50 protein-coding genes and 1 pseudogene (2 of these 51 cut by a window edge) are annotated in these 57178 nt (G+C 68.5%); 12 read left to right on the top strand and 39 right to left on the bottom strand.

Translation table 11 applies throughout. From position 1 onward, the window contains the following. The 5 genes from ASC98_RS12760 to ASC98_RS12740 all read right to left on the bottom strand — a co-directional run. Nucleotides 1-300 carry the beginning of a hypothetical protein gene (locus tag ASC98_RS12760; RefSeq protein ID WP_056802567.1) on the bottom strand. The gene continues 837 nt to the left of window position 1, outside the view, so the window shows 300 of its 1137 coding nt (coding positions 1-300); its start codon is at nucleotides 298-300; the stop codon falls past the left edge of the window. 199 nt (nucleotides 301-499) lie between these two features. Then, nucleotides 500-1894 carry an undecaprenyl-phosphate glucose phosphotransferase gene (locus ASC98_RS12755; RefSeq protein WP_082542120.1) on the bottom strand — a complete coding sequence of 465 codons (1395 nt, stop codon included), beginning with the start codon at nucleotides 1892-1894 and terminating at the stop codon, nucleotides 500-502. A gap of 177 nt (nucleotides 1895-2071) precedes the next feature. After that, nucleotides 2072-3766: a diguanylate cyclase domain-containing protein gene (locus ASC98_RS12750; protein WP_056802564.1), complete on the bottom strand. Its 1695-nt coding sequence runs from the start codon at nucleotides 3764-3766 to the stop codon at nucleotides 2072-2074. Nucleotides 3767-3821: 55 nt separating this feature from the next. Further along, nucleotides 3822-6080, bottom strand: a complete 2259-nt coding sequence (locus tag ASC98_RS12745; RefSeq protein ID WP_056802562.1) for a bifunctional diguanylate cyclase/phosphodiesterase — start codon at nucleotides 6078-6080, stop codon at nucleotides 3822-3824. 4 nt (nucleotides 6081-6084) lie between these two features. Next, nucleotides 6085-9531 carry a PAS domain-containing hybrid sensor histidine kinase/response regulator gene (locus tag ASC98_RS12740; RefSeq protein WP_056802559.1) on the bottom strand — a complete coding sequence of 1149 codons (3447 nt, stop codon included), beginning with the start codon at nucleotides 9529-9531 and terminating at the stop codon, nucleotides 6085-6087. Between the two features lie 184 nt (nucleotides 9532-9715). On the opposite strand from ASC98_RS12740, the gene ASC98_RS12735 reads away from it, so the two are divergent. Further along, the gene (locus tag ASC98_RS12735; protein WP_056802556.1) at nucleotides 9716-11224 is read left to right on the top strand and encodes an ATP-binding protein; all 1509 of its coding nucleotides are present in this window, start codon (nucleotides 9716-9718) and stop codon (nucleotides 11222-11224) included. A 24-nt stretch (nucleotides 11225-11248) separates the two neighbouring features. Further along, entirely contained in the window at nucleotides 11249-12475 is a 1227-nt protein-coding gene (locus ASC98_RS12730) for a hypothetical protein (RefSeq protein WP_157598104.1), read from the top strand. Here the strand turns inward: ASC98_RS12730 and ASC98_RS12725 are convergent. Further along, a complete protein-coding gene (locus ASC98_RS12725; RefSeq protein WP_056802550.1) occupies nucleotides 12445-13032 on the bottom strand; it encodes an ANTAR domain-containing response regulator in 588 nt (195 codons plus the stop codon). The genes ASC98_RS12730 and ASC98_RS12725 overlap by 31 nt on opposite strands. A gap of 118 nt (nucleotides 13033-13150) precedes the next feature. On the opposite strand from ASC98_RS12725, the gene ASC98_RS12720 reads away from it, so the two are divergent. After that, nucleotides 13151-15727 carry a hypothetical protein gene (locus ASC98_RS12720; RefSeq protein WP_157598105.1) on the top strand — a complete coding sequence of 859 codons (2577 nt, stop codon included), beginning with the start codon at nucleotides 13151-13153 and terminating at the stop codon, nucleotides 15725-15727. A 17-nt stretch (nucleotides 15728-15744) separates the two neighbouring features. Beyond that, nucleotides 15745-16731, top strand: coding sequence for an EndoU domain-containing protein (locus ASC98_RS12715; RefSeq protein WP_162252891.1), 987 nt, complete (start codon nucleotides 15745-15747; stop codon nucleotides 16729-16731). A 13-nt stretch (nucleotides 16732-16744) separates the two neighbouring features. Here the strand turns inward: ASC98_RS12715 and ASC98_RS12710 are convergent, their stop codons facing one another. Beyond that, nucleotides 16745-19990: a PAS domain S-box protein gene (locus tag ASC98_RS12710; RefSeq protein ID WP_057480077.1), complete on the bottom strand. Its 3246-nt coding sequence runs from the start codon at nucleotides 19988-19990 to the stop codon at nucleotides 16745-16747. Nucleotides 19991-20240: 250 nt separating this feature from the next. Between ASC98_RS12710 and ASC98_RS12705 the strand changes: the two genes are divergently transcribed. After that, nucleotides 20241-21596: a hypothetical protein gene (locus ASC98_RS12705; protein ID WP_157598107.1), complete on the top strand. Its 1356-nt coding sequence runs from the start codon at nucleotides 20241-20243 to the stop codon at nucleotides 21594-21596. A 42-nt stretch (nucleotides 21597-21638) separates the two neighbouring features. On the opposite strand, the gene ASC98_RS12700 is transcribed toward ASC98_RS12705, so the two are convergent. The 12 genes from ASC98_RS12700 to flgB form a co-directional block, all read right to left on the bottom strand. Beyond that, on the bottom strand, nucleotides 21639-22847 hold the full coding sequence (locus tag ASC98_RS12700; protein ID WP_056802534.1) for an EAL and HDOD domain-containing protein: 1209 nt from the start codon (nucleotides 22845-22847) through the stop codon (nucleotides 21639-21641). A gap of 55 nt (nucleotides 22848-22902) precedes the next feature. Further along, nucleotides 22903-24102, bottom strand: coding sequence for a flagellar hook-associated protein FlgL (gene flgL, locus ASC98_RS12695; protein ID WP_056802529.1), 1200 nt, complete (start codon nucleotides 24100-24102; stop codon nucleotides 22903-22905). Between the two features lie 17 nt (nucleotides 24103-24119). Continuing rightward, a complete protein-coding gene (gene flgK, locus ASC98_RS12690) occupies nucleotides 24120-26087 on the bottom strand; it encodes a flagellar hook-associated protein FlgK (protein ID WP_056802526.1) in 1968 nt (655 codons plus the stop codon). Between the two features lie 15 nt (nucleotides 26088-26102). Next, nucleotides 26103-26996 (bottom strand): flagellar assembly peptidoglycan hydrolase FlgJ, encoded by an 894-nt coding sequence (gene flgJ, locus ASC98_RS12685; protein ID WP_056802524.1) that lies wholly within the window; start codon nucleotides 26994-26996, stop codon nucleotides 26103-26105. Then, on the bottom strand, nucleotides 26996-28099 hold the full coding sequence (locus ASC98_RS12680; RefSeq protein WP_200953086.1) for a flagellar basal body P-ring protein FlgI: 1104 nt from the start codon (nucleotides 28097-28099) through the stop codon (nucleotides 26996-26998). The genes flgJ and ASC98_RS12680 overlap by 1 nt, the downstream gene beginning before the upstream one ends. Before the next feature lie 84 nt (nucleotides 28100-28183). After that, the gene (locus tag ASC98_RS12675; protein ID WP_056802519.1) at nucleotides 28184-28852 is read right to left on the bottom strand and encodes a flagellar basal body L-ring protein FlgH; all 669 of its coding nucleotides are present in this window, start codon (nucleotides 28850-28852) and stop codon (nucleotides 28184-28186) included. Between the two features lie 8 nt (nucleotides 28853-28860). Beyond that, nucleotides 28861-29643, bottom strand: coding sequence for a flagellar basal-body rod protein FlgG (gene flgG, locus ASC98_RS12670; RefSeq protein ID WP_056802516.1), 783 nt, complete (start codon nucleotides 29641-29643; stop codon nucleotides 28861-28863). Nucleotides 29644-29672: 29 nt separating this feature from the next. Then, entirely contained in the window at nucleotides 29673-30404 is a 732-nt protein-coding gene (flgF, locus tag ASC98_RS12665; protein WP_056802514.1) for a flagellar basal-body rod protein FlgF, read from the bottom strand. A gap of 25 nt (nucleotides 30405-30429) precedes the next feature. Further along, a complete protein-coding gene (gene flgE, locus ASC98_RS12660; RefSeq protein ID WP_056802513.1) occupies nucleotides 30430-31692 on the bottom strand; it encodes a flagellar hook protein FlgE in 1263 nt (420 codons plus the stop codon). 10 nt (nucleotides 31693-31702) lie between these two features. Then, a complete protein-coding gene (locus tag ASC98_RS12655; RefSeq protein ID WP_056802510.1) occupies nucleotides 31703-32356 on the bottom strand; it encodes a flagellar hook assembly protein FlgD in 654 nt (217 codons plus the stop codon). Nucleotides 32357-32381: 25 nt separating this feature from the next. Then, entirely contained in the window at nucleotides 32382-32804 is a 423-nt protein-coding gene (flgC, locus tag ASC98_RS12650; RefSeq protein WP_056802507.1) for a flagellar basal body rod protein FlgC, read from the bottom strand. Beyond that, entirely contained in the window at nucleotides 32804-33217 is a 414-nt protein-coding gene (flgB, locus tag ASC98_RS12645) for a flagellar basal body rod protein FlgB (protein WP_056802504.1), read from the bottom strand. The genes flgC and flgB overlap by 1 nt, the downstream gene beginning before the upstream one ends. Nucleotides 33218-33378: 161 nt before the next feature. Between flgB and flgA the strand changes: the two genes are divergently transcribed. From flgA to ASC98_RS12630, 3 genes are all read left to right on the top strand, one after another. Next, on the top strand, nucleotides 33379-34089 hold the full coding sequence (gene flgA, locus ASC98_RS12640; protein ID WP_235581250.1) for a flagellar basal body P-ring formation chaperone FlgA: 711 nt from the start codon (nucleotides 33379-33381) through the stop codon (nucleotides 34087-34089). A 115-nt stretch (nucleotides 34090-34204) separates the two neighbouring features. Beyond that, a complete protein-coding gene (flgM, locus tag ASC98_RS12635; RefSeq protein WP_056802501.1) occupies nucleotides 34205-34528 on the top strand; it encodes a flagellar biosynthesis anti-sigma factor FlgM in 324 nt (107 codons plus the stop codon). Between the two features lie 72 nt (nucleotides 34529-34600). Then, a complete protein-coding gene (locus tag ASC98_RS12630; protein ID WP_056802498.1) occupies nucleotides 34601-34993 on the top strand; it encodes a hypothetical protein in 393 nt (130 codons plus the stop codon). Nucleotides 34994-35027: 34 nt separating this feature from the next. On the opposite strand, the gene ASC98_RS12625 is transcribed toward ASC98_RS12630, so the two are convergent. After that, complete coding sequence (locus ASC98_RS12625) at nucleotides 35028-35777, bottom strand: class I SAM-dependent methyltransferase (protein ID WP_082542122.1); 750 nt, start codon at nucleotides 35775-35777, stop codon at nucleotides 35028-35030. 322 nt (nucleotides 35778-36099) lie between these two features. Between ASC98_RS12625 and ASC98_RS30325 the strand changes: the two genes are divergently transcribed. Then, complete coding sequence (locus tag ASC98_RS30325; protein WP_157598108.1) at nucleotides 36100-36366, top strand: hypothetical protein; 267 nt, start codon at nucleotides 36100-36102, stop codon at nucleotides 36364-36366. Nucleotides 36367-36375: 9 nt separating this feature from the next. Beyond that, a pseudogene (locus ASC98_RS32340) lies at nucleotides 36376-36477 on the top strand (IS5/IS1182 family transposase); the annotation flags it as partial. Between the two features lie 81 nt (nucleotides 36478-36558). On the opposite strand, the gene ASC98_RS12620 reads toward ASC98_RS32340, so the two are convergent. The 19 genes from ASC98_RS12620 to fliF all read right to left on the bottom strand — a co-directional run bounded on the left by ASC98_RS12620 (nucleotide 36559) and on the right by fliF (nucleotide 56258). Continuing rightward, a complete protein-coding gene (locus tag ASC98_RS12620) occupies nucleotides 36559-37854 on the bottom strand; it encodes a methyl-accepting chemotaxis protein (RefSeq protein ID WP_235581249.1) in 1296 nt (431 codons plus the stop codon). 79 nt (nucleotides 37855-37933) lie between these two features. Then, nucleotides 37934-38647, bottom strand: coding sequence for an RNA polymerase sigma factor FliA (locus ASC98_RS12615; RefSeq protein ID WP_056802489.1), 714 nt, complete (start codon nucleotides 38645-38647; stop codon nucleotides 37934-37936). A 20-nt stretch (nucleotides 38648-38667) separates the two neighbouring features. Continuing rightward, entirely contained in the window at nucleotides 38668-39450 is a 783-nt protein-coding gene (locus ASC98_RS12610) for a hypothetical protein (protein ID WP_056802486.1), read from the bottom strand. A gap of 49 nt (nucleotides 39451-39499) precedes the next feature. Continuing rightward, nucleotides 39500-41185 (bottom strand): flagellar biosynthesis protein FlhF, encoded by a 1686-nt coding sequence (gene flhF / locus ASC98_RS12605; protein ID WP_056802481.1) that lies wholly within the window; start codon nucleotides 41183-41185, stop codon nucleotides 39500-39502. Nucleotides 41186-41532: 347 nt separating this feature from the next. Continuing rightward, a complete protein-coding gene (gene flhA / locus ASC98_RS12600) occupies nucleotides 41533-43614 on the bottom strand; it encodes a flagellar biosynthesis protein FlhA (protein ID WP_056802478.1) in 2082 nt (693 codons plus the stop codon). Continuing rightward, on the bottom strand, nucleotides 43611-44780 hold the full coding sequence (gene flhB, locus ASC98_RS12595) for a flagellar biosynthesis protein FlhB (RefSeq protein WP_056802475.1): 1170 nt from the start codon (nucleotides 44778-44780) through the stop codon (nucleotides 43611-43613). The genes flhA and flhB overlap by 4 nt, the downstream gene beginning before the upstream one ends. 89 nt (nucleotides 44781-44869) lie before the next feature. After that, nucleotides 44870-45631 carry a flagellar biosynthetic protein FliR gene (gene fliR, locus ASC98_RS12590; RefSeq protein WP_056802472.1) on the bottom strand — a complete coding sequence of 254 codons (762 nt, stop codon included), beginning with the start codon at nucleotides 45629-45631 and terminating at the stop codon, nucleotides 44870-44872. Between the two features lie 49 nt (nucleotides 45632-45680). Then, entirely contained in the window at nucleotides 45681-45950 is a 270-nt protein-coding gene (gene fliQ / locus ASC98_RS12585) for a flagellar biosynthesis protein FliQ (RefSeq protein WP_056802470.1), read from the bottom strand. Between the two features lie 13 nt (nucleotides 45951-45963). Further along, entirely contained in the window at nucleotides 45964-46713 is a 750-nt protein-coding gene (gene fliP / locus ASC98_RS12580; RefSeq protein ID WP_369820474.1) for a flagellar type III secretion system pore protein FliP, read from the bottom strand. Between the two features lie 31 nt (nucleotides 46714-46744). After that, nucleotides 46745-47098: a flagellar biosynthetic protein FliO gene (locus ASC98_RS12575; RefSeq protein WP_056802463.1), complete on the bottom strand. Its 354-nt coding sequence runs from the start codon at nucleotides 47096-47098 to the stop codon at nucleotides 46745-46747. A 3-nt stretch (nucleotides 47099-47101) separates the two neighbouring features. Next, nucleotides 47102-47539, bottom strand: coding sequence for a flagellar motor switch protein FliN (gene fliN / locus ASC98_RS12570; protein ID WP_047500484.1), 438 nt, complete (start codon nucleotides 47537-47539; stop codon nucleotides 47102-47104). Further along, entirely contained in the window at nucleotides 47529-48533 is a 1005-nt protein-coding gene (gene fliM, locus ASC98_RS12565) for a flagellar motor switch protein FliM (protein WP_047500482.1), read from the bottom strand. Before fliM ends, fliN begins: the two co-directional genes overlap by 11 nt. Before the next feature lie 34 nt (nucleotides 48534-48567). Then, nucleotides 48568-49176, bottom strand: coding sequence for a flagellar basal body-associated protein FliL (fliL, locus tag ASC98_RS12560; RefSeq protein ID WP_056802460.1), 609 nt, complete (start codon nucleotides 49174-49176; stop codon nucleotides 48568-48570). Nucleotides 49177-49430: 254 nt separating this feature from the next. Beyond that, the gene (locus ASC98_RS12555) at nucleotides 49431-50678 is read right to left on the bottom strand and encodes a flagellar hook-length control protein FliK (protein ID WP_056802457.1); all 1248 of its coding nucleotides are present in this window, start codon (nucleotides 50676-50678) and stop codon (nucleotides 49431-49433) included. 62 nt (nucleotides 50679-50740) lie between these two features. After that, nucleotides 50741-51217 (bottom strand): flagellar export protein FliJ, encoded by a 477-nt coding sequence (gene fliJ, locus ASC98_RS12550; RefSeq protein ID WP_056802455.1) that lies wholly within the window; start codon nucleotides 51215-51217, stop codon nucleotides 50741-50743. A 130-nt stretch (nucleotides 51218-51347) separates the two neighbouring features. Continuing rightward, nucleotides 51348-52772, bottom strand: coding sequence for a flagellar protein export ATPase FliI (fliI, locus tag ASC98_RS12545; RefSeq protein ID WP_056802452.1), 1425 nt, complete (start codon nucleotides 52770-52772; stop codon nucleotides 51348-51350). Beyond that, nucleotides 52769-53548, bottom strand: a complete 780-nt coding sequence (locus tag ASC98_RS12540) for a FliH/SctL family protein (RefSeq protein ID WP_056802449.1) — start codon at nucleotides 53546-53548, stop codon at nucleotides 52769-52771. Before ASC98_RS12540 ends, fliI begins: the two co-directional genes overlap by 4 nt. Then, nucleotides 53532-54527: a flagellar motor switch protein FliG gene (gene fliG, locus ASC98_RS12535; RefSeq protein WP_056802446.1), complete on the bottom strand. Its 996-nt coding sequence runs from the start codon at nucleotides 54525-54527 to the stop codon at nucleotides 53532-53534. The genes ASC98_RS12540 and fliG overlap by 17 nt, the downstream gene beginning before the upstream one ends. Nucleotides 54528-54560: 33 nt before the next feature. Further along, a complete protein-coding gene (gene fliF, locus ASC98_RS12530) occupies nucleotides 54561-56258 on the bottom strand; it encodes a flagellar basal-body MS-ring/collar protein FliF (RefSeq protein WP_056804627.1) in 1698 nt (565 codons plus the stop codon). 200 nt (nucleotides 56259-56458) lie between these two features. Here fliF and fliE point away from each other — a divergent pair, with 200 nt between their 5' ends. Beyond that, nucleotides 56459-56731, top strand: a complete 273-nt coding sequence (fliE, locus tag ASC98_RS12525; RefSeq protein ID WP_056804624.1) for a flagellar hook-basal body complex protein FliE — start codon at nucleotides 56459-56461, stop codon at nucleotides 56729-56731. 254 nt (nucleotides 56732-56985) lie between these two features. Next, a protein-coding gene (locus tag ASC98_RS12520; RefSeq protein WP_056802443.1) for a hypothetical protein crosses the window boundary here: on the top strand, nucleotides 56986-57178 show its 5' portion. It continues 74 nt past the right edge of the window; the window shows 193 of its 267 coding nt (coding positions 1-193); it begins with the start codon at nucleotides 56986-56988; the stop codon falls past the right edge of the window.

Raw genomic sequence — 57178 nt, 5'->3', positions numbered from 1 at the left:
GTCGAGGTCGTAGCGGTACAGGCTGCTGCGCTGCTCGGCCGTCAGCTCGCCCGACACCCGCTCGATGGTCGACCAGTCGAGCCGCGCCGACAGCCGGTGGTCGGTGTTGTTCAGCTGCGTGTTGTTCTTGTAGCGGTTGACGTTGGCCTCGAGCCCCGCCGTGAATCGCTGCCGCCCGAACGGCTGGTCGATCGCAGCCCGCAGCCCGGTCGACGAGATCGCGTCGCGCGCCACCGGCTGGCCGTCGGGCGCGCGAAACAGGTTGTTGTCGGCCGAGACCGCCTGGCTGAACCCGAACACGTACGGATCGGATTCGTCACCGGCATGGGCGACTCCGGCCAGACCGCTCAGGACAACGACAGCAACGGAAGAATGACGACGCATAAGGTACCCCGCACAACAGAGAAGGATCAGGCAACGCCCGCGGAACCGGCTCCGCCGGGCCGCCGGGTGGCGTCCCTCGGGTCAGGAGGAGCGCGGCGACGACGGGGGGCCCACATCAATAGGCGTTGCGATCGAACAGCACCAGCCGCACGGTCCGCACGATGATCATCAGGTCGAGCCCGAGCGACCAGTTGCGCAGGTATTCGAGGTCGTACTCGACGCGCGCGGCCATCTTGTCCAGCGTGTCGGTCTCGCCGCGGAAGCCGTTCACCTGCGCCCAGCCGGTGATGCCCGGGCGCACCTTGTGGCGCACCATGTAGGCCTGGATCATCTTGCGGTACTGCTCGTTGTGCGCCACCGCGTGCGGGCGCGGCCCGACGATGCTCATGCGGCCCTGCAGCACGTTGATCAGCTGCGGCAACTCGTCGAGCGAGGTCTTGCGGATGAACGCGCCGAACGGCGTGATGCGCGCATCGCCGCGCGTCGCCTGCTTGACCACCGCGCCGTTGTCCTGCGTCGTCATCGAACGGAACTTGTAGACCTCGATCTCTTCGCCATCGAGCCCGTTGCGCTTCTGGCGGAAGATCACCGGCCCCGGCGAACTCATCTTCACGCCGATCGCGAGCGCCGCCATCACCGGCGAGATCAGCAGCAGGATCAGCGACGCGATCACGATGTCGCTGAAGCGCTTCACCAGGTCGTTGGTGCCGGTGAACGGCGACTCCAGCAGGCTCACCACCGGCACGCCGGCCATGTCCTGCAGGCGCCCCTGGATCACGCTGACGCCGAACACGTCGGGCGCGTAGTAGACCGACGCGGTCGTGTCCTGCAGCGACGCCAGCAGGTTGACGATGCGCGGCTGCGAGGTCAGCGGCAGCGTGATGTAGACATCGCGCACGCCGTGGCGGCGAACCCAGTCGGCCAGGTCCTCGAAGCGGCCCTTCACGTGCTCGCGGGCATCGGGGTGCAGCCGGTCGGGCGAGCGGTCCTCGAAGAAGCCGACGAAGTCCTGACCGAACGAGCGCCGTGCCTTCAGCGACTCCAGCACCTTCGCACCCAGCGGCCCGGCGCCCACCACCACCGCAGTGCGGCGGTACTCCGGCCGCAAGGCCAGGCGGCGCATCATTTCCTTGCCCAGTCGCACGGCAAGCCACTGCACGACCGGCGTCAGCCCGGCCCACCAGGCCAGCACCCGCCATTCGAAGAACTTCAGGCTGTCGGTCGCGTAACCGCACAGCACCAGGATGCCGAGCAGCGCGATCCATGCACTGAGGATGTCGATCGCCGCGTTGAGGCTGCGGTCCTTGAAGCGGTTGACGCCGGGGAAGCTGAGCACCAGCACCAGCATGCACAGCGTCAGCGCCGGCCGCTCGACCGGCTCGTCGAACACGCTGCTGACGCCGAGATAGCAGAGCACCGTCAACAACGGCTCCATCACCGCGGCGATGAAGGACGTGACGGATGGCGGCGCACCGAGGAACAACTGCCTATGGCTGCGTTCTTCGAACATGGAAAGGGCCCGTTGAAAGTTTCACGGAGTCCCTCACGCAGGAGACGTGCCAACGTGGCACGCCGCTGTAACTGAATTTCTCTCGCAGCGCCAGAGGGTGAACACCGGCGCCTGCTTGTCAGAAAGACCGGCGGCCGTCACGGTTGGACACAGGCGATCGGTAGATTCGACAGGCTTTTATCCGACACACGTCCGGTTCTTACCGGTTCGCTTCGCCTCGTAGAGCGCTTCGTCAGCTCGTTCGAGCGCAGCTTCGATCGGCTCGCCCTGGCGGTACAGCGTGACGCCGGCCGAGAACGTGACGAACACCTGCCGCTCCTCGTGCATGAACAGCCCGCCGCTCAGCGAGCGCTGCAAACGCGTCAGGATCTGCTCGCCTTCCTGCACCGGGGTGTCGGGCAGCAGCACGACGAACTCCTCGCCGCCGTAGCGCGCGACCAGGTCGGTCGGCCGCAACGCCTTGCTGACCACCTCGGCCAGCGACTTCAGCGCGGTGTCGCCAGCCGCATGGCCCAGCTCGTCGTTCAGGCGCTTGAAGTTGTCGACGTCCAGCAGGCCGATCGACAGCTCGGTCTGGCCGCGTTCCATGCGCGCCCGTTCGGCATCGAAGGCCTGCATCAGCCCGCGCCGGTTGGCGATCTGCGTCAGCTGGTCGGTCGACACCTCTTCCGACAGGCGGCGCAGCTCGCCCTCCAGTTCGGCCACCCGCTCGGACAGCCCGACCGCCTTCGCATGCTCCGACTCGAGCCGGCCCTGCGCCTGGCTGACCAGCGACTGCACGGTGCGGCTCTCTTCGACCATCTCGCGCACAACGCCGGCCAGGCTCTCGAGCGAATCGGCCTTCTCGATGGTGTCGGCATAGCGGCCGACGCTTTCGTGGAAACGGCCGGTGTGCTGGCCCAGTTCGCCCAGCTCGCTGAGCATGCGGTTGATCAGCAGCTTCAGCGCATCGCGGGCACGCGCCCGGTCTTCGCGCAGCTGCTGCTGGCGCTCGCGGGTGTGGCCCAGCAGCTCGCTGACCGAGCGCACGCTGCGCGCGGTCAGCCCGCTGTCGATCTGCAGCTTCATCGCATCGACCTGACCGCGCGCCCAGCTGTCGTCCTCGGCCAGTTCGGCCAGGCTCGCGGTGAGCTCCTGGCACAGCCCGCTCAGCTGATCGACGAAGTGGTGGCGGTGCTGCAGCATGCGACGCGCGCGGTCGCACAGCGCGTCGAACTCGTCGGCCTGCAGCGGTGTCGGGCTCGGCTCTTCAAGACGCGCCAGCAGCTCGGCCAGCTGGCGCGACAGGTCGGCGCTCGGCGCCGGCGGCGGCGGCAGCGCAAGCTGCACGGTGCCGCTCAGGCCGTCGGCGACGCGGCGCCACAGCGGGAAAGCCGTGTCGGCATCGGCAGCCGTGGGCTCGCCCGACGACATCGCCGACGCCGCAGGCAGCGGCAGCGCATCGAGCGGCGCCGGGTGCGTCAGGCTGTCGTCGGCGTCGACCATGTCGTCGAGCGTGTCGCTCTCCCAGCTGCCCACCAGCTGCCCGAGCCGCTGCTGCAGGCGCTGCAGGTCGCTGCGGCTGCTGGACAGCACGCGCTGCAGGCTTTCCTTCTTGCGCGCCGCGGTCCAGTTGCGCCCGCCGCGCTCGATGCCGCGGGCGATGCGCTCGATCAGCGCGGCCAGCGCAGCCGCCTGGGTGGCGTTGTCGGCGACCGACGGCGGCGTCGTGGCAGCCTGCGCACGCGCCGAGGTCGGCTGGATGCCGGATTCGAGCTGGTAGGCACGCGCGTAGTTCTCGGGCGTCGGTTCCAGCTTGTCGACCACGAGCCGGCGCAGCGCGGCCTTGGCCAGCACGGCAGGCGTCTGCGGCGCCAAGGGTTTGGTGTCCATCGATCAGGTCAGGGAAATGGGAAACGGCAGGGAGCGGCACGGAACGCGTGCCCGGTCATTTGGGGGTGTAGCGGCTCGGCCGCGGCTCCAGGCTCGCGCGGATCGAGTCGGTCAGCTCGTCGCCGTCATCGGCATCGACGATCCACGGCGCCTTGCGCGGCAGCACCGTCTGCTGCAGCCACTGGTCGAGCGCCTCGGGCGCGAGCGCCTTGCTGAACAGGAAGCCCTGCATCATGCCGCAGCCCAGCCGGTGCAGCACTTCCATCTGGCGCATGTTCTCGACGCCTTCGGCCACCACGCGCAGGCCCAGCGAGCGGGCCAGCGCGATGATCGCGGTGACCACCGCCGAGCTCTGCGGCGTCATGCCGAGGTCGCGCACGAACGAACGGTCGATCTTCAGTTCGCTGATCGGCAGCGTGGTCAGGTAGGCGAGCGACGAGTAGCCGGTGCCGAAGTCGTCGATCGAGATCTCGACGCCGATCTCGTTGAGCCGGTGCAGCGTCGGGATGACGTTCTGCAGGTCTTTCATCAGGCCCGTCTCGGTGATCTCGAGCTCGATCGCATGGTGCGGCACGCCGTACGCGGTGACGGCCTGGTGGATGTGCTCGACCAGGTCGGTGCGCTCGAACAGCCGGTTCGGCAGGTTCACCGCGATCGAGTCGGCGAAGCCGAAGCTGTCCTGCCAGATCCGGGCCTGGCGCGCCGCCTCGCGGATCGCCCACTCGCTGAGCGGGATGATCAGGCCGGTTTCCTCGGCCAGCGGGATGAAGTCGCCCGGCGGCACCAGCGTGCCGCCGCGCTGCCAGCGCATCAGCGCCTCGGCCCCCACCATGCGCGCGCCGCGCACGTCGACCTTCGGCTGGTAGTGCAGCACCAGCTCGTTGCGCTCGATGGCCTTGTGCAGCGCGCTTTCGAGTTCGAGCTTCTCGCGACCCTTGCCGGCCAGCGCCGGCCGGTACAGCAGCGCGGCATTGCGGCCCTGCGCCTTGACCGAATACATCGCGACGTCGGAGTTGCGCATCAGGTCGGCCACCGACTGCCCATCGCGCGGGAACATCGCGATGCCGACGCTCGCGGTCACGAAGCACTCCTGGCCGCCGACGAAGATCGGCTCGCGCATCACGTCGAGCACGCGCGCGGCGACCCGCTCGGCATCGGTCTCGTCGGACACCTCGGGCAGCAGCGCGACGAATTCGTCGCCGCCCAGCCGGCCGACGGCCTCGAGCGTGCGGTGCGAGCGCGAGCCCATCGACTCGACGGCGCTCTCCATCACCTGGTCGGAGTGGCGCACGCACGAGCGCAGCCGGCGCGACACCTCCATCAGCAGTTCGTCGCCGGCGCCATGGCCCAGCGTGTCGTTGATGACCTTGAAGCGGTCGAGGTCGATCAGCAGCAGCCCGACCGGGTGGTTCAGCCGGCGCGCATGCTCGAGCGCGCGCTCGGTGCGCCAGATCAGCTGGCGGCGGTTCGGCAGCCCGGTCAGCGCGTCGAAGTTGGCCAGGTGGCGGATCTTGTCCTCGGCCATGCGCCGGTCGGTCACGTCCTGGACGATGCCGGTGTAGCCCGACAGGTTGCCGTGCTCGTTGAACTCGGGCTCGGCCTCGACGTGGATGATGCGCTGGCGGGCATCGGGCAGCGTGACCGGGATGTCGGTCGCCAGCACCGAACTGTGGCGGATCACCTCGTTCAGGATGGTCACGAAACCGTTGCGGTCTTCGTTCGGCACCATGCGCAGCAGCGCCCGCATGCTCGGCGTGTCGCCCGGGCCGAGGCCGAACACCCGCAGCCCCTCGACCGAGAACAGCGGGTTGCCGTGGCCGCGGTGCCAGTCGAAGCTGCCCATGCGCGCGAGGTCCTGCGCGCGCGCGAGCTTCGACTTGCTGCGCTCCAGTTCCTGGCGGGTGCGCGACGAGCGCAGCAGGTAGCGCAAGCGGCCGGCCAGCAGGCTCCAGTGCGTCGACTTGACGAAGAAATCGGTGGCGCCGACCTCGTAGGCGCGGGTGATCGACGCGTCGTCGTCCAGCCCGGTCAGCATCAGCACCGGCATCGATTCGAAGCCGGGCAGCGCGCGCAGCTCGCGGCAGGTCTCGAAGCCGTCGAGGCCGGGCATCAGCGCATCGAGCACCACCACGTCGGGCGACCAGTCGGCCAGGATCTGGATCGCCCGCTCGCCGCTGGTGGCCTCAGTGATCGCGAAACCGCGCTCGCGCAGCGCAATCGCGGTGAGCAGCAGGTTGACCTCGTCGTCGTCGACCAGCAGCACGCGCGGCTGGCCGAGCAGATCGTCGTCCGTCAGCGGCGCGCTTGAGCTCATCGAGTCAGCGGCCCAGCAAGCGGCGGGTGGCGGCCACGACGATGACCACCTCGGCCTGCAAGGCCACGATGCGATCGTCCATGCCCTGCGTCGCCTCGCGGCGGACCATGGTTTCGATTTCTGCGCAAATTTGAGACATCTTGAGGGCCCCGATGCTCGCGGAAGACGACTTCAGCGTGTGTACCACGTGGCGGATGCCCGTCAAGTCGTGAGACGCCTGAGCATCCTGCAATTGGGGGAGGAGCCGTTCGAGGGAGGTATCGAAAGCCTTCATGACCCGCTCGATCAGGTGGTTCTCGCCGCTCGGGTCGAGTTCGCGCAGGCGGTCGAGGGCACCGGCGTCGAGCACGCCGTCGTCGGCGGCGGGCGCGGGCGGCGCGGAGGCGGCAGGAGAGGCGGCCGCGCCGCCGGCGGCCGCGCTGTCGGGGTCCACGGGTGCTGCAGGGCGCAAACGTTTTGAAAGCATGGCGAGCAGTTGGCTTTGGCGGAAGGGCTTGGACAGATAGTCGTCGAAACCGAGTTCGAGGAAGCGTTCTTCGTCACCTCCCAGGGCATTGGCCGTCACGGCGATCACCGGCGTTTCGGTCGGCGTGAGGAAATCGAACCGCCCCGACCGGTTTCGTCGGAACCAGTTCAACGCCTCGACGCCGTCCATGCCGGGCATCTGGATGTCCATCAGCACGAGGTCGAAGCGCCGCTCGCACAACGCCTTCAGGCCCTCCAGCGCCGAAGCGCTGACCTGGACCTGGCACCCCAGCGCCCTCAGCATCTGACCGATGACCTCCTGGTTGACCGGATTGTCTTCGATGACAAGGATCTGTGCGTTCAGCCGGGGCGTCAAGCGCGTCGCGTCGACGCGCTGGCTGGAGATGCCCAGGATCGCCTGGCGCAGTTCGGCCTTGCGCACCGGTTTCGCGACGAAACGGTCGAAGCCGGCGCGGTGCGCCGCCCGCACGTCGTCCGGCGACGACACCGACGACAGCAGGATCATCTTCATGCCGCTGCCCGGGCGTTCCGGGCCGAGCGCCTGCAGCGCGTGGGCCAGCCCCATGCCGTCGAGGCGGGGCATGTGCATGTCGACCAGCGCCAGGTCGAAGCGCGGATCGACCGGCGTCGCGCCCGACAGGATCGCCAGCGCCTGCCGGCCGTCCTCGGCCAGCACCACCTGCAGGCCCCAGGCGCCCAGCATGTTGTCGAGCACGGTGCGGTTGGTCTCGTGGTCCTCGACCACCAGCACGCGCAGCGCCGGCATCTGCGCCGGCTCCAGCCCCGCCGAGGCGGTATCGCCGCCGGCCCCCTCGGCATGCGCCATCGGCATGCTGAAGATGAAGCGCGAGCCGATGCCCGGCGCGCTCTGCACCTCGATGTCGCCGCCCATCAGCTCGACCAGCTGCTTCGAGATCGCGAGGCCCAGCCCGGTGCCGCCATAGCGCCGCGACATGCCGCCGTGCGCCTGCGTGAACGCGCTGAACAGCCGCGGCAGCACGTCGTCCTCGATGCCGATGCCGGTGTCGCGCACCTCGAACTCCAGCCACAGCGCGCGGTCGGCCGACTGCGCCGGCATCGGCATGCGCACGTCGACGACGATCTCGCCGGCTTCGGTGAACTTGATCGCGTTGGCCACCAGGTTGGTCAGCACCTGGCGCAGCCGCAGCGGGTCGCCGTGCACGTGGCTCGGCATGCCGGGCTCCTCGCGGAAGCTCAGCTCCAGGCCCTTCTCGTGCGCCCGCGGCGCGAGCAGCTCCAGCGTGTCCTCGACCACCGAGCGCAGCGAGAAATCGACCGGCGCGAGCTCCAGCCGCCCGGCCTCGATCTTCGAGAAGTCGAGGATGTCGTTGATGATCTCCAGCAGCGCCTCGCCGGAGCGGTACACCGCCTGCGCGAAGCGCTTCTGCCGGTCGTTCAGCGCCGTGCCCAGCAGCAGCTCGGTCATCCCGAGGATGCCGTTCATCGGCGTGCGGATCTCGTGGCTCATGTTGGCCATGAACTGGCTCTTGGCCTGGCTCGCGGCCTCGGCGGTGTCGCGCGCGCGCTTCAGCTCGTTCTCGCGCTCCAGCTCTTCGGTGACGTCGGACACCAGGCCGTAGACGCGCAGCTCGCCGTCGGGCATGCGGCGCGAGCGGGTGCGCGAACGCAGCCAGCGCACGCCCTTCACCGGGTGCTGGATGCGCACGCGGATGTCGGCCGGCTGCAGCTGTTCTTCGAGCTCGCGGCGGGCCAGCAGCAGGTGGCGGTCTTCCGGCAGCACGCGCGACAGGAAGGAATTCGGCGTGCGCTCGAACTCGTCCTGCGGCGTGCCCCAGGTGTCGTAGCTGCTCTCGCTCAGGAAGTGGAAGCGGTCGCGCGCCGGGTTGGTGACGAACAGGCTGTCTTCCACCGTGTGCGCGAACTCGCGCAGCCGGCTCTGCGATTCCTGCAGTTCGCGCTCGGCACGGCGTTCGCGGGTCACGTCGCGCGCCAGCACGATCACCAGGCGCGGCGTGCCGTCGGCGTGGCGCAGCGCGAAGCAGCGGGCGCTGACGATGCGCGGGGCACCGTCGCCCTCGCCGCGCACTTCGACTTCGCTCTCGACCATGCCCTGCTCGGCCAGCGCGCGCGTGATCGCGGGTTCGCCGAGCACCGCGATGCCGCTGCCGAAGGCGGCGCGCACCGTCTTGCCCAGCACATGCTCGCGGCCCTTCGCGAACTCGCGCTCGGCATGGGTGTTGATCGCGACGATGCGGCGATCGGCCGCGTTCAGCACGAACAGGCTGACCGGCAGGTTCTCCATCAGCAGCTGCAGCAGCTCCGGCTCGGAATTGGCCGGCGCCGGCGTCGTGGGTAGCAGGATCGGGGCGGCCAGCGGAATGGGGACGGTGGCCGGCTGGGGGGTGTCGACGCGCCCGGCGCGCAGGTCCAGCAGGCGCTGCACGGTGTCCAGCACGCGGCGCAGCGCCGCCAGGTCGCGCCGGGCCGGCACGCCGTGCAGCTCCAGCACTGCGGCCGTGCCGTCGCGGCCATGCACCGGCAAGGCCATCACGCTGGCGCCGGAAGCCTGCATCGGCGCGAGGCAGATGCGGCCCTCGGCGACCGCGCGGCCGGTCGCGCTGAGCCGCGGGTGCACGGTGAAGCGGCCGGAATGCGGGTCGTCGTGCTGCGTCCAGGCCTGCAGCTGGGCGGCGTCGCCGGCGACCGACAGCACGCGCAACACCGCATGGCCCTCGGCCTCCAGGCCTTGCGCCAGCAGTTCGGCGGCGGCGTGCAGCGCGTCGGCCAGCGTGTCGGCCTCATCGACCTGGATCGCGACCTGCTGCAGCAGGCCCAGCCAGTCGTCGCCGGCCGGCTCCGTCGGCGCCACCGGCACCGGCGCGGCCGGCGACACGTCCGCCGGCGCAGCAGTCGACGACTTCAGCGCCTTGCGCGACTGGCGGGCACCGAACCATTGGGCGAGACGAGACAGTGGAGCAGGCATGGGTCAACGTACTTCCGGAAAAAATGCACAGCCTTGTGGGCCCACCAATGGGGACCCCGCCCAGGGAGCGGGGGTCTTCGCAGCACTTTCGGTGCCGCTCCAGCCGACTTGAGGCATCCGACACATTGGAAACCGGGTCGGCCCCCACAATGTCACGGCGCAACCACTCCTTACAATCGATCGGATGAATCTCGAGACCGTGCTGCCAGCCGGACTGCTGCTGCTGGCGGCCCTCGCGACCGGCGCCTGGGCGGCCCGGTCGAGACGGCAGCTGCGCCGCGCCGAGCAGGCGCTGCAGCACGAGCGGGCCGAGCGCCAGGCCGTTGCGCAATCGCTCGACTGCTGGCAGTGGCGCAGCGACGTGCAGCACCGGGTCGTGCAGTGGCGCCCGCCGCGCGGCGCGGCGCTGGCCGACTGGGCCGGTGCCGACGACGCGCCGCCGCTGTGGCAGCACTTCCAGGCCAGCGACACGCTGGTGCGCTCGCTGCGCACCGCGATGGACCAGCATGCGCCGCTCAGCGCGACCGCGCTGTGGCGCGCCGGATCGGCCGGCGTGCGCCACCCCTGGTCGCTGCGCGGCGAGCCGCTGCTCGACGCGCAGGGCCGCTTCGCCGGCTACGTCGGCACGGCCCGCGAGCTGACCGACCCGGGCGACCAGCGCCTCGGCGAACTGCTGCAGGCGCTCGCCGACCCGGTGCTGCGGATCGCGCCGCCGCCGCCGGGCCAGTTGGGCGTGCTGTACGAAACCAACGCGGCGGCCGAACGCTGGCTGCACATCGCCGACCCCAGCGCGCTGCCGCCGTGGCCCGAGCTGCTGCAGCGGCTGCCGGCCGGGCTGCGGCCACTGGCCGAGCAGGCGATCTCGCCGTCGCTGCATGCCGATGCGGCCAGCGGCAGCGCCGAGGGCTGGGAGCTGCAGGTGCACCGCCTGTTGCCGGCGCTGCCGCGTGCCGGTGCCGAGCTGCTGCTGATCTTCCACCGCCACGCGGCGGCGGCCGCGGCGACCGCCGCAGCCGCAGGAACCGCGGCCGACGAGCAGGAGTCGTTCAGCTACACGGTGTCGCACGACCTGCGCGCGCCGATCCGCGTCGTCGAGGGCTTCACGAAGATCGTCAAGGAGGACTACGGCCGCCTGCTCGACCGCATCGGCAACGACCACCTCGACCGGGTGCTGGGCGCCGCCGCGCGCATGAGCAGCATGATCGATTCGCTGCTGGCGCTGTCGCAGCTGTCGGCGCGGCCGCTGGCGCGCCAGCCGATCAACCTGTCGCAACTGGTGGGCTACATCGTCGACGACCTGCGGCGCGAGTCGCCGCAGCGCAATGTGAAGGTCGACATCGAGCCCGGCCTGCATGCGCAGGGCGACGCGACGCTGCTGCGCGTGGCGCTCGAGAACCTGCTGGGCAACGCGTGGAAATACACCTCGAAGCGCCGCGACGCGCACATCTGGTTCGAGGCCGGCGTGCACGAGGGCCGGCCGGCCTTCACGGTGCGCGACAACGGCGCCGGCTTCGACATGCGCTTCGCCGACCGGCTGTTCGGCGTGTTCCAGCGGCTGCACAGCGCGAACGATTTCCAGGGCACCGGCGTCGGGCTGGCGTCGGTGCGCAGGATCATCCGCCGGCACGGCGGCGACATCTGGGCCGAAGGCGAGGTGGATCGCGGCGCCCGCTTCCAGTTCTGGCTGCCCTAGGCGGCACCGCATCGAGGGAACGATTTGGAGGCGGCGATCACAGAACGTGATCTGTCCACCTTTCAATCCGTCATGCGCGCTTCTCCACTCGCCACCCGCCGCCACCTCCACCCGCACACACCGCCGCGACTCGACGGCGGGTCGATCCAGGTCGGCGATCTGGTCGCCCGGTTCCGGGAAACCATCGACAGCGCCACGGCGATGCCGCGCAAGCAGGCCCGACTGACGCGCCTGTTGCACACCCGCGATGCCGACGGACACCCCGTCCTGTCCCGTGCGGCATCCCATCGCGACACTGTCGACACGCTGATGAAGGCGATCTTCATGTCGACGTTGCCTTTCGACGCCAAGCGCGCGCTGATGGTGCAATCGCTCCACCTCATCGGCCGCACGCCGTGCGATGCCGACGCGCTGATCGACACGATCGTCGCCGCGCTTGGCCACCTGCGCGGTGCGGAATCCTCGTCCCTCTACGACGGCCTGAACGCCGTGCTGCTCTTCACCATGCCGCCGGACATCCATTCGAGCCGCACGGCGTTCGAACTGCTGTTGACGCGTCGCGACATCGGGGCCTGCCGGACGGCCCTGATCGAGCTGATGCAGAGTGTCCGCATCGATTCGCTGACGTGTTGCCTGCGTCCGAAGGCGGGACGCGCGCTGGTGCATCGGCTGCTCGCTCACGAGGACACTGCGCCGTTGTTCCTCGACCTGGTGCTGTTGCTGCCGCGGATGCTTCCGCTCTGCTGGGCGACGACGCTCGAGAAGCTGCTCTTCGCCCGGACACGGCACGACCGCACCCCGCTGTGGACGGCCGACCTCGGCGCGCAAGGGGTTGCCGGCATCGTGATGTCGGTGCTGTATTTCATCCTCGAGCGCGACGACCTGTGCACCGAGGGCAAGTGCCGGCTGCTGATCGGCTTCGCCTCGCCGCCGGTCTGCGCACGCCGGGTCGGCTGGGCGCTGATCCAGCGCACGTACTCGACAGCCTTCGCGTCTCCTGTGCTCGACGACATCGCCGACGCGCGCCTGGTGGAGGTGGCCGTCCTCAGGCAATTCAAGCGTTGGAACGAGGCGCTGGATCCGCTCTGGGTGCAGCAGTCGGTCGCCGACGCGGTCGCACAACACCCACTGCCGCCCGCCGCCCGGGCGTCATTGCTGCAGCGGCTGCGGAACAGCCGCGGCACGGCGAACGGATCGGATCCCCGCGTCACGGCCGCGGGTCACCCGGCCGACAACAGCTCCACGGCCTGAAGCAATCGCTCCGCCTGCTGCGCAAGCGGCTGGCCTTCGCTCGCCGCCAGCCGCTGCAGCCGCTCCAGCGCCTGCCCGCGCGACAGCGAGTAGCGGTGCATCAGCACGCCGACCGCCATCGCCACCGGCTGGGCCAGCGCCTCGTGCGCGAGCGTGCCGGCCAGCGGTGCGGGCTCGCCGTCGCGCCGCTCGATCTGCGCGAAGGCCGCTTCGACCGCCGGCACGATCTGGCGAATGTCGAGCGGCTTCACGAGGTAGGCCACCGCGCCCAGCGCGCCGACCTGCGCGACGGTGTCGTCGTCGGAAAAGGCCGACAGGAACATGAACGGCATCTGGCAGTAGTCGCGCAGGTAGACGGCCACGTCGAAGCCGCTCTTGCCTTCCATGCGGATGTCGAGCAGCGCGAGATCGGGGCGGTGTTCGCGCGCCAGCAGGATCGCGTCGTCGCCGTTGTCGGCGTCGATGATGTCGTAGCCGGCCTGCGCGAGCCCGTGCGACAGCGTCGCGAGCACGAGGCGGTCGTCATCGACGACGAGGATCTTGCCTTTGTTCGTCATGGTGGGCTCGGATTGTGGCCGAAAGGCGATCTGTCCGGGGTGGATTGCATATGTGCAGCGAGGAATGGCGCGGCGGCGTTACCAAGCAAGTGCCCGAACCGACGACTTCGATCCCACCATGCAAGCCACACAGAGAGCCAGACCTTCTTCAACCCCCGTCGATGCCAAGGTGCCAGACCAGGACGGCACTCCAGCACCGTCCTTCGGCGACATGGTCGGGTCCCTCGCCATCCCGCTCGACACCCAGGAAGCCGTTGATCTTCGACAGGCCCTGGACTCCACCGGGACCCTGAAGCTGGGCAAGCTGTCGCCCGCCGCGGTAGGGGCGTTGGACGGCTTGTGGGCGTCACTGGCCGTGGCCGGCGCCCCGAAGGTGTCCAGCATCATCTTTCCCGAAGGCATGGCGGAGGTGCCGCCAGGCGTTCGAACGCTGCCGCACCTGGAACGCATCGAGTTGCCGCGCTTCGAGGGAGAGCTGGTGCACGGCGGGCTGGCCGGGCCGCTGGCGATCACGATCCATTCCGCGTCCTCGAAGCTTTTGAAGTTCGTGATCTCCAACAGCGACACGATCATCTGGTCCAACCTGAAGGAACGGCCGTGGCACTGGACTGTCAGCAACTACGACCAACAGGGCAATTTCATCGATCCGCCGACCTGCCACGAACCGCAGCGTATCGCCAGCTCTGCCAACGTGAATCCCACGGCTGACTACCAGCGGTCGATCATCGCGGCTTGCCAGACGAGCAAGGGAACCAAGGCGCTCATCAGGAAGAAGTGGCAACCTTCGAAGCGCGACCTGATGGACGCGTGGACCCTCATTCTGTGGAGGCCCGTCGACAAGAAAAAGCAGATCTCGTTGCTGCAACACCTGCAGAGGAATTGCCCGCCCATCGCGCTGGAAAACTTCCTCGTGCTGCTGGTCTCGATGCCCGCATTGACACCCGCCGACAAGACAATGCTGCTGATGAAGGCGATGGTGCCCACCGGGCAGCCGGTCGAGTCCGATCTGCAGCTTCCGGATCAGGTGGCCGACATCATCAAGAAGATGCCGGACAGTCACATCAATCCGGACCTGCTGCGGCTGGTCACCCCTTGCTGCCTGCAGTCCAGGCTGCACGACTGGGTGCGCAGCGACGCAGCAGAATTCTCCCGACTCGTCGCGAAGGTGATCGCCAGCAGCACCAGCGCGCTGCACCTGGGCTACCTGCTCGGGCCGGATCTTGCGGGCCGGACGCCGCTCCATGTCGCTGCGGCCGACGGCTGGTCGGAGGCGGCAAACGGGTTGATCACACAGGTTCTCGCTGCGAAGCATCTGACCGAAGAAGCGAGAACGCTGGTGGTCCGGGAGATGCTCGGCGCGAAAACGAAAGATGGCGACACCTTGCTGTGGCACGCCGCTGCGCGGGGCGAGGAGGTCTGCTCGAAGTTGCAGCTCCTGCTTCGCGAGGTGATTCTCAGCGGGGCGTTGACGCAGTCAGACAAGTTCCTGCTCATTGCCAAGCTGCTGCGCATCGAGCGGCCTCGTCCCGCGTTGATCGGCATCGTTCAGGACGTCGCCCTGGAGGCTGTCCTCGCGGCGGGCGACGATGGTCGCAGCGACGCGTTGAATCTGACGTTCCTGATCGACCTCCTGACCGCCACTTCCGACGGCATCAGTTCCACGATGCTCCATGACAGCATCGAGACGAATGGTCGTTCCAGCCTCATACCGATCGTGGCCGCCGTGGCTTCCTTCCCGAAAGTCGGACTGGACGGCAAGTTGCTGCCCTACCTGCTCGCCCGAACCCGCCACGGAAGAACGGCACTGCACTGCTGCTCATTGCGAAATGACGCGACGCAGGTCAAGGAGTTCGTGAACAACGTGCTCAACCTTTCCCCACAGGCGGGCGACCTGGCGCAGATCTGGACGGCCCCGGACGACAACAAGCACACGCCATTCTGGGCCGCGATCGACGCGCGCGCCTTTCGTGCGGCTGCGGCGTGGCTCGAGCTGGCCGCCTCGGCCCGGACCTCGAAACAGCCCCTGGCGCGCGCGCTCGTGGAAAGCGTCGTCCGCAACATCGACCGTGCCACGGAAGTTGAACTCAAATGCCTGCTGTCGGCCCGCGACAACGACGGGAAAGGCCTGCTTCACACCTTGGTCGCCAGCAAGCTGCACGACGCCATGACCTTCGTTGCCAACCGGTTGCTCGCCAGGAACTTCAACGAGGACACCATGGAAGCCTTGTGGACCGACGCCCTGCAGAGTGACCCGAGCGGCCCCTCGCTGCTGGTCGAGGCGCTCGCACATCGCAAAGTCCTCGACGAATTGCTCGGGTGCCTGATCGAAACGAAGAAGCTGAGCGCAGACGGCAAGCAACGCCTGCTGGCACTTCTGCTGAAGACGCCCAACGGCACGATCGATCGACACGCAAGCTTGCCCATCTCGATGGCGGTGATGAATTCCAAAGACACCACCGATGGCTGGAAGATCGCCCAGCAGGTGATGATCGACCTGCTGACCCGCGGCCCCGAGATGTCGGGAAAGCCGACGCAATTGCACCTCGTCGCCGTGAAGTCCGCGGACACGGCCCGGCCTCGAATCAGGCCCCTCTGGGCCTGCTGCGCAACAACATCATCTCGCCCTCAGCGCTCGGCGCGTACCTTGGCGCAAGGGACGAGCAAAAGAGGACGGCGTTCGATGTCGCGGTCGTGAACCGGAAAGTCGATGTCGTGGCCACGTTCCTGCATGTCGCCGCCGACGACGCTGCACACGCCGAACCCGCGGTCTTCCATGAGTTCGTCGCCGGCAGCATCGCCTCGGCCGACCAAGCCCTGTTGACCGCGTTGCTGGCGCCCGATGACACCGGCCGCACGGTCTTCCACGCCGCTGCGTCGGTGGGCGACGACCGCGCAGCGCAGTTGCTGATCACCAGCCTGCAGGCTCCCACGCTCGACGCCGACGACGTCGTCCCGCTGCTGGCGGCCGCGCTGGGCCCGGACGCGCGAACCGGCAAGACGCTGCTGGCGACGTTCGCCGGCAATCCTGCCGCCTTCGACGCGCTCCGTCCGGTGATTGCGGCACTGGCCAGGTCGCGCTGGCACGACGAGCACAAGCATGCGCTGTGGAACGCCCTCGTCGGGACGCAGCGACTTCCACGCAAGGCGGCTGCCGCGGTGCTGGAACTGCTGTCGGATGCCGTCGGTGACCTGCTGCCAGGGTCGATCCGCCAGACGCTGGAGGACTGGCAGGCCGTCACGGCGCGGGTCGCCGAGGTCGAACCGCCGATTCGCCATCCCGGCGATGCACAGTACCTGTCCGATCGCCATGTCGACATCGACCATGTCCTGCATGGCAGCATGAATCCGGAAGGCCACGCCGTCGGAGGCCATGCATCGTTGAAGGCCAACAGCAAGCGGCTGCGCATGCGCCCCGGTGCCCGCATCACCTCGCACGGCAACGACACCTTCACGGGGTTCGTCGACATCAAGCCGCCGGGCGCCGCGAGCTGGGTCGAGAAGATCGAGCCTTCGACCTTCTTCCCGCCGGCGTGGACAAGCAGGCGGATCAGGCACGAGATCGCCACCGCGCTGCGCCGTGGCGATGCCTTTGCCAGTGGCGAAGGTCCGTGGGACAGCCCTTCGGATTCCGGCGTGCGGATTCGCTTCTACAGGGATCGCAACACCGGCATGGTGACCTGCTTTCCGCTGGCCGGCTGACACGGCGCGGGCCTCACGCCGTCGCGATCCGCGCCACCCCCGGCGGCTTCAGATCGACCACCGCCACCACGCGCGGCCCCAGCGCCTCGATCGACAGCTTCGCGCTGCGCCGCGGCAGCAGCGCCCGCACCAGCCCGAGCCCGGACACCCCGCCGGGGAACTGCGCGAGGCTGAAGCCCTCGCTCAGCCGGCCCTCGTTGCCGATCAGGATCTGCACGCCGTCGTCGCCGCATGCCAGCGTGCAACTCACCGGGGCATCGCCGGGGCTGTGCTTGATCGCGTTGGTCAGCAGCTCGTTGACCGTCAGCGCGATCGGGATCGACTCGGCCTCCGGCAAGGCCCAGGCTTCCGGCTGCGGCCCCTGCACGTCGAACACGATCGTGCGGCCGAAGGTGCGCTGCACCGAGCCGGTGATCGCCTCCAGCACGCTGCGCACCCGCAGCGGGCCGCTCATGCCGACCTGCAGCCCGTAGACCTGCGCGATCGCCTGCACCTGGCCGACCACCTCGGCCATCACGCCGGCCACCTCGGGCTTGCGCGTCGCGATCTGCTGCAGCAGGCCGGCCACCCCCTGCAGGTTGTTCTTGATGCGGTGGTGCACTTCCTTCACCAGCATCTCGCGTTGCGCGATGGCCGCCTCGAAGCGCGCCTCCTGCGCGGCGCGCTGCTCGGTGACCTCGGTGGCCACCATCAGCAGCTGGTCGGCCGGCAGGCCGTCGGCCGAGAGCGGCAGGTAGCGCGCATCCCACACCTGGACCTGGCCGTCGACCTCGCTGCGGTACTCGCGCTGCGTCACGCGGCCGGCGGCCAGCGCGTCTTCCATGTCGCGGCGGCGCTCGGCGGCGATCTCCGGCGAGAAGATCTGCTCCGGCGTGCGGCCGATCAGCTGCGCCGGCGAGGTCGACGCATTGCGCGCCGCCACCTCGTTGACCTGCAGGATGCGCAGCGTGTGCGCATCGCGCAGCGTGATCGCCAGCGGCGCGGCCTCGATGATGCGCTGCAGCGACGACTGCGCCTCGGCGATGCGCGCCTCGGCCTGGCGGCGGCGCTCGATGTCGAGCAGCGCATAGGTCAGCTGCCGACCGGTGACGACCGCGTTGCCGACCACCCAGAACTCGCGGCCGTCGCGCGCCTTCACGCGGCATTCGAAGGTCTCGGCCTGGCCCTCGACCAGGTCGTCGAGGTACTCGGTGCGCAGGAACGGATGCTCCGGCTCCGGCGTCGCGACGGTGGCCATCGGCTGGCCGACGAAATCCTCCAGGTCGCCGCCGAACATGCGGCGCGCCGAGCGGTTCATCCATTCGATGCCGTCGCTGCCGACGGTGACGATGCCCACCAGCACCGAATCGAGGATGGCCCGCGTGCGCTCGGCCTGCAGCGCGACCTCGCTGGCCAGCGCCTCGAGCTCGGCCTGCTGGGCCTTCAGCCGCGTGATGTCGGTCAGCACCGCGATCAGCTCCTGGCCGTCCTCGCCCTCGCCGGCGCGCCGCACCGACAGCGAGCACCAGTGCCGCGGGCGCCCGCGCATGTCGACCGCGATCTCGGTCTCGTGCACCCGGCCGGCGGCCAGCGATTCGTCGATCTGCGCCACCAGCTGCCCCACCTGCGGCTGCGCGGCCAGCAGCTCCTGCAGGCTGCAGCCGGCCACGTCGCCGGCGCGGAAGCCGAGCAGCACCTCGAAGCGCCGGTTGCAGCGCACCAGCAGGTTGCCGCGCAGGTAGGCGATGCCGACGGTGGTGCTCTCGAGGATGGTGGTCAGCTCGCGCAGCAGCATCTCGCTGCGCTGCTGGGTCTGGTGCTGGTCGGTGATGTCGAGCGTGACGACCGAGGTGGTGCGCTTGCCCGACGCGAGCGTCGCCGGCTCGACCCGCGTCAGCAGCCAGCGCAGGCCGTGCTCCGGATGGCGGATGGCATAGCGCACCTCAGCGCGCTGGGCCAGCCGCAGCGCCTGCTGCAGCTTGTCGTACTCGGGCAGCGATTCGGGCAACACCACGTCGCGGCGGATCGACTGCAGCGCGGCGGCGGCGCCGACCGCCGACTCCGCGGCGCTGCCGAACACCGCGCCGTGCTGCACCCAGCCGGACGATTCCTGGAAGGTCGCGAGGCCGACGCCGGCGGTGTCCATCAGCGCGCCGATCTGCATCTGCGCCAGGTCGCGCTCTTCCTCGACACTGCGGTCCTCGACGATCGCCATGTAGCGGCGCTGCCCGCTGCCGCTCTGGTAGCAGCGCACGACCCCGCGCAGCCGGCGCGGCGTGCCGTCGGGCTGGCCGGACTGGCCCGGGTGATGCACCCACGCCTGCGTCTCGACCGGGCTGGAACCGGGGCGCAGCAGCGCCAGCGGCTTGCCGTCGTGCCAGGCCATCAGCTGCTGGATGCCCGCAGACGCCTCGGACATCAGCACCGGCACGTCGCCCGCCAGCGCCTCGAAGGCCGGGTTGCTGCGCACCAGCAGGCCCTGCTCGTCGAACAGCACCATGCCGACCGGGCTGAGCTCGAACCAGTCGTCGAGCTCGCGCACCGAGCGGTCGGCACGTTCGCGCGCGATGTGCTCGGCGGTGCTGTCCTGCAGGATGCTGACGGTGCGCGCGCGGCCCTGCGCATCGCTGCCGACGCGCCATGCGGCGCGGAACCAGCGCTCGCGGCCATCGGCATGGATCAGCCGGCGCTGCACCAGGCGGGTGGTGCCGGCGGCGCTCATCTGCTGGCGGTAGGCGCGGTTGAGTGCGCGGTCTTCGGGCGGCTGCAGGTCGAGCGGGTCGTGGCCGACCAGCTGCTCGCGCGTGAAGCCGGTGAACTCGAGGTAGGCGTCGTTGGCGTCGATCAGCTTGAAGTGCTCGTCCTGCAACGTGACGGGGAATGGCGCGTCCCAGAACATCGTGCCCATGTCGGGCATGGCCGGCGGCGGCGCGGCGTCGGCGGTGGGTGCCGGCACGGGAGCCGCCGCGGCCAGGCGCAGCGCGTGGCGGTCCGCGTCCAGCGGCACCAGCGCGACGCCGAAGCGGCGGCCGTCGTGCAAGGTGAGGGATTGCTGCAGCTCGCCCGCAGTGCCGCCGGCCAGCACACGCGTCACGGCAGCGACCAGCGGTTCGCCCAGCACCGGCGCGAGCTGCGCCAGTTGCCGCGCCGGCTCGCCGGGGATCAGCCGCAGCGCGGCCGTGTTGGAGAAGACGATCCGCGCGCCGCGGTCCAGCACCAGCACGGCGTCGGACAGCACGTCGAGGAGTTGGCGCAGGGCCTTGGGGTCGGAGAGGGACATCGTGTGACAGCGGCAGCCCGGCAGAGGCTGCGCGCAGTGTACGCAGCGCGAGGCGACGGGCAGGCGGAACTTGCGGTGCCGCGCGGTTACTCAAGATGGCAGCTCAATGCGGCGCCTTCGTCGCTTCAAGGACAGCCTCATGATTTCTCAGCGATGCATCCACCGCTCCCATCACAGGACAGCGGACCCGTACCTGCCGGATCCGCATCGAGATCCCGCCCTTCCCCCATGCCACGACCTCGTGGAACCCATGCCGACCATTGAACTCGGCCCGCAAACCTGCCCCTGGCCAAAGTTGACGCAACGTTGGCTGAGAACATTGCAGGGCATCCGTCGCGGCGAGTTGCGCCACCTGAAGGCCAACAACGCCACCCTGCGCCTGGCCACCGAAGCGCTGAAAATCGACACGGTGTCCTCGATGTCCGTCAGACTGACGCCGCCCCTCGCTGAGGCCGACTTCACGGCCTTCGCCGCAGCGGTGCAGCACAGCCACCTGAACGCGATCCGGGTCGTCTGGGCGTCGGATTCAGACTTGGAGATGGACGACTCGGGCAGCGAGCCGTTCATGCCATCGGATGATGAGGAGAAGGAGCCCGCCAGCGACCAGCCGCTGCAGCTGATCGACGCGGTGCGGCGCAACGATCGCATCCGGGTGGTCGCGTTGGAACTGGACGGGAGCCCACCCCATCCCGAGGTGCTGAATTGCCTGCGCGACCTGAACGGCCGGGAAATCCACCTGTCCCTCGGCACCCACCGCGGACCCTGGTCGGCCCATCGACTGCCGGACGCCCTGCGCTCCCTGACCACCAACGGCAGCCCCGTCTTGCGCTGCTTGTCGCTGGTGGTGGGGGACGTCGACCACGCGTCGACGGGCTGGCTCGGCGAACTCCAGCAGCTGCCTTCGGTGGAACTCGCCGAGTTGAATCTGTGCTTCTCCAGCATTCCAAGCCGCAAGCTGGCCTTGCAGCTCCTCGTCCACTTCATCCAGAACCATCAGTTGCACACGCTGGTGCTGAAGGGCGCCCCCTCGACACATCCGTCCAAAGCATTCCTGTCTGGCGGCGAGATGCAGGCCATCCTGCTCGCCTTGGAACGCAACACGACGCTGACCACCCTCCAGATCGACATCTCCTGTTCGAAGGAAGGGCTCTTCAAGCCGACCGACACGGGAAAGATCGCGTTGGCCAGACTGCTGGGCCGCAACCTGGTCGCACTTCATCACCGCAACCTGGACACGCCGAGGGAACCGCGCGCCAGCGCGTCGAAACGCCGGCGCATCGCCCGGCACCACCAATTGCCGATTTGGTCGCAGGACCGCGCCATCACGATGCTTTACACCTCTCGGCTGCAAGACTTGTGGAGTGCCGTCGGACGTTCGCAGGCGCTGGAACGGCAGTTGCCGGAGAACGACCAGGCCCGGCAGCAATACATCTCCGAAGTCATCGCATGGAAGGCCACGCGGCTTCAGCGGGAGATGAAGAGCAAGCTGGGCCATACCCCTGCGGCGCAGGTCGACGAGCAGTTGGCCGCGCTGCGGCAGGCAGCAGGCGTGGAGCCTGGCTACCACGTGACCGGCAAACCCGCGCGCGAATTCGAATTCGATTGATCCGGCATCGCACGTCCCGTGCGCTGCCGCTCGCTCGCTGGCTCAGTCGATCTGCGACGCCGACGTCAGCGCCCCCAGCACCGCCCGGTTGATCTCGCTGACGCTCAGCATCAGCGTGTCGGCCGCGGTGCGGAAGTCGTACAGCGATTCATGCTCCACCGCCTGCACCAGGTCGAAGTACGGCTGGTACGGGCCGGTGCCGTCGACCAGCGCTTGGTAGACGCGCTCGGGCACCGGAATCGTCTTCATCAGGTCGGAGAACGGCTGCTTGAACATCCGGTCGAGCAGCGAGAACACGCCGCAGATGAACATCTCGTTGCGCATCTCCTCGTCGCCCGACGAGCGCACCAGCTCTTCCATCAGCAGCCCGCGGCGCACCGCCGCGAACATCACCGGCTTCATGTTGACGTCCTTGCCGGCGGTGGCCAGCAGCAGCGCCAGCCAGCGCTTCAGGCGCTGGTAGCCGAGCATCATGATCGCGTGGCGGAACGAGCTGATCTCGACACGCAGCCCGAAGGCCGGCGAGTTGATGTAGCGCATCAGCTTGAAGGCGAGCGACGGGTCGCGCTTCAGCGTGTTCTCGAGCTTCTCGATCGGGTCCTGCGCGTCCACGCGCTGGATCAGCTCGACGATCACCTGCAGGTCGATCTGCACCGCCGACTTGCCCTTGGCCTGCGCCTCGTGGATGGCGTCGTCGATCGGCCAGCCGAGCACCGCGGCGGCGCCGCGCGAGAAGCTGGCTTCCATGTCGGCCAGGTTGCGCACGCCCGACTGCACGTGCGAGATGTTGCGGGTGACACCGGCCGGCGCCACGTTGCCGGTTTCATTGACGCGGCGGTCGTCGGCCAGGTCGATCAGCGAGAACTTGAAGCAGGGCAGCAGCTCGCGCGGCAGTTCCTTCATCGGCCGGCCCTTCAGCAACAGCGTGTTGCCGCCCCGGTGCAACGCCTGCAGCGCCGCGACGTTGGCTTCGTCGCAGGCCATGAAGGCCGGGATCTCGATCATCAGGTTGGCCGACGGGCTCGCGCCCATCAGGTCCTGCAGCAGGCTTTCGCTGACGATGTTCAGCGACGCCCGGCCGCCGTCGGCCGGCCACACGCCGCCCACGGCGTGCAGCAACTGCGCCACATCGGGTTTCAGCTCGGGGCGCAGCGGATAGATCGTCAGGCGGGTGGCCGTCACGGCGCGGCTGCGGTCGATGAACGGCGAATAGCCGAGGGCGACCTGCCCGAGTGTGGCGTTGTCAGTCACGCGAAGTTCTCCAGGATCAAAAAGGAAGGCGCCGAAGGCGCTTCGGGGGTGGGCCTCACCCGCCGCTCAGGTAGTTGAACAGCGACAGTTTCTGCACCATCGTGTAGGCCTTGAGCGAGGCATCGTACCCGGTCTGCTGGTTCGCGAAGTCCGAAATTGCGCTCGTCATGTCCAGGTCCTCGGCATCCGAGCGCGCCGTCTTGCTCGACAGCTGCAGCGAGTCCAGCCGCCCGGTGACGCCGTCGATGCGGTTCAGCGTCTCGCCGACACGGGTGCGCGCGCCCGAGATGTTGGCCATCACCTGGTCGAGGTTGGCCAGGTTGTCCGCATTCGACTGCGCGATCTGCGTGCCGTTGCGCAGCGGCGTCTTCAGGTCGGCGATCGCCTTGTCGAGCGTGTCGAACACGGTCTGGCCGGTGACCGACGGCGTGATCGTGAATTCGTCCAGGTCGGCCGGGTTGCCGGCGATGTTGGCCGACATGCCGTCGATCTGGATCGCCTGGCCGGGCTTGAACGGCATGCCGACCTGCGCGGTCGGTGCACCGTCCTGCAGGATCGAATAGGTGGTGGTGCCGCCGGTGACGCTGAACTGGATGCTGTAGGTCGAGCCGGTCAGCGCCGACGGATTGGTGACGCGCCCGCTGTCGATCCACGCGGTGCCGGTCGCGGTCACGGCATGGGTGTCGAACACGCCGTTGCCGGAGCGGGCCTGCATCCAGATCTGGTCGCCGTTGGTGGTGATCGGCAGCGCTTCGTCGGACGCCACCTCGGCCTCGCCGTCGCCGCCCTGGTAGACGACGCCGCCGGCCGCATCGAGGAACGGCGCCTGGCCGGCGCCCTGCCCGCCGAACAGGTAGGTGCCGGCGCCGTCGGCCCGGTTCGCCACCGCCATCAACTGCTTGCGCAGTTCGCTGATCTTGTCGGACAGGCCCTTGCGCTCGGCGTCGGTGTAGGTGGCGTTGCCGGCGGCAATCAGCGTCTCGCGCACCTGCTGCAGCAGGTCGGTCGCGTCGCCGAGCGCGCTTTCGGTCAGCGTCATCGCGTTCTTGCTGGCGTCGACCGCGCGCTGGCCGGCGACGGCCCGCTTTTCGGCCGCCAGCGCCCGCTCGGCACGCGCTGCGGCGGCCGGGTCGTCGCTGGCGCGGTTGACGCGCTTGCCGGTGGTGAGCTGCTCCTGGGCCGAGCTCAGGTCGTCCTGCCGCTTCATCAGCTGCTGGAGCGAGGCGTCGTAGGAGTTGGAGGTGCTGATGCGCATGTTGTCGAGGTCCCGGATCAGCCTGCCGCGGTCTGCAGCAGGGTGTCGAACACTTGCTGAGCGACCTGCAGCATCTTGGCTGCGGCCTGGTAGCTCTGCTGGTACTGGATCAGCTTGGCGGCCTCTTCGTCGAGGTTGACGCCCGATTTGTTGGCGCGCGCCGATTCGGCCTGCGTTGCGGCGGAATCGGAGATGCTCGCCGCGGTCTGCGCGCTCTGCACGCGCACGCCGATGTCCGACAGCGCACTCGCGTACGCGTCGGTGATGGTCTTGCCCGGCGTCACCGTGCCGTTGGCCAGCGTGCTGCCGCCGACGATGCCCTTGGTGCCGATGCCGACGAAGGCCAGCGCATTGCCGTTGTTCGCCTCGGTCGACGTGGTCGGCTTCACCGCCACCGTGTCGCCGGTCTTCGGCACGCCGTTCAGCTTCAACTCGAAGCCGTTCAGCGCGATCGGCGAGCCGGCGGTCCAGGTGCCGGTGCCGGCGGACACCTGCGCGCCGGTCGAATCGAGCAGCTCCCAGTTGTAGTCGCCGGTGTCGGAGGTGAAGCTGACGTTGGCCGTCAGCGTGCGGTCGAGCGAATTGCTCACCGCGGCCAGCGACGCCAGCGTCGCGGTGCCCTTGTTGGTGGCCGCGAAGGTCGAGGTCACCGGCGATGCCGCGGCGATGCCGTTGGGATCGCTCAGCACCGCGCGCATGTCCTTGGCCGCATTGCCCACCGGCTGCAGCAGCGTGCGGTCGCCGGCCACCGAGGCGCCGGCCGTCATCTGGATCGTCATGCCGTCGACCGTGATGCCGGCGGCCATCTGCGCGGCGCTGAACGGGCTGCCGACCGCCGCGGTGTTGTCCGACAGCCGCGTCAGCGAGTAGTTGGTGCCGTCGAACTGCAGCTCGTAGTCGCTCGCCTGCACCTGCGTGGTGTCGGTCAGCGTGACGCCGAAGACCGCGTCGCCGGCATTGCTGGCGGCCGGCAGCGAGCGCGGCGCGCCCACCGCATACAGCGGCGAGCCGAAGTTGGCCGGCTTGCCCATGTCGAGGCCGAGCGACTGCTGCTGGTTGACCGCGCCGCTGATCGCCGCGGCCATCTGGCCGAGCAGGTTGCGCGCGTCGACCAGGTCGTCGTTCTGGAAGCGCAGCATGCCGGAGATCGAACCGTCGCTCAGCGCATCCTGCGGGATCATCGACGACAGGCCGCTGCCGACGCTGATGCCCAGCTGCACCTTCGACGGGTCGTAGGCGTCGGGCACCGTCGTCAGCTTGTTCGCGTTCGCGCCCAGCACCAGCGCCTGGCCACCGCCGACGAACACGCCGATGCTGCCGTTGTCGGCCTTGATCGTCGTCACGCCGATGTAGCCGCTGATCTGGCTGATCAACGTGTCGCGCTTGTCCAGCAGGTCGTTCGGCGGCTGGCCGGTGCCGTTCAGCGCCTGGATCTGCTCGTTCAGCTTGCCCACCTGCTGGGCCAGGCTGTTGACGGTGTCGACCGAACTCTTGATGTCCTGCGTGACGCCGGTCTGGATGCTCTGCAGCTGGTCGCCCGCGGCCGCGAACTTGTTGGCCAGCTCCTTCGCACGGGCGATCACCACCTGGCGCGCCGACGAATCGGCCGGCTGGTTGGCGACGTCGACGAACGCGTTCAGCAGCTCGCCGGCCGAGTAGCCGACGCCCGACTTGCCGGTGCCGAACACCGACTCGATCTGCTTCAGCTGCTCGGCACGCGCGGCGTCGCCGGCGGCGGTGGCCTTGGTGGCCGAGGCCTGCGTCGTCAGGAAGCTGTTGTACGAGCGGATGACCGAACTCACGTTGACGCCCTTGCCGAAGAAGCCGGCGCCGGTGAACTGGCCCTTCGCGGTCTCCAGCACCACCTGCTGGCGCGAGTAGCCCTCGGTGTTGGCGTTCGCGATGTTGTTGCCGGTGGCCTGCAGCGCCGCGTAGTTGGCGAACATCGCCCGCGTGCCGATGCCCAGTAGTGCCGAGGAGCTCATGCGTCGGTTCCTCGCTTACGCGGTGGCGCGCTGCAGGCGCAGCGTGGTGTTGATCATGTTGGTCAGCTTCTTCGCGTACTCCGGGTCGGTCGCGTAGCCCGCGCGCTGCAGCCCGTGCGCGAAGCCCTGGGCCGAGTTGCCGGCCGCCACCACCTTCGAGTAGCGCGGGTTGTCCTTCATCAGCTTCGCGTAGTCCTTGAACGACTCCTCGTAGCTGGCGTAGGCGCGGAACTTGGCCTGCACCTTGTGCGGCTGGCCGTTGACGACCTCGGTGGTCGTGACCGTCGTGGTCGGGCCGGTCCAGTCCTTGCCCGCCTTGATGCCGAACAGGTTGAACGAGCTGCTGCCGTCGGTGTTCCGGATCTCGTGCCGGCCCCAGCCGGATTCGTGCGCTGCCTGCGCGACCATGAAGGTCGCCGGGATGCCGGTCTCGGCCTCGGCCGCCTTCGCGGCACTGTCGTGCAGCTTCAGGAAGCCGACCTGGCGCTCCTTGCCCTGCAGAGAAGCCGGCAGCGGCGCGGTGCCGGTCTGGCCGGTGGCGGCCACCGTCTGCGCCGAGGCCGAGTCCTTGGCCATGTTGGCCAGCGGCTCGCCGAGCTGGCGTTCCAGGTGCTTGGCAATCATCTCCGACAGCCCGCCCGGGCGGCCGCTCAGCGACTGCGCGAGCTGCGTGTCCAGCAGCTCGGTGCCCATCTGCGTGCCGGAGTTCTCGAGCATTCCGGAACTCAGCGTCGCCTGGCGCATGCTCTTCATCAGCTGCTGCATGAAGAGGCCCTCGAACTGCTTCGCGGTCTCCTTGATCGCGGCCTTCGGGTCCTTCGACGCGCTGTAGCGCAGCGCATCGACCCCCTTGGTGTCGCTCGCGAGGCTCTGGCTCTGCAGGCCGGGTTGGATCGGGTTGATCGCCATCAGATCACCTCGAGTTCAGCGTTGAGGGCACCGGCGCTCTTCATCGCCTGAAGGATCGCCAGCAGGTCCATCGGCGTCGCGCCGAGCGCGCTCAGCGCCTTCACCACGTCGGCCAGCTTCGCGCTGGCCGGCAGCTGGATCAGCGTGCCGGCCTCCTGCTTGATCGTGATGTCGGCCTTTTCCTTCGTGACGGTGCTGCCGCCGCTGGACAGCGGCGACGGCTGGCTGATCACCGGCGTCGTGCTGATCGTCACCGACAGGTTGCCGTGCGCGACCGCGCAGGCGCTCAGCGTGACGGTCTGGTTCATCACCACCGAACCGGTGCGGGCGTTGATCACCACCTTGGCGGCCGGCGCGGCCAGCTCCAGCGGCAGGTTCTCGATGTCGGCCAGGAAGCCGACGCGCGCGTCCGGCGAGGCCGGCATGCGCACGCGCACGACGCGGCCGTCGATCGCATGCGCGGTGTCGGCGCCCATCTTCGCGTTGATCGTGCGCGCCACTTCGCGCGCGGTGCTGAAGTCGCTGGCGTTCAGGTCCAGCTGCAGGAATTCGCCCTGGTTCAGCGGCGTGGCCACCGCCCGTTCGACCGTCGCGCCCTCGGGCACCCGGCCGGCACTCAGGTGGTTGATCTGCACCTTGGAGCCGGCCGCCGACGCACCGGCACCGCCGACGATCAGGTTGCCCTGCGCGAGCGCGTAGATCTGGCCGTCGGCGCCTTTCAGCGGCGTCGCGATCAGCGTGCCACCGCGCAGCGACTTGGCATTGCCCATCGACGAGACGTTGATGTCGATCGTCTGGCCCGGCTGCGCGAACGGCGGCAACTGCGCCGTCACCATCACCGCGGCGACGTTCTTGACCTGCATCGTGGTGCCCGGCGGCACGGTGACGCCCATCTGCTGCAGCAGCGCGTTCAGGCTCTGCTGCGTGAAAGGGGTGGAGGTGGTCTGGTCGCCGGTGCCGTCGAGGCCGACGACGAGGCCGTAGCCGACCAGCTGGTTGGCGCGCACGCCCTGGACGGCGGCGACTTCCTTGATGCGGGCCGCCTGCGACGGCATCGGCCACCACAGCGCCGCGCTGGCCGCGACGACCGTCAGGCTGATCATCAGCCGCAGGAGCTTTTCGGTGGCAGTGGTGTGGGTGGTTTGCATATCGGCTTCATCGCAGGATGAAACCGATTCTGCGGAAACTTAAATGGGCAGAACGTTCAAAAAGAACCGCCCGAGCCAGCCTATTCCCTGGGCATCGGCCTGCGCGCCACGGCCGCGGTGCTCGATGCGCACGTTGGCGATCTGCGCCGACGCGACGCTGTTGCCCGGCTGGATCGCCCGCGGGTCGACCTGGCCCGAGAAGCGCAGCACGTCGACGTTCTGGTTGACGCCGATCTGCTTCTCGCCCGCCACCACCAGGTGGCCGTTCGACAGGACTTCCGTCACGGTCGCGGTGATGATGCCGGAGAAGTCGTTGGTGTTCTCGGTGCTGCCCTTGCCGGCGAAGGTGTTGGCCGAGTTTCCGGCCGCGTTCGAGCGCAGCAACGCGTTCGGGTTGACCAGCGGCAGCGCACTGACGCCGGCCGCCACCGAGCCGCTCTTGTCGATGGTGCTGGTGCTCTTCTGGCTGGCCGAGACTTTTTCCACGATCTGCACCGTCAGCGTGTCGCCGACGAGCCGTGCGCGGTAGTCCTCGAACAGCGGCCGGTACTGGCCCGACTGGAAGATCGAGCCGTTGTTGACCGACGGCGCCGCGACCGCTTCCGGCCGCGCACGCGTCGGCTCGGCCACGTCGACCTTGGGCAGCGGATAGAGCGTGCTGCAGCCGGCGAGCAGGGCCGGCACGGCGAGAAGAGCAATTCGCTTCATGACGGTCTTTACAGTTGGCTGAGTTTCTGGAGCATCTGGTCGGAGGTCGTGATCGCCTTCGAATTGAGTTCGTAGGCGCGCTGGGTCTGGATCATCGAGACCAGTTCCTCGACCGGGTTGACGTTCGACGTCTCGACAAAGCCCTGCTGCACCAGGCCCAGGCCGTTCAGCCCCGGCGTGCCGGCGCTCGGCGTGCCGGAGGCGGCGGTCTCGGTGAACAGGTTCTGGCCCTTCGGCTCCAGGCCGGCCGGGTTGATGAAGTTCGTCAGCTGCATCTGGCCGACGGTCTGCGGCGCCGACTGGCCCGGCAGCGTCACCGTGACGGTGCCGTCGTTGCCGATGCTCACGCTCTGCGCGTTGGCCGGGATCGTGATGCCGGGCTGCACGGTGTAGCCGTTGTTGGTCACCAGCTTGCCGGTCGAGTCGACCTGGAACGAACCGTCGCGGGTGTACGCGTTGGTGCCGTCGGGCATCTGGATCTCGAAGAAGCCGCTGCCGCGCACCGCCACGTCCAGCGTGTTGCCGCTCTGCTGAAGGTTGCCCTGGCTGAAGCTGCGCGAGGTCGCGACCGCACGCGTGCCCAGCCCGACCTGGTAGCCGGTCGGCAGCGTGGTCTGCTCGCTGCTGTTGGAACCGGCCTGGCGCAGGTTCTGGTACATCAGGTCCTCGAACACCACGTGCGACTTCTTGTAGCCGTTGGTGGCCGAGTTGGCGAGGTTGTGCGAGATGGCGTCCAGCTGGGCCTGCTGGGCCTCCATGCCGGACTTGGCCGTCCAGAGTGAATTCAACATGGTGAGGGTTCCTTCGGTTCAGCGGGAGGTCAATTCATCGACAGCAGTTGCGCGGCGGCCTTCTCGTCGCCCTCCGCGGTCTGCAGCATCTTCATCTGCGATTCGAACTGGCGCGCCGCGGCGATCATCGACACCATGGTCTCGATCGGGCTGACGTTCGAGCCCTCGAGCGCACCGTCCTGCACGCGGGCATTCGGGTCGGCCTGCAGGTCGCCATTGGCCGAGCGGAACAGGCCGTCGGTGCCGCGTTCGAGCGGCGTGTCTTCGGTGGCGGTGACCAGCTTCAGCTTGCCGACCGCGGTGATCTTCCCGTCGATGCCCTTGGCACTGACGGTGCCGTCGGCGCCGACCGAGATCTCGGTGTTGGCCGGCACCTGGATCGGGCCGCCGTCGCCGAGCACCGGCAGGCCGCTGCGCGTGGTCAGCGTGCCGTCGGCCGTGATGTCGAGCGAGCCGCCGCGGGTGTAGCCCTCGGTGCCGTCGAGCGCCTGCACCGACAGCCAGCTGTTGCCCTTCACTGCGACGTCGAGGTTGCGGCCGGTGGCGGTGACCGGGCCGGGCGTCGCGTCGTAGCCGGGCGTGGTTTCTAGCGCATAGACGCGGGTGCTGGCGCCGCTGCCGAGCACCGGCACCGCGCGGAACGCCGCCAGCTCGGACTTGAAGCCCGGCGTCGACGCGTTCGCGAGGTTGTGCGACAGCGTGTCCTGGCGCTGCATCATGGCCTTCGCGCCCGACATCGACAGGTAGATCATGCGGTCCATGGCAGCTCCTCAGCGTTCGCGGCGATCAGCGCAGGTTGACCAGCGTCTGCAACACCTGGTCCTGCGTCTTGATGGTCTGCGCGTTGGCCTGGTAGGTGCGCTGCGCGGTCATCATGTTGACCAGCTCGGCGGTCAGGTCGACGTTCGATTCCTCGAGCGCGCCCGACTGCAGCACGCCCATGTTGCCTTCCGACGGCACGCCCAGGATCGGATCGCCCGACTCGTAGCTGCGCGACCAGTTGTTGCCGCCCAGCGGCTTCAGGCCTTGCGCGTTGCGGAAGTTCGCGAGCTCCATCTGGCCGGCCGGCTTGGACTGGCCGTTCGAATACGTCGCCATCACGATGCCGTTGTCCTCGATCGACAGGCCCGACAGCTGGCCCGGCGCGTAGCCGTCCTGCTTCAGGTCGGTCACGCCGAAGCCGGCGCCGTACTGCGTCGCGCTGCCCAGGTTGAGCTGCACGCCGCTGATCGCGAGCGTCTCGGCACCGGCCGCATTGGTCGTCGCCGGGATGTCCAGCGTCACCGCGCCGACCGGGGCGGTCGGGTTGCCGCCGTTGGTCGGGAACTGCAGCGTCGTGACCGGGGCCGGGTCGCCGGCGCCGTCGACCGCCAGCGAGGTGCCGTTGGCCGTCACGTAGACGTTCCACTGGTCGGTGCCGGCCTTCTGGAAGTAGTAGGTCAGCGCGACGTCCTGGCCCTTCGCGTCGTAGACGGTCAGCGAGGTCGCGTTGTTGTAGGTCTTCGCGTCGGTCAGGTTGATCTGCGGCGTGGTCGCCGGCAGCGTCGTCGCGGCACGCGAGTCGAGGTTCATCTCGAGCGTGATGTTCTTCGTCGCGGCCGGGTCGATGCCGGCCGTGGGCAGCTGCAGCGGCACGGCCTGGCCGGGCTGGATGGTGCCGGTGCCGTCGGCCTTGTAGCCCATTAGCTTCAACCCGCCGTTGCTGACGATGTAGCCGTCCTTGTTGACCTGGAACTGGCCGTTGCGCGAGTACACCGTGGTGCCGTTGTCGTTCAGCTGGAAGAAGCCCGAGCCGTTGATCGCCACGTCGAGCGAGCTTTCGGTGGTCGTGATGCTGCCCTGCGAGAACTGCTGCGTCACCGCGGCCAGGTTCACGCCGATGCCGATCTTGTTGGCACCCGAGCCGTTCATCGCGGCGGCGTACATGTCGGCGAACTCGGCGCGCGAGGCCTTGGCGCCGAAGGTGTTGGCGTTGGCGACGTTGTTGCCGATGACTTCGAGGTTCTTGCTCGAAGCGTTCAGACCGGAGAGACCTTGCTGGAAGCCCATGGTGGTGTCCTTAGTTGAATGCCTTGACCTGGTCGTAGGTGACGCCGCCGGCCTTTTCGAGGTCCAGCACCAGGCTGTTGTTGGCCGTGCTGATCGCGTTGACCTTGTCACGCATCAGGGCGGTGCTCTTGAGGGTGTTGGCCCCGCTCGTGGCCGTGACCTTGAAGGTGATGCCGCTGGTGTTGTCGTAGCTGCCGGCGTCCCAGTCGAAGCTGTGCATGCCGCTGCCCTGCGCGCCGAGGTTCAGCGTCTGCAGCGTCTGGCCGGCGGCGTTCTGCACCTCGATCTTCACGTTGTCGGCGGCGGCATCGATCTGGAAGCCGCCCTGGCCGACCTTGTCGGCGATGTCCATCTTGTTGCCCGGCACGATCACTTCGCGGCCGACCAGCGAGGCGCCCTGCACCGCCTGCATCTGCAGGAACTGGGTCGACAGGCTGCCGACCGTGCCGTTCAGCTTCTCGATGCCGCTGACCGTGTTGATCTGCGCGATCTGGCTGGTGACCTGCGCGTTGTCCATCGGGTTCAGCGGGTCCTGGTTCTGCATCTGCGCGACCAGAAGCTTCAGGAAGCGCTCCGAACTCTCGGCCGCGGTGGTGGCGCTCGGGTCGGTGGACGACTTCGTGTTCAGCGCGGCGTAGTTGTTGGTGACGGTGTCGACGGCCATGGGGTGCTTTCGGGTTCAGGCGGGCTCACTGGCCCATCTGGAGGGTTTTCATCAGCAGCGTCTTGGCCGTGTTCATCACCTCGACGTTGTTCTGGTACGAACGCGAGGCCGAGATCATGTTGACCATCTCCTCGACCGCGTTCACGTTGCTGTAGGTGACGTAGCCTTCGGCATCGGCCTGCGGGTGCTTCGGGTCGTGCACCTTGCGGCCGGGGGTCTGGTCTTCGGTGATCGTGCTGACCTTCACGCCGGCCGCCGCGGCGCCGCCCGGCTGGCCGAGCTGGCCCATCATCTCGGTCTGGAACGTGACCTGGCGTGCCTTGTAGGCCTGGCCGTCGGGGCCGGCCACGGTGTCGACGTTGGCGAGGTTGGACGCCACCACGTTCAGGCGCTGCGACTGCGCGCTGACCGCGCTGCCGGAGACGTTGAAGATCTGGAACATGCTCATCATTGCCCCTTGATCGCTTCGAGCATCGTGCGCACGTTCGCGTTGATGAAGCGCAGCGTCGCTTCGTAGTGCACCGAGTTGTCGGCGAAGTTGGCGCGCTCGCGGTCCATGTCGACGGTGTTGCGGTCGAGGTTGGTCTGGCTGGCGGTCGCGTACAGCAGGTTCGATTCGGCGCGCGCGCCGGTCAGGCCGCTCTCGATGCCGATGTGGCCGGCCTGCGTGGTGGCGGGCACCGCCGCGTTCTGCTGGCTGCCGGTGGCCTCGCGCAGCGCCTGGGCGAAGTCCATGTCGCGGGACACATAGCCCGGCGTGTCGGCGTTCGCGATGTTGCTGGCGATCAGACGCTGGCGCTCCGAGCGCAGCGCAAGCGCCGAGCCCTGGAAATCGAGCGAGTTGGTCAGTTTGTTCAGCATGGCGGTGTGTCCTTTCGGTCCGTGGCGTCGGTGGGTGCCGAGGCCATGGGCGATGTGAAAGGATTGTGGGCAGCGCCTTCTGAAACATAAGCGGGAATAGCGGCCGGTTTGTCCGCCATTTCGAGCGCTTGCGGGCGGCAACGCGCTCCTACAGTGGAGGCGTGAACAAAGCCCCTGCCCTTGTTGCCTTCATCGCTTTCGTCGCCCTCGTGGCGATGGGCCGCGTCACGTTCGCGGCCGAGGCGGCAACGCCGTCGCCGCTCGAGCAGCAGGCCCTCGGCTTCGTGAAGAGCCACCTCGCCAGCGACCTGCCGGGCCGCGTCGAAGTGGTCGCCGGGCCGTTGGACGCCCGCCTGCGCCTGGCGCCCTGCCAGCAGGTCCAGGCTTATCTGACGCCGAACACCCGGCTGTGGGGCAAGACGCGGATCGGGCTGCGCTGCATCCAGGGTGCGACGCCGTGGAATGTGTATCTGCCGGTGACCGTCAAGGTCTGGGGCAAGGCGCTGGTCATGACCCAGGCGATGCCGGCCGGCCAGGTGCTGGCGGCCGCCGACGTCCGCGAAACCGAGGTCGACCTCGCCGAAGAGGCCAGCCCGGCGCTGACTGACGCCTCGGCGCTGGTCGGCAGGGTGCTCGCGCGCTCGGTGTCGGCTGGCCAGGGCGTGCGCCAAGCCACGCTGAAGGCCCGGCAATGGTTTGCCCCGGGCGACACCGTTCGCATCCGGGCCGTCGGCGATGGCTACGCAGTGGCCGGCTCCGGCGAGGCAGTGACCGCTGGCATCGAAGGCCAGCCGGCGCGCGTGCGCACCGAAAGCGGCCGTCTCGTGACGGGTGTCGCGGTCGCGGAACACCAGTTGGAACTCGCATTGTGAAAAACCGTCCCAGGGACAACAATTCGGGCGAAAGCCCTCAAGTCGCCATCGGGCGGGCCGATACACCGTGCATGTTGAAAGGCCGGGCCCAGTGTCCCGACCCAAGGAGTCCTTCATGAGCATCAAGATCGGCAATCACGCAGAAGCGGCCGCCCCCACGCAGGCGGTCGGCAGCACCACGCAAAAGCAAGGGACGACCGCGAAGCCCGCTGAACAGGCCACCCCGGCCGTCGGCGCCGCGGCCCCCGAAGCCAGCACCACCGTCTCGCTGTCGAGCGCGGCGTCGTCGCTGACCGGCACCGGCTTGGCCAACGCCGATTTCGACGCCGACAAGGTCAAGCGCATGTCCGACGCGATCGAGAACGGCAGCTTCAAGGTCAATCCGGAAGCCATCGCCGACAAGCTGATCGCCAACGCCCGCGAAGTGCTGGGGCACTGATCGCCGGCGGTCCCGCTTCCTGTTTCGGTCTCTGTCTCGATTTCTTCAACGGCCCCTGGCCACCCGTTCGTCATGCAGCAGCCGGTGATTCCCGCGTACGAAACCTCGCCCGAACTCGAGGCCACCCTCGGCGCGGTCGAGACGCAGCTCGCCTCGCTGGGCGAGGCGCTGCGCACGCGCGACAGCGCGGCGATCGACCTGCATGCGACCGAACTGCACCGCTCGCTGGCGCGTGCGGTCGACCTCTTCTCCCGCGCGGCCCGCAGCGGCCCGGTGCCCACCCCGTTGCGCGAGCGCCTGGCGCTGGCCGGCGGGCTGGTGGCGGCACAGCGCGAATCGCTGGCCCGTGCCACTGCCGCGCTGGATCGTGCGATCGACGTGCTGATGCCGCGCGAGCGGCCGGCCGCGGTGTATTCGGCGATCGGCCCCGCAGAGCGCGGCAGCCGCGGTTTCGTCCAGGCTTGATTGAGGGCTGACGTAGCCCGGATGCCAATCCGGGTCAGCGCCCTTTGAACGGCACCTGATACAGCCACACCGGCCGCCCATCCGGGCAGAGGTGCCGGGCCACCGGGCGCAGCTCCAGCGCCTCGAACTCCAGACTCGCCATCCACGCCCCCGGGCGCAGCTCCTGCCGCGCCTTCGCGACGGCGCGCGGCATGCTTTCAGGCCGCTGGAACAGGTAGACGAGTTCGTAGCCGGACCAATCGGCTTTCCAGATGTCGCCGCGCGTCACGCGCGCCGGGATCCGCAACAGGCGACAGCGCAGGCCGCACAGCAACCGCACCGGCCAGCTCCACTCGATCCCATCGAGCATCGCGTGCGGATAGGCCGCGTGCAACTCGCGCAGCCCGTCGCCCAAGCCGCAGCCGGCGTCGAGCACCCGGGCGCCCGCGGGCAGCGGCACCAACTCCGACAGCCCACGCAGCGCACCGCGCGGCGTCGGGAAGACCGGCGCATCGCGCCAAGCATGGACGGGGTAGAGGGAGATCAGAGCGCCCATCGGCAGCAGCCAGGTCCACGCGGGCAATGCCGAGGCGACGCCCGATGCGAGCAGAGAGAGCGGAAAGCCGAGCGCGACGAAGATGCGGCGCCAGCTCGTGCCGGCAACGATCGGCAGCAGGGCCAGCAGCCCGCCGAGCGCGGTGGCCAACAGCAGCGCCACGCCAGGCGGCACTGCCGTGCGTCGCAACGCAAGAAAGAGCGCCCACGCCAGAGACCAGGCGAGCAAGGCGGGCAGCGGCCAGACCATGGAGAACTCTCTTTCGTCACGCGGGAGCCGTGGATGGCCCGCCGAATAGGACATCAAGCAAATCGGTGGATTGGGCATCCAGGATCCCGTCCGAATCAACCACGGTAATGGCGAACAGGCTATGGAGACACCACAAGTCGCCGTCAAGCCCGTGAGACGCTGCCCCTGAATGATGGACCTGCATGGATCGAATCCGCTGGAGAAGTGACTTAGGGGGTGGTCAGCGACTCAGCTTTCGACCAGAAGCCTGTTCATGGAAGCACGCCATGCAGGTTGAAAATCAGTCACTCGGCTTTTTTAACTTTCACTCGAGAATCATCAAATGAGCACAATCAGAGCAAATAAACCCAAACCGCAAACACCCTCCATCTCTGGAGCGAAAAACCGCACGGGACAGTCGCGCCAAAATATCCTGGAAAAAATTTCCAAACTCCGCATTAAAGCAGAATCAAATACCCCGAATGATGAATTCGGCAAAGACGTATTGAAGGAATATAACGAATTGAGAATGGCCTTGGAGAAACAGGACGATTCCGAATCAGACTCGTGGGAGCCGTGTCCCGATTATTATGGAGACGTCAATCAATAACGTCCCGAAGTCGAGCGGATCAAGGCGAGCGTGCGAGCGAAGGTCGAACGTCGGTTCCACGTGAGAAGAGCCTGTTCCGCCCCGAGGAAGGCCCGCTACAAGGGCTTGGCGACGGACGCGCCGTCGAATCGCCGACCATGCGCCTGAGCGAAACTGGCCGTTGATCAGCAACTCCCTGAGTTGCCTCGTCCGTCAAAAACTGAACGCCACCCGCATCCCACCCCAATGCCGCCCCTGCACCGTGATCGGTGCGGCGGCTTCCTTCAGCAGCACGAACTGGCCGCCGCCCATGTCGCGGCGGTAGGTCTGCAGCAGGAACGGGCGCTGGTTGCGCGCCGAGGCGAGCCCGGTGCGGTCGTTGAAGATCCGGCGGTAGCGGCTGTTGGCCGTGTCCCAGGCCAGGTCGCCGCGTTGCGGTTGGCAGTACTTCTTGTTGTGCGTGGCCACATAACCGTTGCGGTCGACAGCGATGCAGAACACCACCTTCGAACTCAGCGTCAGCACGCGCTCCTGCACCTGCGGGAACAGCCGGTCCGCCAGCTCGATGAACTTCGTCGCGTGCTGCGCCGGGTTCGTCCCCGGCAACGGCCGGTAGCTCTCGTCGAACAGGTCGGCCGCCGAGATCGTCCCGGTGCGCAGCGAGTCCTCGAGCAGCTTGCCGATCTGCGCGGCCGCTTCCATCGCGGCCTGGATGAACGGCGTGTCCTCGGTCTCGATGCCGCATTCGGCGACCAGCTCGATCAGGTGCTCCGAGACCTTCAGGAAGGCCTCGCTGCGGCGCATCGCGTTGTCGAGCGCGGCGGTGGTCTGCTGGATCTCCGACTGCATCGCGCCCATCTGCACGTTGACGCCGCCGCAGATCTCGCGGCTCTGCGTCGCCGCGGCGGTGATGCTCGCGACCCCGGCCTCCACATCGGCCAGCGCCTTGTGGAAACCGCCTTGCTTGACTTCGCCGGGCTTGGCCTGGATCTCGCGCGACAAGGCCCCGATGCGGGTGTCGAGCACGCCCACGGTGCTCATGATCGCCTTCGACGAGCCCTCGACCTTCGACGCCAGGTCCTTCACCGCATCGGCCACCACGCCGAAACCGCGCCCGGCCTCGCCGGCACGCTTCGCTTCGACCGACGCGTTGAACGCCACCAGCCGCGTCTGCAGCGCGATCTGCGTGATCTCGCTGGCGGCCTCGGCCACCTCGCGCAGCGTGTCGACGATGCCGGCCACCTCGGTGCCGACCGCCTCGACCGCGTCGCGCGCACGCCCGACCGCATCGAGGCTGCCGGCCGTGACATCGCCAATGGCCTGCTGCGCCCGCGTGACCTCGCCCAACTGGCCGGCCAGCACGGTGACGGCCTGCGCCTGGCGTGCCGACACCTTGCTCGCGTCGTCGAGCAGCCCGCGCACCTCGGCGGCATCACGGCCGACGCTCGACGCCTGCTTGCCGATCGACTGCACCGCGGCCCGCAAATCGGGCTCGCCGGGGGCGTTCACGGCGGGTTCGACAGGCTCCACGGGCGACTGCTCGCGACCCTTCCTGAACATTGCAAACATGGCGTCTCGGTTTCTGTGATCACCACTCGCGCAGCTTGACGCGCAGGCGGGCAATGGATTGGCTGTGCAGTTGGCAGACGCGCGATTCGGTCACCTTCAGCACCGCCGCGATTTCCTTCAGGTTCATGTCGTGCTCGTAGTACATGCTCATCACGTACTGCTCGCGTTCCGGCAGCGTCTTGATGCCGTCGACCAGGGCCTGGCGCATGCGCTGGTCCTGCAACTGCGCCAGCGGGTTGATCCCTTCGTCGGCCACGTGCCGGTCGAGGAAGTCGTTGTCGCCATCGTCGCCCGACATGTCCTCCAGGTAGACCAGCTGGGTGCCGCGCACCTTGCCGAGAAGTTCCTGGTATTCGGGCAGCGTGATGCCCATCTCGCGCGCGATCTCGCTCTCGGCGGGCGCGCGGCCGAGCTTCTGCTCGAGCTTGTGCACCGCCGATTCGATCGTGCGCTGCTGCTTGCGCGTGCCGCGCGACAGGTAGTCGTTGCCGCGCAGCTCGTCGAGCATCGCGCCGCGGATGCGCTGCGTCGCGAAGGTCTCGAACTGCACGCCCTGGGCCGCGTCGAAGCGGCTCAGCGCGTCGGTCAACCCGATCATGCCGACCTGGATCAGGTCGTCGATCTCGACGTTGGCAGGCAACTTGGCGATCATCTGGTGGGCCAGGCGGCGCACCAGCGAGCTGTATTGCTTGAGCATCGAGTTGACGTCGAGTTGGCCTTTGGCGGTGTACATGGGGTCAGCTCCGGGGATATTCAGTTCAGGGCCTGCTGCGGAAACTCGCGGTACACCGGGTAGCCGGTGGCATGGGCGGTTTCGGCGGCGGCAGGCTGCAGCACGTCGCGGGCCCAGCGGCGCAGGGCCGGGGTGGGCGGGTCGTTGACGTCGGATGCGGGATCGATGTGCATCCAGTCGCGCAGCACGGCGCCCAGGAAGCCATCGGCACAGGAAGCGATCTGCTGCGCGATGCGTTCGGCGCGCGGCGAATGGGGGGCGGCGCCGAGCAGCAGGTCGTGCACCATCAGGCCTGCGCGCTGCGTCAGCAGCTTCATCGCAGCGTAGGCGTGGGTCACGCTGGCCGGGCGGTCGTCGGCCAGCAGCAGCGGGCGGGCCTCGCTGCGCATGAACAGGCGGCACAGGTCGGTCTCGGTGGCATGCACCAGCACCACGTCGGCATAGGGCGCGGCATCGGCCGCGGCGTGCAGGAAGGCGGCGGTGCTGCCGTGCGCATCCACGTAGCGGATCGGCAGGCCGCGGGCGGCCAGGTACGACACCTGCTGCGACAGCGGCTCGACGCAGCCGGTCAGGCCGACGGCCGTCAGCTCGGCCGGCGCCGGCGCGCGATCGGACGCGTCGATCACCAGCACGTGCGCCCCGAGCTCACCGAAGGCGGTGCACAGGCGCTCCAGCATCACGCCGCCGAACGCCATGTTCGGGTTGGCCACCACCGGCACGAAACGCACGCGCGTCTGGCCGAACAGCTGGCGCAGGCCGTGGGCCTGGTCTTGCGGGAACGAGGAGTCGTAGGCGTCGTGCATGGGGCGCTGAGGACGAGGCTAGGTGGCTGTTCTTGTGGAGGCGCAGCGATCAGGCGTGCAGCGATCCGCGGGTGCGCAGCGCCGGCTGGCGCGCCGTGAAGATCAGGTTCACGTCGTCGGCATCCATGCGATAGGCGGTGCCGGTGTTGGCGCGCAGCGCGCGGTGCACCAGCGCGTGGGCCGACAGGCGGTGCCAGTCTTCGGGGACGCGCTGGCCGTTGGCGACGCCGACGACCTTCAGCTTGTGGCGGATCAGCGCGTCGAGCGCCGGCGCCAGCTTGACGGCTTCGTCGAGCTTCGACAGCACGATGCCTTTGCAGGCGGCGGCACGGTACGACACCATCACGTCCTCGATGGTCTCGCCCTGCGCGGCGGCGTTCACGACCAGCAGCTTCTGGATCGAGCGGTGGGCCAGCATGTCGAGCAGTTCGCGGGTGCGGCTGTCGCGCTGCGCCATGCCGGCGGTGTCGATCAGCACCATCTTCTTGGCCGCCAGCAGTTCCAGCAGGTCTTCGAGCGATGCGCGGTCGTGCGCGGTGTGCACCGGCACGCCGAGGATGCGGCCATAGGCGCGCAGTTGTTCGTGGGCGCCGACGCGGTAGGCGTCGAGCGTGATCAGGCCGAGGTTGGCGGCGCCGTGCTTGGTGGCGAACGCGGCGGCGATCTTCGCGGCGCTGGTGGTCTTGCCGACACCGGTGGAGCCGATCAGCGCGTAGACGCCGCCCTGGTCTTCGAGCGCGGCGTCGTTCTCGCCGGTGATCAGGTTGCGCTCGAGGATGTTGGCGGCCCACGCGGTCTCGTCGCCGACGTCGTTCGGCAGGCTCTCGGCCAGCTTGCGGATCAGCGCCGGCGAGAAGCCGCTGTCGAGCAGCTTCTGGATCAGCATCGCCTGCGCGGGCTGGCGCTGCAGCTTCTCCATGAAGGCCAGCGCGCCGAAGCGCTCTTCGATCAGGCCCTTCATCGAGCGCAGCTCGTTCATCATGTCCTGCTGGTCGCGGCGGGCCGAGGCGTTGACGGTCGAGCGGGCGTCGGCGAGCGAGACGACCGGCGCGGCCGGCACCGGGGCGGGGGTGTGCGCGGCCTGTGCACGGGCATCGGCCAGCGCCTGGGCGTGGGCTTGCGCCTGGGCCTGGGCTTGCGCGGCGGCAGCGGCCTGCTGTTGCTGCACGCGGATTTCCTCGCGCAGCACCGGCGGCTCGCGCAGCGCGGGGCTGCGGCCACCGACGGCCTGCATCGGCGTGTGCTGCGTCGGTGCCGGGTGCATCGCCTGCCGTTCGGCCAGGCGCTGCTCGAGCGCGGTCGGCAGCGGCAGGTCGTCGTCGGGCATGAAGCTGGGTTCGTTGTCGCGGCCATGCTGCTGTTGCAGCGCGGCCTGGCGGCGCTTCAGCATGCGTTCACGCACGTAGTCCTGGAACGACAGCGTGCTCATCGACAGGCGGGCGACGTCGTCGGTGACTTCCATCGCCGGGGCCGGTGCCGCTTGCGGCGCGGGGGCCGGGCGGGCGGCCGGGGCGCGGGGCGTGGCGGCGCGTTTGGCGACCGGCGGCGACGGCGGGATCGGACCGGCCGCCGACAGGCGCTCGATCTGTTGAACGCTTTCCGGCGCCATGGCCAGCACCTCGACGCCTTCGGCGCAGGGCTTGGTCGAGAGCACGACCGCGTCTTCGCCGAAAGCCTGGCGGACCAGGGTCAGGGCGTCGCGCGACGTGCGGGCGGTGAAGCGTTTGACGTTCATCGGGAGCTCCAGGAGATCGAGCGGGAACCAGTGGCAAGCAATGGCATCCAGTGTGTGAGAGCGCAGCCGCTCATGGTCTGGCGATGAGCCACCGTAAATCCCTTCATTTGGGATGCTTCGTGCCGAGGGGGCACGGCGGTGGACAGGAAGGCAGAGGTCATGGACGGACGCGGTGGATGCGTGCCGTCATTGTTCCGGGGTGGGGCGGAAACTTGAGGAGGATGAGAGGGGGGAAAACCGGCCTGTTTCGAGCGGGCCCGCCAGAACGACGTAGCCCGGATGCCAATCCGGGAAGCGTCTTGCAACGCCACCCCGGATTGGCATCCGGGCTACGGGGATGCACGCGATCAGTTCGCCCCGATGATCGACCCGATCCGGATCGAATGCGTTTCCGGGATCTCGCTGTGCCCCAGCACCCGCAGCCGCGGCGCGGCGCGCTTCAAGAGCCGCGCCATCGGCGCGCGGATCATGTCCGGCACCAGCAGGCAGGCCGGGTGGCCGAGGTCTTCCTGGCGCTTGGCCGACGCGGCGGCGCTGCGCGTCAGCGTGTCGGCCACGCCGGGGTCGAGCACCGCGCCGTGCGGCGAGTTCAGCGCCTGCGTCACCAGCCGCTCCAGTTCCGGCTCCAGCGCGATCACCTCGAGTTCCTTCACCGGGCCGTAGATCTGCTGAACGATGGCCGGCGCGAGGCTGATGCGGATGCGCCGCGCCAGTTCGCCCGGCTCGCTCGCCACCGCCGCGTGCTCGGCCAGGCTCTCGACGATCGAGCGCATGTCGCGGATGTGCACGCCTTCTTCCAGCAGCAGCTGCAGCACCTTCTGCAGGCTCGCGATGCCGACCATCTTCGGGATCACGTCTTCCATCAGCTTCGGCGCGAGCTTGGTCACGTGCTCGACCAGCTGCTGCGTCTCGACGCGGCCGAGCAGCTTGGCCGCATGCATCTGCATCAGGTGCGACAGGTGGGTCGCGACGACGGTGGAGCAGTCCACCACCGTGAAGCCGTTCATCTGTGCCGATTCGCGCTGGCGCTCCTCGATCCACACGGCAGGCAGCCCGAAGGCCGGGTCGGTGGTGCGGGTGCCGATCAGCTGGGTGGTCGCGCCGCCCGGGTTGATCGCCAGCAGCATGCCCGGGAAAGCCTCGCCCTCGCCGACCACCGCGCCGCGCAGCGTCAGCCGGTACATGCTCGGCTTCAGCTCCAGGTTGTCGCGGATGTGCACCGGCGGCGGCAGGAAGCCGACGTCCTGCGCAAACTTGCGGCGCACGCCCTTGATGCGCTGCAGCAGGTCGCCTTCGCGGTTCTTGTCGACCAGCGTGATCAGCCGGTAGCCCACTTCCAGCCCCAGCGTGTCGACCGGCTGCAGGTCGTCCCAGCTGGCTTCGGCGTTCGGCTCGGCCACCGGCGCGGCCGGCGGCGGGGTGTTCTTGACGCGCTTGTTGCGCTCGTTCATCCACCAGGCGGCATAGCCCATGCCGCCCGAGATCAGCAGGAACACCAGGTGCGGCATGCCCGGGATGATGCCCAGCAGGCCGATCACACCGGCCGTGATGCCGAGCACGCGCGGCGAGTTGAAGACCTGGCTCGCGACCTGCGTGCCGACGTCTTCTTCCTTGCCGACGCGCGACACCACCATCGCCGCCGCCACCGAGATCAGCAGCGCCGGCACCTGGGCCACCAGCGCATCGCCGATGGCCAACAGGATGTAGCTGTCGGCCGCCTGCGAGGCCGACAGGTCGTGCTGGGCCACGCCGATGATGAAGCCGCCGATGATGTTGATGAACAGGATCAGCAGGCCGGCCATCGCGTCGCCGCGCACGAACTTGCTGGCACCGTCCATCGAGCCGAAGAATTCCGCCTCGTTGCCCACCTCGAGGCGGCGGCGCTTTGCCTCCTTCTCGTCGATCAGGCCGGCGTTCAGGTCGGCGTCGATCGCCATCTGCTTGCCGGGCATCGCATCCAGCGTGAAGCGCGCGCCGACTTCGGCGATGCGCTCGGCGCCCTTGGTCACGACGACGAAGTTGATCACCACCAGGATCGCGAACACGATCAGGCCGACCGCGAAGTTGCCGCCGATCAGGAAGTGGCCGAACGACTCGATCACCTTGCCGGCCGCGCCCGGACCGGTGTGGCCCTGCAGCAGCACGACGCGGGTGGACGCGATGTTCAGCGACAGCCGCAGCAGCGTGGTCAGCAGGATCACCGTCGGGAAGGCCGAGAAATCGAGCGGCCGCACCATGTAGGCCGCAACCATCATCACCATCAGCGCCATCGCGATGTTGAAGGTGAACAGCAGGTCGAGCGCGAAGGCCGGCAGCGGCAGCACCATCATGGACAGCACCATGATGATGAAGACCGGCGCCATCAGCGCCTTGATCGCCTTGGCATGCGGGCCGAGCCAGCCCTGGATCTGTTTGATCAGCGGGTTCATTCAGTGTCCTCGGTGGCCTTCAGGCCGTACTTGCCGCTCTTCGGGTTGTGCGGGTCGAGCTCGTCCGGCACGTTCAGTTCGGGCAGCGCGCCCGGCAGCGCCACGCGGCCGCTCAGCGCGGCACGCAGCTGGTACACGTAGGCGAGCACCTGGGCGACGGCGGCGAACAGCGCGGCCGGGATCTCGCGGTCGACCTCGGCGTGGGCATACAGCGCACGCGCCAGCACCGGCGCCTGCAGCACCGGCACCTTCGATTCCTTCGCGGTGTCGCGGATGCGCATTGCCATCAGGTCGGCGCCCTTGGCGACCACGCGCGGCGCGCCCATTTTGCCTTCGTCGTACTTCAACGCGACGGCGTAGTGGGTCGGGTTCATCACGACCAGGTCGGCGGTGGGCACCGCGGCCAGCATGCGGCGATTGGCCATCTCGCGCATGCGGGCGCGGATCTTGGCCTTGATCTCCATGTTGCCTTCGACTTCCTTGTGCTCCTGCTTGACTTCCTGGTGGCTCATCTTCAGGCGCATCGCGTGCAGCTGGCGCTGCAGCGGCACGTCGACGGCGGCGAAGAGCGCCAGCGCCAGCAGCACCAGCAGCATGCCGCCGACGATGGTGCTGCCGACATGCGACAGCGCCTGCGGCAGTGGCATCGACAGCGCGCCGGCGAACATCTCGACGTGCGAGCGCAGGTACATCGCCCCGATGCTGCCGAGGATCAGCGCCAGCACGGCGCCCTTGATCGCCTCGATCAGCTGCTGCTTCGAGAACAGCTTGCCCATGCCGGTGATCGGGTTGAACTTGTCGAACTTGGGCGCGAGCGGCTTCATCGTCCAGACCCAGCCGCCGGCCGCGACCGCGACGGCGATGCCGACGACCATCATCAGCAGGCCCATCGGCAGCACGACCCACAACAGCTTGTGCGTGAGTTCGGACAGGCGCTCGCCCATCGCCTCGGGGTTCTTGGCCATCACCGCGTTGAACTGCAGGCCGGAGGCGAGCAGCTGCTGCAGCCAGCGCGCCAGCATCGGTGCCACCGCCACCAGCGCCGCGCCGCCGACCGCCACCGCCGCGAAGTGCGACAGGTCGCGCGAACGCGCGACCTGGCCCTCGGATCGGGCCTTGTCGAGTCGTCGCTGCGTGGCGGGTAGGTTGCGGTCTTGGTCGGACATGGCGGGGGCGGTGATGCGCTCCCGCGATTGTTCCGGGGTGGGCCCGGAACTTGAGCCGGATCAGCAGGGGGAAAGGCGGCCAGTTCTTCTCACTGAAACCGGCTCAGCATCTGCTCCAGCGCCATCGTGAACGGCGCCTGCATCATCGGCAGCGTCAGCAGCACGCCCACCAGGCCGACGCCGAGCGTGATCGGGAACCCGACCGCGAAGATGTTCATCTGCTGGGCGATGCGCGAGATCACGCCCATCACCAGGTTCACGAACAGCAGCATCGTGACCATCGGCAGCGCGATCCACAGCCCGAGCTTGAACACCTCGGCGCCCCACAGCTGCGGCTGCAGCACGTGCAGGAAGCTGAACGGCTCGGCCGTCACCGGGAAGGCCTGGAAGCTCTGCACCATCGCGGCGATCATCAGCAGGTGGCCGTTGATGATGATGAACAGCCAGCCGACGATGATGCCGAAGAAGCGGCCCACCGCGTTGCCTTCGGCGCCGCTCATCGGGTCGAAGAAGCCGGCGAAGTTCAGCCCCATCTGCAGCCCGACCAGCTCGCCGGCGAACTCGATCGCGGCGAACACGATGCGCGCCGAGAAACCGAGCGTGATGCCGATCAGCACCTGCTGCAGCACCACCGCATACAGCAGCGGCGAATCGAGCGGGATCACCGGCATCGCCGGCAGCGAGGCCTGCGCGCTGATCGTGATCAGGAACGCAAGGCCGACCCGCACCCGCACCGGCACGTTCTTCTGCGACAGCAGCGGCGCGCTGCTGAACAAGGCCAGCACGCGGATGAACGGCCACAGCAGCGGCGTCAGCCAGGCGGCGAGCTGGGCGTCGGTGAAGGTCAGCATGGTTTCTTCGGCACCGACCCTTTGACGGGCCCGGGGCGAACGGCCTGGTTCAGCCCACCACCGTCGGGATCGAGGTCAGCGTGCGCTGCACATACTCGACCAGCGTGTTCAGCATCCACGGCCCGGCGACCATCAGCACCGCGACCGCGGCGACGATCTTCGGCACGAACGACAGCGTCTGCTCGTGGATCTGCGTGGCCGCCTGGAAGATGCTGACCAGCAGGCCGACGCCCAGCACCACCAGCAGCACCGGGGCCGACACCATCAGCAGCAGGTAGAGCCCTTGCTGGCCCAGCGTGAAGACTTGTTGCGAATCCATCGTCGTCGTCTCTTCAGGTGGCGAAGCTGGCGGCCAGCGACCCCAGCAGCAAATTCCAGCCATCGGCCAGCACGAACAGCATCAGCTTGAACGGCAGCGCCACCAGCACCGGGCTCAGCATCATCATCCCGAGGCTCATCAGCACGCTGGCAACGATCATGTCGATCACCAGGAACGGGATGAAGATCAGGAAGCCGATCTGGAATGCGCTCTTCAGCTCGCTGGTCACGAAGGCCGGCACCAGCACCTTGAACGGCACGTCGGCGGCCTTCACCGCCGGGTCGACCTTCGCGAGCTTCGAGAACAGCATCAGGTCGGCCTGGCGCGTCTGCTTCAGCATGAAGGCGCGCATCGGCACCTCGCCGCGCTTCAGCGCTTCGTCGAAGGCAATCTTGTTTTCCGAATACGGCTGGTACGCGTCGGCGTAGACCTTGTCCAGCGTCGGGCTCATCACGAAGAAGGTCAGGAACAGGCTCAGCCCGATCACCACCTGGTTCGGCGGCGCCGACTGCGTGCCCATCGCCTGTCGCAGCAGGCTCAGCACGATCACGATGCGGGTGAAGCCCGTCATCATCAGCAGCACGGCCGGCAGGAACGACAGCGCGGTGAAGAACAGCAGCGTCTGGATCGGCACCGAGTAGCTGGTGCCGCCCGCGCCCTGCCCCACCAGCAGCGGCAGCGCGCCATTGCCGGCCGGTGCGGCCTGGGCTAAAGCCGCTGCAGGAACGGCCGACAACACCGTCAAGGCCGCGATCGTGCCGATGCGGCGCACGCGGGCCGAAGAAAAGAAATGCTCAGCGTTCACCGGTCGACCCCTGGTCACGGCGCAGGCGCGACAGGATCTGCGCGAAAGCGGGATGCACCGCCGGCATCTGCGGCGGCGCCGCTTCGGCCTGCGGGGCCATGTTGTGCAGCACCGTGATGTTCTGCGGCGTGACGCCCAGCACCAGCCAGCGGCGCTCTTCGCCCTGCCCGACCTCGACGGCAACCAGACGCTGGCTCGACGACAGCGGCAGCGCGGCCACGCTGCGCATCACGCCCAGCCCGCCGGCACCGCCCATCGGCGTGCGCTTCAGCAGCCACAAGGCCGCCGGGATCATCGCGATGATCGCGACGAACCACATGAACGACGTGATCGCAGGGGACATCGCTCAGGCACCCTTGCTCAGGCGGCGCATGCGCTCGCTGGGGGTCACGATGTCGGTCAGCCGGATGCCGAACTTGTCGTTCACCACCACCACCTCGCCCTGCGCGATCAGGTAGCCGTTGACCAGCACGTCCATCGGCTCGCCGGCCAGCGCGTCGAGCTCGACCACCGAGCCTTGCGCCAGCTGCAGGATGTGCTTGATCGGGATCCGCGTGCGACCCAGTTCCACGGTGAGCTGCACCGGGATGTCCAGGATCATGTTGATGTCGTTCGGTGCCGACGGCCCCGCGCCGGACGCGAAGTTCGTGAACGCCACCGGCGACACCTGCTCGGCGGCGTTCTGCACCTCGGAGGCGGTCTCGGGCTTGGTTTCGGCGAGTGCGGCGGCCCACTCGGCGGCCATCGCGTCCTCTTCGGACGGCGCTGCGTTGTCAGCTGACATTGTTTTCCCCCAACCAGCTCATCGACGAGCCGGTCAACAGTTGATCGATCTTCAAGGCGTACTTGCCGTTGGAGGTTCCGTAGTGGCAGTCGAACACCGGCACGCCCGACACCTTGGCCTGGATGCCGGCCTGCAGGTCGAGCTCGATGAAATCGCCGGGCTTGAACGACAGCAGCTGCTCCACGGTGGCCGGCGCCTGCGCGAGTTCGGCCACCAGCTCGACCTCGGCCGACTGGATCTGCTGCTTCAACAGGTTGACCCAGCGCTTGTCCGGCTCGTTGCTGTCGCCCTGGATGGTCGAATACAGCACGTCGCGGATCGGCTCCAGCGTCGAGTACGGGATGCAGAAATGGATGGTGCCGGTGGTGTCGCCGATCTCCAGCGTGAAGCTGGTGGCGACAACGATCTCGCTCGGCGTAGCGATGTTGGCGAACTGCGGCTGCATCTCCGAGCGCTGGTATTCCAGCTCGAGCGGGTAGATGCCGTGCCAGGCCTTCTTGTATTCCTCGGTCACCACGTCGACCAGGCGCGTGATGATGCGCTGCTCGGTCGGCGAGAAATCGCGGCCTTCGATGCGGGTGTGGAACTTGCCAGCACCGCCGAACAGCGAATCGATGACGGCGAAGACCAGCGTCGGGTCGCACACCACCAGGCCGCTGCCGCGCAGCGGGCGCACCGAGACGATGTTGAAGTTGGTCGGCACGACGATCTCGCGCAGGAAGGCGCTGTACTTCTGCACCTTGATGCCGCCTATCGAGATTTCCGGGCTCTTGCGGATGAAGTTGAACAGCCCGATGCGGATGTTGCGGGCGAAGCGCTCGTTGATGATCTCCATCGTGGGCATGCGCCCCCGAACGATCCGCTCCTGGCTGGCAATGTCGTAATTGCGGATGCTGCCGTGCTGGACTTCTTCCTCTTCCAGCTTCTGGCTCTCTCCGGTGATGCCCTGCAACAGCGCATCGACTTCGTCTTGCGAAAGGATCTGCTGGTTCATGGCGTGGGCCCGGTCGTGACGACGAAGACCTGCATCACTGGATGATGAAGGTGGAGTAGTGCACGTGCGTGACCGGGTTGTGCACCGCGGCCTTGCGCTTCTTCTTGCCCTTCTTGCCCTTCGGCGAGTCGTCGCCGTCGGCGTCGTCGGCATCGACTTCGATGCCCAGCGGCAGCACGGCTTCGCGCATCACTTCGCGGGCGAGCTGGATCTTGCCTTCGCCTTCGAGCAGCTGCTGCGAGGTCTTGTGCGACATCACCATCAGGATGCCGCTGCGGATGGCCGGCATGTAGACCTTCAGCTGCTCGGCGAACTTCGGGTCGTCGACTTCCAGCGTGACGCCGATCTGCGCGAAACGCTCGGTCTCCTTGTCGGCCAGGTTGACGACGAAGACTTCCAGCGGCACGAAGGTGGGGACGCCCTTGTGCTCGTCCTTGGCGTGCTTCTCGGGCGCGGCGGCGCCGGCATCCTCGCCGTCTTCTTCCTCGGCGGCGGCAGCGGCTGCGGCGGCCTTCTTCTTCATGACCACGACGGCACCGCCCCCGCCGACCGCCAGCGCGAGCACGGCGGCCACGATGACGATCAGCTTCTTCTTGCCCTTCGGGGCTGCACCGGCAGGAGCGTCGGCGACGGCAGTGGACATGGAATTTCCCTCGATGGCCTCCCGTCCGGTGGCGCCACGACGGCGCCGCACTCGCGGGTTGCAATGGGGAAATTATGGAAAGCCGGGGGAATTTCTAAAGCGCGAAAAGCGGGGGAAAACCGCGCTGTCCTCACCTACCCCGTTCGGGCTGAGCCTGTCGAAGCCTGCGCATGGGCTTCGACAGGCTCAGCCCGAACGGCTTGTGTACCCAGAACCCTTCGACAGGCTCAGGGAGAACGGGTGGATGAGAGGCGTCAGGCGTAGAGGTCGAGGCCACCGGCCGACACGCGGGCGGTGCTGCGGCGCGGGGTGGACGCTTGCGCCGCCTCGACGCCGCCAACGCTGCTGCGCGGGCGGGACCCGCCCTCGCCGCGCCCCTGGCCGCCCTCCGACGAGCCCTGGCGCGCCTGCTGCGACACGCCGCCGCCGGTCAGCGTGAAGCCGGCGTCGCGCAGCGCGGACGCCAGTTCGGGCAGCCCGCTCTCGATCAGCTGGCGGGTGCTTGCCATGTCGGCGCCGAAATCGACCTGCGCCTGGCTGCCGTCGATCACGATCTGCACCGAGATCGGCCCCATCTCGGCCGGGTTCAGGTGCAGTTCGGCCTGCTGCACGCCGTCGGCGGCCAGCACACTGACCTGCACACCCAGCGCTTGCGTGAAATCCGGCGCATCCACCGGCGTCGGCAGGCTGACGACGGTCGGCGCCTCGGCCGGTGCGCTCGGCGCGGTGGCCGCCAGCCCGGCGGCCAGCAGCGCGCCGCTGGCCGGCGCGGCATCGGTGCGCGCACTGTCGCCGGCGCCATGCACCTGGGCCGCGACCTCGCGGAACGAGGCGCCATGGTCGGCCGCCTCGGCCAGCAACTTGGCCGCCGGCGCCTCGGCGCCCTGGGATGGCGCCGCGCGGTCGGCGCGGGCGCCGGGCGCTTCGCCCCCAAGCCGCCGTGCACCACGGCCGCCGCCTTCACCGCCGGCCTTGCCGCCGGGCGCATCGCCCGAGGCGGCATCGCCGGCCTCGGCCTGGCCGCGCGCCAGCTTGCCGCCGGCCTGCGTGCTCGCGGCCGGCAGGTTCAGCCCGGCCAGCCAGCTGCCGAGCGACGGGTCGAGCCCGGTCGGCGACGCAGCGTTGTCGGATGTCGCGGCATCGGTCGCGTCGGTGGAAGCGGTGGACGCGGTAGCTTCGGCATCCCCCTTGGCAGCGGATTCGGCGGAAGTCGGCGACTCGGCCTTCTGCCCCCCCTGCGGGCGCTCGGTTGCCGCAGAAGCCGGCGCTTGCGCGGCCTTGGGTGCAGCGGGCGCCACCGGCTTGGCCGGCTGGGTCGTCGGCGCACGTGATGCGGCCGGCGGCGCGGCAGCCGGCGCCGCCTGCGCCTGCTGGCGCTGCTTCAGCATCTGCGAGAACGCGTTGGCATGCGGCACCTCGGGCGACGGCGCAGGGGCCGGCGCGACCGCCAGCGGGTTGTTCGCGGAAAAGATCGGCAGGGACGACGACACGGCAGCGGACATGAAAGTGCCTGGGCGGTGGATTCAGCGGTGGATCGGAAAGATGCGGATCAGCGCAGCGGCGCTCAGACCACCGGCGACGCGCCCGTCTGGCTCAGCCGGTTCCAGGCGGCCCGCGCGGCGAACTCGTCGGTCTGCTTCTGCTCGCGGCGGTCGGCCACCAGGCGCAGTTCCTGCACCCGGCGCTCCAGCAGCTTGCGCACCGACGCGACGCGCATCTCCTGCTCGGTCAGCAGCTGCAGCATGCGCTCGACACGCCCCTGCGCATGGATCACCACGCGCTGCTGCTGGTCGATCGCCAGCGTCAGCCGCTGCATGAAGCCCTGGTAGCACTGCATCAGGTCCATCGAGCTGCTGCGGCTGAACTGCTCGCGAAAACGCGCCTCGTACTCGCCGCGATAGGTCACCAGCTGCTCGGCCTGGGCGGTGGCCGCGGCCTGCGCATCGGTCGCGCGGCGCGATTCGGCCATCGCCGCATCGCGCTCGCGCTCGGCTTGGCCCAACAGCGCCATCAGCGGCTCGATCGATCGGTCGTTGCTCATGACTGCCCCTCGTCAAATGAATACATTTGCCGATCCCCCGAGGGGATGCCGGCCGGCTTGGGAGCGGCCCGGCGCTCGGCCGGTGCTTCGAATGAGAGTTGAATCATGCGCACTCCTTCAATCATCGTGATCAGCCGCCGAACAACTTGCGCAGGTCGCGCACGCTGTTGTTCAGGCTGGCCGGTTTGTTCATGCCTTGCTGCAGCAGCTCGACCATCGGGCCGTGCAGCTTGACGGCGGCATCGAGCTCGCCGTCGTGGCCGGGCGAATACGCACCCAGCTGGATCAGGTCGCGCGCCTTCGTGTACTTCGCGCTCAGCTGGCGGAAGCGCCGCGCGGCGTCGATGTGCTCCTGCGGGCTGACGTTGTTCATCACCCGCGAGATCGAGCGCTCGACGTCGATCGCCGGGTAGTGCCCCGCCTCGGCCAGCTCGCGCGACAGCACGATGTGGCCGTCCAGGATGCCGCGCGCCGCGTCGGCGATCGGGTCCTGCTGGTCGTCGCCTTCGCTCAGCACGGTGTAGAACGCGGTGATCGAGCCGACGCCGTGGATCCCGTTGCCGCTGCGCTCCACCAGCTGCGGCAGCTTCGCGAAGCAGCTCGGCGGGTAGCCCTTGGTGGCCGGCGGCTCGCCGATCGCCAGCGCAATCTCGCGCTGCGCCATCGCGAAGCGGGTCAGCGAATCCATCAGCAGCAGCACATGCTGGCCACGGTCGCGGAAGTGCTCGGCGATCGCGGTCGCGTAGCTCGCACCCTGCAGGCGCGTGAGCGGCGGCGCATCGGCCGGCGCAGCCACCACCACCGAGCGGCGCAGGCCTTCCTCGCCGAGGATGTCCTCGATGAATTCCTTCACTTCGCGGCCGCGTTCGCCGATCAGGCCGACCACGATCACGTCGGCTGCGGTGTAGCGCGCCATCATGCCGAGCAGCACCGATTTGCCGACGCCGGTGCCGGCGAACAGCCCGATGCGCTGGCCGCGGCCGACGGTCAGCATCGCGTTGATCGCCCGCACGCCGGTGTCCAGCGGCTGGCGAATCGGGTCGCGGTCCATCGCATTGATCGGGCGGCGCACCAGCGGCTCGTTGTGCACGCTGCCGAGCGGCCCCTTGCGGTCCATCGGCAGGCCCTGCGAATCGACGACGCGGCCGAGCAGCCCGTCGCCCATCGGCAGGTGCAGCGTGCGGTCTTCGCTGCGCCGCCACTGGTGCTGCGTCGCGCCCAGCAGCAGCGGCACGATCGGCGACGGCCGCGGCACGACGCGCGCGCCGCTCGCCAGGCCGTGGATCTCGCCGGTGGGCATCAGGTAGGCGCGGTCGCCCGAGAAGCCGACCACCTCGGCCAGCACCGGCGGCTGGCCGTCCATGCGCACCTCGCAGACCGAGCCGACCGGCACGCGCAGGCCGGCGGCCTCGAGCACCAGCCCGGCCACCCGCACCAGCGTGCCCTGGGTCTCCAGCGGCATGGCATCGGCCGAGAAGTTCTTCAGGTCGCCAAGGTAGCGTTGCCACTTGTCGGCGGTCGCAACGGCCTTGGATTCGGGCTTCGACGTGATCATGCGGCGTCACCGTTCTCGTCGATCTCGGGCAGCGGCGGCTCATCGCCTTCCCATTCCTGCTCGCAGCCGAGCGACGCGGCGACCCGGCGCCAGCGCGCTTCGAGCGTCGCGTCGATCACGCCGATGTCGGACTCGACCAGGCAGCCGCCGCGCAGCACCTCGGCGTCGGACAACAGGCGCGCGCCGCGCGCGGCCAGCACGTCGGCCGCGCCCTGGGCGACCAGCGCATGGTCGTCCGGGTGCACGCGCACGGTGATGTGGCGGGCGCTCAGCAGCAGCGTGTCGACCGCCTCGGTCGCGACCACCGCCACCAGTTCGGGCTTCATGCTCAGTTCGCTGCGCACCATCTGCTTGGCCAGTTGCGTCGCGGTGACGGCCAGCGCGCGCGCCATGTCCTGCTGCAGGTCGTCGAGCTGCTGGCCGAAGCCCTGCACGATCGCGCCGACCTGCGCGGTGACCTGCGCCGCATAGCTCTGCTTGAAGCCGTCGAGCGCGACCAGGCCATCGCGGTAGCCGTCCTGGTAGCCGGTCTGGCGCACCTGCTTGAGCTGCGCCATCAGTTCGTCGACCGGGTTCGGCGCCGGCGGAGCCGGCGGCTCGGGCCGGTGCACGCCGGTGTTCGGCGCCTCGTTGCCGCCGGACAGCGAGCCCGGCGTCCACGCGGCGAACGAGCTCAGCTCCTCGCGCGGGATGAAGCGGCTGTAGGTGCTGGTCGGCTTCGCGCCGGCCGGCGGTGGCACCTGCCGCGGGCCGTTCGGCTTAGAGGAACTGGTCATCACCGGCGCCTCCGAGCACGATCTGGCCTTCGTCGCTCAGGCGACGCACGATCTTCAGCATTTCCTTCTGCTCGGCCTCGACCTCGCTGACGCGCACCGGGCCGCGCGATTCCAGGTCTTCGCGCAGCGTCTCGGCGGCGCGCGTGGACATGTTACGGAACACCTTCTCGCGCATCTCCGGCGTCGCACCCTTCAGCGCGATCACCAGCGATTCGGACTGCACTTCCTTCAGCAGCAGCTGGATGCCCTTGTCGTCGACCTTCTCCAGGTCGTCGAAGGTGAACATGTTGTCCATGATCTTCTGCGCCAGCTCGTTGTCGGCCTCGCGCACGTAGTCGAGCACCGCGGTCTCGATGCTGCCGCCCAGCAGGTTGATCATCTCGGCCGCGGTCTTCACGCCGCCGAGCGAGGCCTTGCGCAGCTTGTCGCCGCCGGCCAGCACCTTGCTCATCACGTCGTTCAGGTCCTTCAGCGCCGCCGGCTGGATGCCGTCGAGCGTGGCGATGCGCACCACCACCTCGTTGCGCTGGCGCTCGGTGAAGCACTTCAGCACCGACGAGGCCTGGTCGAAGTCCAGGTGCACCAGGATCGCCGCGACGATCTGCGGGTGCTCGTTGCGCAGCAGCTCGGCGACCGAGCTCGCGTCCATCCACTTCAGGCTCTCGATGCCGCTGGTGTCGCCGCCCTGCAGGATGCGGTCGATCAGCAGGTTGGCCTTGTCGTCGCCCAGCGCCTTGCGCAGCACGCTCTTCACGTACTCGTCGGTGTCGGTGACGAGCAGGCTCTGCTCCTGCGCCTGGTTGGCGAAGCGCTCCAGCACCGTCTCCACGCGGTCGCGCGGAATGGTCTTCATCTTCGCGATGGTCTCGCCGAGGCCTTGCACCTCTTTCGGCGTCAGGTGCTTGAACACCTCGGAGGCTTCCTCCTCGCCGAGCGACATCATCAAGATCGCCGCGTCTTCCAGTCCCTTGGTGTCCATCGTCTGTTCCGTGGTTCTTTTGATTGGCGACGGTCAGGCGGCTTCGCCGCTGACCCAGTCGCGCACGATGCTGGCCACGGCAGCGGGGTTGTCCTTGGCATAGGCGCGGGCGGCGATCAGCGTCGGGCTGATGCGCGGGGCTTCGAGCATCGGCAGCTTCGCGTCGGCATCGTTGCCCACCTTCGGCAGCGCCTCGGCATCGTCGACCATGGCGTTCAGCGTGTTGCCGCGCGCATCGGCCGGCGACACCGGCTGCGGCAGCGCGGCCTTCAGCGCCGGGCGGATCAGGCCGAACACGATCACCATCGCGACCAGGGCCAGCGAAGCCGGTACTGCGGCGGCGCGCAGCATGTCCAGCGTCTGCGGCTGCTTCCAGATCGGCGTGGTGTCGGGTTCGATCTTCTCGATGCGGAACGGTGCGTTGATGACCTTCACCGAATCGCCGCGCTCCTGCTTGAAGCCGATGCTCTCGCGCACCAGCACGTTCAGCTTCTCGATCTCGTCGGGCGTCAGCGGCACGGTGGTGGTCTTGCCCTTGGCGTCGGTCACGCTGCGGTGGTTGACGACCACCGCGGCGTTCAGGCGCTTGACGGTGCCGGTCGCGTTGCGCGTCACCCGCACGGTCTTGTCGACCTCGTAGTTGGTGACGGCTTCCTTGCGGCTGTTGGTGTTGCTCGCGGCGCCGTTCTGCGCGGTCTGCAGCGGCTGGGCGGCGCCCGTCACCGGGGCGGTCGCCGGCACCGGCGGCTGGTTCGACGCGGCACCGGGGATGCCGGTGGCGCCGGCGCCGCTCTGGCCCATCTGCTCGCTGCTCTGCTGGCTGCGCACGCTGGCCTGGGCGTTCTCGCCCTGGTTGGGCTTGAACTCCTCGGCGGTGGATTCCACCTGCGAGAAGTCGATGTCGGCGGTGACCTGCGCGCGCAGGTTGTCGCGGCCGATCACCGGCTCGAGGATGTCGAGGATGCGCTTGTTGTAGCTGGCCTCGATCTGGTTCACGTACTGCAGCTGCTGCGCGTCGAGGCCGGCGCCGTTGCTGGCGTCGGGCGCGGCCGACAGCAGCGTGCCGGTCTGGTCGAGCACGCTGACGGCCTTCGGGTTCATCTCGGGCACGCTGGACGACACCAGGTGCACGATGCCGGCGATCTGCGAGCGGTCGAGCGTGCGGCCGGGGTGCAGCGTCAGCATCACCGAGGCGCTCGGCTTCTGCTGTTCGCGGAAGAAGCCGTTCTGGTTCGGCAGCGCGAGGTGCACGCGGGCGTTCTGCACCGCCGACATCGCGGTGATCGAGCGGGTCAGCTCGCCTTCGAGGCCGCGCTGGAAGGTCAGGCGTTCCTGGAACTGGGTCTGGCCGAACTTGGCGCCGTCCATCAGCTCGAAGCCGACGATCGAGCCCTTCGGCAGGCCGGCCGACGCGAGCTTCAGGCGCAGGTCGTGAACTTGTGCCGACGGCACCAGGATCGCGCCGCCGCCATCGGAGTAGCGATAGGGCACGTTCATCTGCGACAGCTGGGCAATGATCGCGCCGCCGTCCTTTTCGGACAGGTTGGCGTACAGGACCTTGTAGTCGCCCTGGCTGCTCCACAGCGTGATGGCGGCGAGCACCGCGATCAGCGCCGCGATGCCGAGGCCCAGGCTGGCCTTGCTCTTGGCCGGCAGCGCCGCCAGGCGCGCGCCGAACCCTGCCGGCACGGGGAGCTGGCTGGGGTTGGCAAGGGTGACCGCGTTGTCCATGTTGTTCGCTTGGTGCTGTGACGGCAAAGGCCGGCTGACGGAAGCGATTATTTGGAAACTTGAGGTTTCAATTGCGTTGAACAGCCGGGGAAACGGCCCGCAGTTCGCCCCATCCGGCTTCAGGGTCTTGTCTACAGTCCGATCCCATGGACGTCACCCTCAAGCCCTTCAATTTCGCGCAGGCTGCGGCCCGTGCGGGGATGAACCCGAACGGCACGCCGCTGGTCAACAGCAGCAAGGCCACCGAGGGCGCGGGCTTCCAGCAGGCGCTGACGCAAGCGCTGCGCTCGGTGAGCGATTCACAGGTGAAATCGGACGAGATGCAGCGCCAGGTGTCGCTGGGCAACCCGACGGTCAGCCTGGAAGAGACGATGGTCGCGATGCAGAAATCGCAGATCGGCTTCCAGGCCACGCTGCAGGTGCGCAACCGGCTGGTGCAGGCTTACTCCGACATCATGAACATGTCGGTGTAAAGGGCTGTCAGCGTGCCGGGGCGGTGCGCCGCTGTAGTGTTCTGTCGTGACGTGCTTGTCGTGACGGAATCGACAGCCCGCCATGACCCCCCATTCGCGTGTACCCGAAGGCGCAAGCGCCCGAAGTTCGGGACAATGGCGGCCTGATATCCGACGCCCCCTGTGCACCACGAGGTGCCCGGCGCGGCGTCTCACCGTTGGGCTGCTGTTTGAAATCCGCGTTCGTTATTCCGGGGCTGCTGGCTGCCGCCCTCGTGACCTGCCTGCCGGCCCATGCCGACGACGCCGTCGAGCAGATGGTGGCCGGCATCGATGCCGTGCTGTTCGTCTGCATGCCGGTCGACCCGAAGAGCATGAAGCCCGGGCAGGACATGCTCGTGCAGCTGGCGGCCAAGACCAAGTCGGACCTGTCGTCGGTGCGCAAGAGCGACGGCTACCGCAGCACCT

The organism is Rhizobacter sp. Root1238 (assembly GCF_001425825.1).
In the GTDB taxonomy this organism is placed as follows: domain Bacteria; phylum Pseudomonadota; class Gammaproteobacteria; order Burkholderiales; family Burkholderiaceae_C; genus Rhizobacter.
This window is presented reverse-complemented; position numbering and strand designations above follow the sequence as displayed.

Excerpts from the sequence above, each read along its gene's own strand:
- flgB (WP_056802504.1), bottom strand. The coding sequence starts at position 33,217 with ATGCTGAACAAACTGACCAACTCGCTCGATTTCCAGGGCTCGGCGCTT.
- flgG (WP_056802516.1), bottom strand. The coding sequence starts at position 29,643 with ATGTTGAATTCACTCTGGACGGCCAAGTCCGGCATGGAGGCCCAGCAG.
- fliF (WP_056804627.1), bottom strand. The coding sequence starts at position 56,258 with ATGGACAACGCGGTCACCCTTGCCAACCCCAGCCAGCTCCCCGTGCCG.
- flgM (WP_056802501.1), top strand. The coding sequence starts at position 34,205 with ATGAGCATCAAGATCGGCAATCACGCAGAAGCGGCCGCCCCCACGCAG.
- ASC98_RS30325 (WP_157598108.1), top strand. The coding sequence starts at position 36,100 with ATGAGCACAATCAGAGCAAATAAACCCAAACCGCAAACACCCTCCATC.
- ASC98_RS12710 (WP_057480077.1), bottom strand. The coding sequence starts at position 19,990 with ATGTCCCTCTCCGACCCCAAGGCCCTGCGCCAACTCCTCGACGTGCTG.
- fliG (WP_056802446.1), bottom strand. The coding sequence starts at position 54,527 with ATGGACACCAAGGGACTGGAAGACGCGGCGATCTTGATGATGTCGCTC.
- fliI (WP_056802452.1), bottom strand. The coding sequence starts at position 52,772 with ATGATCACGTCGAAGCCCGAATCCAAGGCCGTTGCGACCGCCGACAAG.
- fliN (WP_047500484.1), bottom strand. The coding sequence starts at position 47,539 with ATGTCAGCTGACAACGCAGCGCCGTCCGAAGAGGACGCGATGGCCGCC.
- ASC98_RS12745 (WP_056802562.1), bottom strand. The coding sequence starts at position 6,080 with ATGAGCTCAAGCGCGCCGCTGACGGACGACGATCTGCTCGGCCAGCCG.
- ASC98_RS12540 (WP_056802449.1), bottom strand. The coding sequence starts at position 53,548 with ATGACCAGTTCCTCTAAGCCGAACGGCCCGCGGCAGGTGCCACCGCCG.
- ASC98_RS12725 (WP_056802550.1), bottom strand. The coding sequence starts at position 13,032 with ATGACGAACAAAGGCAAGATCCTCGTCGTCGATGACGACCGCCTCGTG.
- flgC (WP_056802507.1), bottom strand. The coding sequence starts at position 32,804 with ATGAGCATGTTCCAGATCTTCAACGTCTCCGGCAGCGCGGTCAGCGCG.
- flgL (WP_056802529.1), bottom strand. The coding sequence starts at position 24,102 with ATGCGCATCAGCACCTCCAACTCCTACGACGCCTCGCTCCAGCAGCTG.
- ASC98_RS12610 (WP_056802486.1), bottom strand. The coding sequence starts at position 39,450 with ATGCACGACGCCTACGACTCCTCGTTCCCGCAAGACCAGGCCCACGGC.
- flgK (WP_056802526.1), bottom strand. The coding sequence starts at position 26,087 with ATGAGCTCCTCGGCACTACTGGGCATCGGCACGCGGGCGATGTTCGCC.
- flhF (WP_056802481.1), bottom strand. The coding sequence starts at position 41,185 with ATGAACGTCAAACGCTTCACCGCCCGCACGTCGCGCGACGCCCTGACC.
- ASC98_RS12615 (WP_056802489.1), bottom strand. The coding sequence starts at position 38,647 with ATGTACACCGCCAAAGGCCAACTCGACGTCAACTCGATGCTCAAGCAA.
- flgJ (WP_056802524.1), bottom strand. The coding sequence starts at position 26,996 with ATGGCGATCAACCCGATCCAACCCGGCCTGCAGAGCCAGAGCCTCGCG.
- ASC98_RS12705 (WP_157598107.1), top strand. The coding sequence starts at position 20,241 with ATGCCGACCATTGAACTCGGCCCGCAAACCTGCCCCTGGCCAAAGTTG.
- ASC98_RS12555 (WP_056802457.1), bottom strand. The coding sequence starts at position 50,678 with ATGTCCGCTGCCGTGTCGTCGTCCCTGCCGATCTTTTCCGCGAACAAC.
- fliQ (WP_056802470.1), bottom strand. The coding sequence starts at position 45,950 with ATGGATTCGCAACAAGTCTTCACGCTGGGCCAGCAAGGGCTCTACCTG.
- ASC98_RS12680 (WP_200953086.1), bottom strand. The coding sequence starts at position 28,099 with ATGATCAGCCTGACGGTCGTCGCGGCCAGCGCGGCGCTGTGGTGGCCG.
- ASC98_RS12750 (WP_056802564.1), bottom strand. The coding sequence starts at position 3,766 with ATGGACACCAAACCCTTGGCGCCGCAGACGCCTGCCGTGCTGGCCAAG.
- ASC98_RS12675 (WP_056802519.1), bottom strand. The coding sequence starts at position 28,852 with ATGAAGCGAATTGCTCTTCTCGCCGTGCCGGCCCTGCTCGCCGGCTGC.
- ASC98_RS12740 (WP_056802559.1), bottom strand. The coding sequence starts at position 9,531 with ATGCCTGCTCCACTGTCTCGTCTCGCCCAATGGTTCGGTGCCCGCCAG.
- ASC98_RS12720 (WP_157598105.1), top strand. The coding sequence starts at position 13,151 with ATGCAAGCCACACAGAGAGCCAGACCTTCTTCAACCCCCGTCGATGCC.
- flgF (WP_056802514.1), bottom strand. The coding sequence starts at position 30,404 with ATGGACCGCATGATCTACCTGTCGATGTCGGGCGCGAAGGCCATGATG.
- fliE (WP_056804624.1), top strand. The coding sequence starts at position 56,459 with ATGAACCCGAACGGCACGCCGCTGGTCAACAGCAGCAAGGCCACCGAG.
- ASC98_RS12630 (WP_056802498.1), top strand. The coding sequence starts at position 34,601 with ATGCAGCAGCCGGTGATTCCCGCGTACGAAACCTCGCCCGAACTCGAG.
- fliR (WP_056802472.1), bottom strand. The coding sequence starts at position 45,631 with ATGCTGACCTTCACCGACGCCCAGCTCGCCGCCTGGCTGACGCCGCTG.
- flgE (WP_056802513.1), bottom strand. The coding sequence starts at position 31,692 with ATGGGCTTCCAGCAAGGTCTCTCCGGTCTGAACGCTTCGAGCAAGAAC.
- fliL (WP_056802460.1), bottom strand. The coding sequence starts at position 49,176 with ATGTCCACTGCCGTCGCCGACGCTCCTGCCGGTGCAGCCCCGAAGGGC.
- flhA (WP_056802478.1), bottom strand. The coding sequence starts at position 43,614 with ATGAACCCGCTGATCAAACAGATCCAGGGCTGGCTCGGCCCGCATGCC.
- ASC98_RS12655 (WP_056802510.1), bottom strand. The coding sequence starts at position 32,356 with ATGGCCGTCGACACCGTCACCAACAACTACGCCGCGCTGAACACGAAG.
- fliM (WP_047500482.1), bottom strand. The coding sequence starts at position 48,533 with ATGAACCAGCAGATCCTTTCGCAAGACGAAGTCGATGCGCTGTTGCAG.
- flhB (WP_056802475.1), bottom strand. The coding sequence starts at position 44,780 with ATGTCCGACCAAGACCGCAACCTACCCGCCACGCAGCGACGACTCGAC.
- ASC98_RS12575 (WP_056802463.1), bottom strand. The coding sequence starts at position 47,098 with ATGTCCCCTGCGATCACGTCGTTCATGTGGTTCGTCGCGATCATCGCG.
- ASC98_RS12625 (WP_082542122.1), bottom strand. The coding sequence starts at position 35,777 with ATGGTCTGGCCGCTGCCCGCCTTGCTCGCCTGGTCTCTGGCGTGGGCG.
- ASC98_RS12755 (WP_082542120.1), bottom strand. The coding sequence starts at position 1,894 with ATGTTCGAAGAACGCAGCCATAGGCAGTTGTTCCTCGGTGCGCCGCCA.
- ASC98_RS12735 (WP_056802556.1), top strand. The coding sequence starts at position 9,716 with ATGAATCTCGAGACCGTGCTGCCAGCCGGACTGCTGCTGCTGGCGGCC.
- fliJ (WP_056802455.1), bottom strand. The coding sequence starts at position 51,217 with ATGAGCAACGACCGATCGATCGAGCCGCTGATGGCGCTGTTGGGCCAA.